The sequence below is a fragment of the Lentzea sp. NPDC036955 genome, from assembly GCF_055608005.1.
The window spans coordinates 33,641-77,577 of the sequence record NZ_JBVJRC010000021.1; the positions used below are offsets into that span (position 1 = coordinate 33,641).

A 43,937-nucleotide genomic window follows, 5' to 3' on the forward strand; every position below is an offset into this window, starting at 1 on the left:
GCACTGGCTCCCAAAACGGGAGCCACCTTAAGATTGATCGATCTTCGATCTCCGAAGGAGAGATCGAAGGATCGATCGAGCCCGTGCCGGGCGGGACGGCGATGCCGCCCGCCACGGGCCGGGACGAGCGCCTGGCAGCCGAGGTGCGCACGGTGATCCGGCGGCTGGACTGGGCGCGGTGGAAGCGGGAGAAGAACAAGCCGGGCTTCGTGCTCAACCGTGGCGACGTGAACGCGATCCAGGCGGCGATGTGCGCGGCGATCACCAGCGGCAAGGTCACGCTGGCCGAGGCCACGGAGATCGCGTGCCTGGCGCTGCCCGAGGCCAACGGCGTGGTCTACCTGGTCAGGGCGTTCGGGCCGAAACTCGACGAGTGGGTGCAGCGCATCCAGGCCGAGCCGCTGGAGCAGGACACCCTGCCGTGGCGGGGCCAGTCCACCCCGTCCGGCAATGATCACCAGGGCAGCGTTGCTGGCCCTGAGCGGCCCGCTGACGGCCTCGCCGGTGCTGCGGAGGGTGGTAACTCGCGGGACCGGGTCCTGTCGGCCGGAGAGGCCGAAGTAGAGCGGTTGCTGGCGATGGGGGAGTCCGGAGCTGATCGTGCCGACCAGCTCCTCGGCACTCGCGACTGGCGTGCGCCGGAACGCGGCGACGCGGGCGCGTTGGAGTACGTGCAGGTCATCGTCCCGGCAGCGGCGCGGCAGTTCATCGAGGCCCGCCGGGACGCCCTGCTCGCCGCGGTGTCGGCGGCCCACGCCCAGTAGCCGCAGTTCCTGCCCCGTCACGCCTGTGCCGCCCAGCTCGAAAGGCCTGCTCACCATGGCTAAGACCACCGCTGCTTCAACGTCGTCCGCCACGACGGTGCTCGACGTGTTCGCCGAGGCCGAGGACCCCGTCAGCCGCGACACCCGCAGGCAGGAGCTGATCCTGCTGGCGATGATGCTCAAGACGCCGCTGGCGATGTCGCGCACGGTGCTGGAGCTGCCCCCCGAGTACTTCACCGGCCTGCGCCACCAGGAGGTGTGGGAGTACCTGGTCCAGCGCGCCGAGGCCGGCCTGGACGCCGACGTGCCCGCGGTGGCCTGGCACCTGCGCGACCGGCCCGGCGCCGAGGAGTTCGTCGCGTCGCTGGCCGACCTGAGCCTGTCGCTGCTGCCCGGCTCCCCCGAAACCCTGGTCGACATCATCGCCGAGGGGCACCGGCACCGCGCTACCGAGCAGGTGCTCACCGCCTCCTACCAGAGCCTGCGCAACGGCGACGTCGACCGCGCGATCGAGATGCTGGGCTCGATCGACACCAGCGTCGGCACGATCGACCGGCCCTCGACGCTGCTCGACGCCTGGGAGCAGGCCCAGCAGGAAGCCGAGCTCGGCCTGACCGTGGTGCCCTCGCCCTGGCCCAAGCTCAACGCCGAACACCTCGGCGGCGGCTGGCGCGGCCGAGGGTGCTACTTCCTCGCGGGTATGCCCGGCGCGGGTAAAACCGTTGCGCTGCAATGCATCGCGGCCGACGCCGCCGAACGCGAGTACAACGTCGGGGTGTACAGCCTGGAGATGGTGCGGTCCGACCTGTCCCGGCGGTTCCTGTCGACGGCCGCGCGCGTGCCGATGAGCGAGATGATGCGGCCCAAGCTGGACCTGCTCGCCGAGACGCGCGACGCCGTCAACGCTGCCCTGGCCCGCATCGGCCGGCGTGTGCACATCCGCGACCCCCGGATGACCGCCGCCCAGCTGCGCGCCCAGGCCCGCGTCGACGTCAAGCGGCACGGTTGCCAGCTGCTCGCCATCGACTACGTCCAGCTCATCAAGGCCGACGACCCGCGCCTGCCCGAGCGCGAGCGCATCGAGTACGTGGTGGGCGAGCTGGACGACATGGCGAAAGAACTCGGCGTTCCGGTGGTCGCCCTGGTCCAGCCCAACCGCGGTGCCGCCCTCGCGGAGCGGAAACTGCAGATGACCGACATGTACGGCTCCGGCGCGCTGGAGCGGTTCGGCTCGGCGGTCATCCTGCTCAACAAAGTGTTCGACGAGGACGAGCAGGGCAAGCCGATCCCGAGCGGCCTGGTGGACTTCGACCTCGACAAGAACCGCTTCGGCCCGACCGGCAGCGTGCGCATGGTCGCCGACTTCGGCCGTCAGCGTTTCGAGGAAGTGTGACCACGGCCAACGTCTCGTGGCGGTTTCCCTTATACGGCAACGACAACGACACGTGGAGGCCCTGATGCCTGACCAGTCACACGAACCTCCGGCCCGCCGCCCCCGGCCCGCCCTGGCCGATCTCAGCCGTGGCGGACGCTACGGCCGGCACGTCAGGGCATCGGAGCCGGAGGACCACGACTTGCAGCGCCGGATCTCCGCCATCTTCGCGGCCGAGCCGGGAGCACGTGAAGCCGCGTTGCGGTTACTCGAATACGCGCCCCAGCCCGGTCGGATCGGCGTCGACGACTGGAACAGGCCGCTGCGCGCCGACGAGGTCGCCGAAATCTGGGGCGTGCCGATGGAGGGCGTGAACACCAGGCGGGAGTGGCTGGAACGCGCCGACGAGATCTGCCGGGCATGGGGACGGCCCCTGTTCGGTCCCGGCGGCCTGCTTCCAGACCGCACGCTCGACGAGGCCGGCGGACCAGCGACCACTCCTTAGCACCACCTGTCGTGATGGTTGCGCAGGCGACTCCAAGACGCCTGCGCTGGTCCGTTTCAGGGAGCCGCGGGGGCAGACGATGGAGGCGACGAAGTGGACGTTGCACTGGGTGCGGTCGAGCGCGTCTGGATCACGCGTGGTTCGCCTTTGACACAGCTGTCGATGAAGTAGTCCTTGGACAGCTGTCGCCACTCCGGACTGCTGAACGAGCCGTTTTGCTCGTGGGGCGCGCCGTCCGGGACGAACACGGAGTAGTGCTGGTCGCAGATCTCTCTGGTGGTCTCCTTGTTCTCGTTGATCAGAGCGAAGTGCGCGTCGGCGCCCTTCTCGGCGACCTCGCGCAGGTGCTTGTACTTCTCCTCGACGGTGAGATTCGCGCCGCATCCTGCCAACCCGAGGGCGAGGCTTGCCAGCAGAAGTGGAATAACGGAAAGTGCTCTCATAGGCACGAAGCGTAACGACACGCCTGGTGAGCCCACATGGCCAGGCCCGCCACCTTGAAGGGCCCGCTGTTCCGCCAGGAAATCGCCGCCGCGCCGCAGGCTCGATAAGCCTTCTTGCCCTCTTGACCAGCAGCGACACGGCCAACCAGGTTATTGCTGGAATTTCCTGGAACACTGGTATGGTGTGGTTATGGGCAACTCGCTAGACGTGCTCGAAGCGGAGATGGCGGACCTGCGTACGCGGGTCCGTGCCGCGCTCGCGGACGAGCAGACGAACCGCGCGTTCGCACTGCGCGCCGAGCTGCTCCGCGCGGAACGGGCCTGGCATGCCCTGGTCCAGGTCGAAGACGTCCCCGTGATGCCGCCAGCCTCGGCGGGCAGGGGAGCGGCCACCGCTCTTCGTGACCGTGTCCACCAGGTGCTGACGCTGCTCACGGTGCCCGCCGCACCACGGCTGATCGACCAGGTGTGCCGGGGCCTGTGGGGTGTCGAGCTGGGCGTGGCAACCAGCCTGCTCCGCGACGAGAAACGCTCCTGGCGATCCGCGCCGGACGGCCGCGCGTTCTACATCGCGCCGACTCTGCACCACAGCACCCTGCGCCCGGTGCGTGCCCTGCTGACCGTGAGCACGTGGCCGCTGGAGCAGCGGATCACCGGCCCTATGTCGCCGCTGCTGCACCGCCTGGTCGTGGCGGCCCGCGTCGCCGAAGCGCTCGGTCGCCTCGACGTCGCGCCGACCGGCCAGGCCGAGCTGCTGACTCAGCTGGCCACCGACATTCCCGGCGCGCTGCCCCCCGGACACACCGGCCAGCCGAACCCGCAACAGGTGCAGGACGCGGCCGAGCTGGCGCTGCGCAACCACGACTCCCAGACGGCCGCCGACGCCCTGATCCGCAGAGAAGCGGCGCTGCGCCTGGAGAAGCTCACCGCCGCCGAGCGACTGTTCGGCGAGGGCGCGATGCCCGACGAGCCGCCCGCCCAGCACACACCCTGACAAGCAAAAACCCCGGCCAGTGCAGCCACACCGACCGGGGCAGGACACACAGAATGGGGTTCTCCATGTCCTTCACCACCCATCCTACGGTCACCGGTCGAGGGCGGTCATGACCAGCGGCGAGACCTGGGCCGACCTGATCGGCCGCGGTGAGCTGACCGCCGTGCTGCGCGAGGCCGGCCAGACCGACACCGGCGTGCTGCTCGACGTCTACGCCCTGGTCGAGGAGTTCGCCCCCGCTGACCGCCGGGAGTCCATGCTCAACAAGGTCAAGGCCGTGGGGCGTGCCGCGCGCAAGACCGAGATCCGGCTGGCCAAAGAGGCAGGCGCCACCGCACCTGCAGCCGCACCCGCGCCTCGGCCCGGTCCCGCGACTCCCGACGCCGCAACGTCGGCCCCGGCCTCCATGGTCGAGCAGCACGTCGCCCCGGCCGCCCCGGCCGCCGCAGCATCCCGGCGTACCGCCAGGCCCGCGCGCTTCCGCGACCGGCACAGCGCGGTCGACGAGCTGCGCGCCTTCGCCGACTCGGTGCGCGCGGAGCTGACCCTGCGCGCCAAGCGTGAGCAGCGGCCGGTCCCCGAAATCTCCGACGACGAGATGGCCGCGGGCCTGGACGCCTGGCACCACGCCTTGCAGGTCGAGGGCGACCCGCTGCGGTACGTGTCGTGGACCGGCTGGACCGCGATGTGCCTGGCGATGTGGCTGGCCGACCGCTACCCCAAGATCAGCCGCCCCGTGCCGATCTCGCCCGACTCGCGGGTGTGGGAGCTGTCCAAGGCCGCGCACATGGCGTTGCGGTTCGGCTGGCTGGACACGGAACTCCCGCCCGAGCCCGGCCGCCTGGTCGTCGAGCTGGACGTCAATGCCCAGTACCTCGCCGCCATGTCCAGCGCATTGCTCGGCGACGGCGATCCGATCGAGCTGGACGTCGACCAGCTCGCCGGGTGGGAGCTGCTGGACCTGGTCAAGATCCCCGGCTACCTCGTGCTCGGTTCGGCACCGGACGTGTCCGGACTGCCCTCGCACGCCCGCGCGGTCTTCGCACGCCTGGTCCCCGGCTCGACCCTGCCCACCCCGCTCGCCTCCTACCTCGCGCGCGACCACGGCATCGTCCTGGACGTGGCCGAGGCGGTCGTGTGGCACACCGTCGAGGTGCTCGACCCGCGCACCCGCAAGACGACGAGCCAGGCCGCCTACGGCAAGCGCTGCGCGCGGTGGGCCAAGACCGTGGAACAGGGCCGGACCACCCTCATGACCGCAGGCGCCGGCCAACCCGATACCCACCCCGCGCAGATCGCCCTGCTGCCGCTCAAGCGCTTGTACTCCCAGTTCATCGCGCTGCTGCGCTCCCCGGCCTACAACGTCGACTCCCGCACCCGCAAGCCGACCGGATGGCTGCGCCCGGACTGGTACGACATGATCATCGCCACCGCCAACGCCAACGCCCTGCGCGCACTCGACAAGCTCACCACCGCCGGGTGGACCGTGCACGGCGGCCTGCGCGACTCCGTCTGGATCACCGTTGACGCCCTGGCCACCGTCAACGGCGTCACCGTGCCCTACCTGCGCGACACCACCACCGGCACCCTGACGCCCCTGACCGCCATCGAGATCAGCACGCGGCCCGGCCGGTGGAAGATCAGCCGCGCCGTGCGGATCACCGACGACCTGCTCACCACCTACCGCCGACGTCGGCCGAAGACCTGGCGCGAGGCGCTCCAGGCCGCCGAACACCAGGGAGCCGCCGCATGAAGTTCGAAGACCTGGTCAACGACCTCGCCCGAGCCGAAGCCGCACGGCTCATCGCCACCGCCACCACCGACGCCCAGGCCGAGGCCGACGAGATCCGCGCCGAGGCCGACGCCCGCGCCGCACACGCCATCGCCACCTACGAAGCCACCCTCACCGAGGCCCTCGCGCAGATCGGCGACCATGCCGACGCCGTACACGTCATCCGCGAGCACCACGGCCGCGGTGCTGCTTCCTGGATCGCCGCCCACGAGGGCAAGGCGGCCAGCACCGCCCGCCGGTGGCTCGGTGCCCACCCGCCGGCCTCGCGCGTCGGCGCCGTGATCGAGCTGGCCCGCGCGCTGGTCCGCCAGGACCTCGACGCCGAGTTCGAGTCCGCCCAGACCGCACGCGAGCTGGAGACCGAACAGCAGATCGCCGCCACCGTCGCCGACGCCATCGCCCAGGCCGAGGCCTCCGCCCAGGCCGCCGGCCCCGCTCTTGCCGCCCAGGCGCTGCGCGGCAAGACCCACGCCTCGATCGGCGCCGGCATCCCCGTCGCCTACGGCGGTGGTACCGACGGCACCCGCGACATCCACGAGGCCGAGATCGACGGCGACGTCCTGGCCGACCTGCTCGAAGCCGGAGACCTCGACGGCGCCGCCGAGGAGTTCGCGGAGCAGATCATGGCCGACTACGGCGACCTCGCCGGAACCCTCGACATCACCGACTTCCCCAACGGCATCAACCTGAACTGACCCGCGCCACCGGTCCCCCCGGCCCTGAAATACCCCCCGCGCGACGGCCACTCCGGCCCGAGCACAGCAACGGAGGAACACCTCATGGCCAGCCCAGAAGAGATCGCCGCCGATCTGCGGTGTTCTGCCCGGCATGATCGAAGGCCCGTCCCGGCAACGCCGGGACGGGCCTTGTTCGTGTTTGTGCTGCAGCTCGCCGCGGCGCCTTGATTAACATCGCGGTCAGGCCGCGGGTGGGCTTCGTTGATGGGTTGTTGTCGTTGTCTGGCTTGCTCACATGGTCAGCACGGTGGTGGCTGGCTCCTTCTCGATCATCGGCGCAGGTGCCGATGTCGTCGGGATCCTCAAGGAGCGATCGTCCACTGTGGGCACGTCGTAGTGGGGATGAAGCTTGCGCGCTATCGGGTCGTTCGTTGCGGGGGTGAGCGCTCCTGCCACCAGCAGCGCGGACACGATGCTGGACATGAGCGTTTTCAGCAGGCGTGCGCGGCGAGCTCGTCGCGCACGACGGGCGTGCCGAGTGGGAACCCCGGGGCGCTTGGTGAGGTAGACAGGTTTCTCGTCCGACGAGGCTTCCGTCTTCGAGACCGCCGCCTTCTCCCGTAAGAAATCACGAGCCGCGGCCACTTGCGCTGCGGTCGGTCGAGGCGGTCGGGATGAGCGTGCCGGGCGAGGTGAGGGGTCGGGCCGCCCCTGCGCGCGTTCGCGAGGCTCCTGCGGTTCCGCCGGCGAGGCGCTGACAGCCGGGGGGCCGGCAGCTGGCACGGCGGAGGCTGCCGGCGAGGCACTTGCTGCCGGTGACGTGTTGGTAGCCGGCGAAGTGCTGGCTACCGGTGCGGCGTTGGCGGTGCTTTTCGCTGCCTGCTGCTCGAAGCGAAGGGTTCTCCAGATAGCCATCACGCGCTCGATTTGCGGTGGCAGGAGCCCGCAGGCAGCCATCAGGCCTCCGATGTACTTCGGTTTCGTCGGGAGCGTCGTGGTCTTCTCGCTGAACATCCGGTAGGTCGAGCTCACCGGGATTCCCGTGATCTTGGCCAGCTGGTGGGCGTTGAGGCCGGAGCGGTCTTGTACCAGCCGGAGCAGCCTCATGAAGTCCGCGACGTTCGTGGCTGTCAGCTCCCAGTCTGCGGTACCGACCAGAGGTTGATGCCGCGGTGGTCCTGGCGCAGGGCGGCGTGGCAGGCCGGCACCCGTCATGCCCGCCGTGTTGGGCGGCGGAGCCGGGCGTCGCACAGGCGGAGGGGGTGGAGCCGGGCGTCGCACAGGCGGAGGGGGTGGAGCCGGGCGTCGCACAGGCGAAGCAGGAGGTGGAGCTGCCCGCTGGGCGACACCGGCGTGCGCGTGCGGGTCTTGCTGGCCGGTCGCGAAGAAGGAGCTGGGTCCGTTCACGAGCGCGTAGACCTGGCTGAGCTTCGCTACGCGCTCGGGGGGAACGTTGCCGTTGGTCAGGGACATCATGTACGTGTGCCAGCCCAGGAGGTGGTCGGCCTTGATCGCTTCCTGCACGGCCTGTGCGACACGTGCCTGGCCGTCGCGGGAGAACTCCTTGAGCACCTCGACGAGGTTGCTGTGAAAGTTCTTGATCGCCGTCGTCTTCTGCTCCTCGGCACGGCGTCGAGTGCGTACGCGGAGAGGCTGGTCTGACGCTCCTCCGTGCTTGGCGATCAACTCGGCCACGGTCTGCTGCTCGTTCACCGCAGTGCCGCCTCGATGCGCTCCACGTCGTCCTGCGCCAGGCGCAGACGCCTGAGCCCGCGCACCGCGCGTCCCCACGGGGTTTTCGTGATCACCATCGTCCCGGCGATGATCGAGAAAGTGATCATCGCGGCCTGGTGCCAGGGGTAGCCCTGGGCCATCAGCCAGCCGGTGAAACCGAGCGCGAGCGTGAGCACGAGCACGAGGGGGTAGGTAAGAGCAGCTCGTGCGGGGTCCGATGGGGGACTCCCGATTCGATGCACGAGCCGGTCGTTCGGGGACAAGCGCACTCTCCTTGCCGTCAGCTGCTTGCCGGAGCGGGCTGCGCCCGTGAAGGTCCGCAACCCGTCCGAAGAAAATTGGTCCAGTCATTTGAGGAAAACGTGCCGCAAGTGATGACGAGTAGTTGGCGCTACTCGCCGGTGCGGCCCAGGATGATCTTGTTCTATTCGCTGCCCTTCTGAAGGTGACGATCAGACTGCCGCACGGGGTCACGGTTACGCAACTCGGCTGACGCCGAACTATTGCCCTGGTCAGCCCATGATCGGATGTATGGCGTGATGCTGGCTTTCCAATTCGTTCCCAATTCTTCCAAGAGCTTCCAGAACACTTGCAAAAGCCTCCATACTCTCTAATTGGAAGCCCAAATAGGTGACAGCGCCCGAGGGCTCATGATCGCCTGCGTGGCGACCGGATAGGCGTATAGCGGCAGGTAGGCGACTTCCAAACTGGCCACAGCCGATGTCAAGGGTGCGAATATTCCTGTTGTGAGAGGAATCGCTAGGTGGCCCGCTCTCCGGGCATCGCTGCTACGTTGTACGAGCCGTCACCCGGTTGGGAGACGTGCACCCGATGCCATAGCTGTTGGTCCAGTCATGCGCAATGGGGAAGCGAGCGGACTCTTGTTGGCGCAAGAACCGCCCAGGTCAAGCCCTCCAGTTAAGTAAGACTGGAGGGCTTGCGGTTTACATGGGACGCACAAGGAGACATTGCCTTCTGCTGCGGCGAGCCCAAGCACCCTGGTGCCGCCACCCCAGGATATTCGGTGGTCAGGCGCTGCTGAGATCGCGCCGATCCCGGCGGGCACGTTCTCGGCGCAGGCGCCGCGGGTGCGCGAGGAGTTCCGCCAGCTGCCCGAGCCGGCCTTCGGGCTCCGTGTTCGCCTCGCTCCTGATCCCCTCGAACTTGTCGACCGTCGCCTCCTCCACGATCGGCATCCCCTCGCTGAGCTCTATCGGTGTGGGGCGACCCGCCGTGCCTGCCGGAGGTCGTCTCGGCCTCCTCGAGGTTCGTCACGCCGCCCGCGAGCCTGCCGCGGTGCGCAGACACGACTCGCCGCCGTGGTCCTCGGCGCCCCGCGAACGCGTAGAGCGCCGCCGACCAGCTTGTTCGTGACGTGCCGACCGACGAGGCCCCGGTGTGCTCAGCGCGTGAACAGCTGCGGCACGACCAGCGTGACCACGACGATCAGCATCGTGTAGAGAACGACCACCAGCACACCCTTGATCGAGATCGCGAAGCGGCGCTCGACCAGCCTCTTGATCCGCTTCCCGATGGTCTTGCCCGGCGGCAGCGACACCGGCAGCGTCTCGAACCGCGACGCGGGTGCCGACGTTGCTTGTGCCGGTGCGTCAGGATGTGGCTGAGGTCGTGCTGCGCGGTGTTCATTCCGGCCGGACCGCAGCCGGCGCCACTGCTCCAGCCAGAAGCTCGCGTCCATCGCCGACCCGCCGCAGCCGGTGACGAAGTACCCGATCTGCTCCGCGCGGGCTGGCAGCACGACGCGCTGCGGCTTGACCATGTTGTGCGCGGTCGTGCGGGGCAGCTTGCCGTCGGTCCTGCGTTCGATCATGCGAAACGACGTGCCGGTGGCGCGCTGCATCTGCCGCAGGCCGTCGAGGAACTCCTCAACGCTGCCAAAGGTGCGCTCGGGCGCGGTCAGCCGCCGGGCGCCCGGCGGGGCGTCCTGCGGCCCCCACTTCATCGACTCGATTCCTGGCTGATGTATCCGCACCGTCGCACGCCGCGGACGGTTGACGTGATCGTCCCGTGACACGGGACTGCTCGGCTTCGACGACATGACGATGGCCAACTCGCTGTTCCGCACTCACCCCCGGCTCCGCAGGCGATCCCCGCTGTGTCGCCCGCGAGCGGGCTGACAGGCGAGAAGAACGGTGGCCACGGCCCCGGCTGCGGCGAGTTCGACGATCCGCCGGGACACGCCGGTCGCTGGCAACGCGACGACACCGGCGAACAGCGCGCTCGCGGCGAGCACTCGGGCAACGGGGACTGCAACCCCGCGGCGCCATCTCGGTGGCGTCAGCAGAGCAAGAGGCACGGGAACGGTCTCCAGACTGTGGCTTGGACTTGAACGGATCACGGATCGTCCGGGCAGAAGGCCTGAGCACGGCGGCTGGCGCACCACCGTCGGCTGGTCGCTCTCCCCGTCGAGCGTCTACCGGACCAGACCCATCCTGCCCGTATCGGTGACTCGGATCGGACATATGTGCGTCCGAATTTGCCCGCTGAGACGTCCCACCTCGTCCCGATCTGGGCCCCAGGTCGCCGCTCGCCGTTGGAAGATGCCTTTCCAAACGACGATGAGCAGGACAAACAGTTGGGACAGGCCCGTCCCACATCGTCCTGCCGCCCTGCATCGAGCGTCTGGATCTTTTAGGGTTGTACTGCCGGTGATGAGGGAGCAATGCCGCCGGCGGTCATCCCGACGAGCGTGTCCTGTGGCTTGGACGTCTCCGGGTTAGGTGGTGCCCCTTTGCTGGCGCGGTGGGGCACCGCCCCATCAACCGCGCTTGATTGCGCGCACCGCACCCGATCACGCCGTGCTGCCTCTGCAGTACTTGTCGCATCAGCTTGCTGTGGCGCCTTGAGCCACGTCATGTGCACGAGCCCGGCTCCCCTTGCGGAGCATGATCCCGCGTGTGGAGCCCCTCGATCCTCAGCGCCGATTCGTGTGGCGCTGTTCCTCTCGCGCACTCTGCTTGATCCCCGCTCGTTCATTCGAGTGCAATCAACCTCAGCCCAAGCGTTTCCGCTTGGGCTGTTGTGTATGGTTGCCATGTGCGAGCGAAACCGCTCGGGCATAGGAGGGAAGTGCATGGGTCAGCCGATGGATCGGCAACCGTACACGCTGGCGCAGTTCGCGCGCCGGGCCGGGATCTCCGAGGGCCGCGCGCGGGGCATGTTCGCCGAGACGCCGTCGAAGTTGCCGCGCCCGAACGGCCATGACGCCGGTGGCCGGCCGTTCTGGTGGGCTTCGACCATCGACGCGTGGTGTGCCCGCACGGGCCGGGCGGTCAGCTCGGAGTCGCTGTGGCTGTACCGGGCGCCGACGGCCACGAGCCCGGCGGCCGAGCTGCAGCGCGGTGTGGTGCGCTTCGGCCGGCGGGACAAGGCGATGTACGTGATCGTGTGGGACACCGAGCACGGCCACGTCATCTATCTGCAGCCGCTGGGGGATCAGGGCGGTGACCACAAGGACCGGCTCGCCCGCTACGCCGCCGAGCTGATCGAGCCGCGCTGGTGGGCCGATGCCGTCGTGATGATGCCGCTGGAGCAGCAGTTGTCCGCGCACCTGCGCCAGCGTGCCCCGGAGGCCTACGTCTACCAGCTGGTCACCACCGGCGACGACGCCGACGAGCAGGCCGACACCGGCATGTTCAGGGGCTTTCGCCGCTGGATCCAGCGCAGCGTCCCCGACCTCGCCGGTACCGCCGAGCCGAGAGCGAACTGGGTGGGGCAGATGGATATCGCCGAGATCGCCGCGGTGCTGGGCCGTCCGATCCCGCTGTGGGTCGACGACACCGACACGGTGGACAACGCCGAGCAGACCCTGTCCTACGACCGCACGTTCACCTGCCCGGACACCGTCACCGCCTGGCCCGCGGTGCAGGCCCGCCTCGAGCGCGCGCTCGAGCACGACCTGCCCGGTGAGTTCCCCACCGCGTGGGCGGCGCTGGCCGTCGACGCCGCCGAGGGGTTGGGCACGGTGCGCGCCGCGCACGAGCGGCTGCCCGACACCGGTGAGGGCTGGTACCTGGTGTGCCGCCCGGTCCGCCCGGCCCCACCGATCGAGCTGGAGCAGCGCCTCACCGGCGCCCGGCTGGTCACCGACACCGACCTGGTCGGCACCGAGCTCGCCGAGCTGCGCGCCATCGAGGCCGACTTGGATGTCGACGACCCGCGCGGCGAGGCCTACGCCGAGGCGATCGAGTTGCTGCGCTGGCAGCTCAAGGCCGCGGCCAAGATGGCCGGCACGATCAGCGACGCCTCCGGCGACTACGTGCCGGTCGCCGACGACGGCTACGCCTCCTACTCCGCCCCCTGGGGCGGTCCCGTGGTCGACGCCTGGCGCAAGACCCTGACCCCGGTCGACGTCGCGGCCGCGCTGCGGCTGCGCCGGGTGCACCGCGTGCTGGGCGAGCACCGCCTCGACAGCGTCCGCGAGGCCTACCGCGACCCGAACGGCCGCTACGTCCTGGTCGCCGAGCTGACCCACGACTCGTTCTGGAGCTTCGCCGAGTGGCCGGTTTCGCTGGACCAGGTCAGCGAATGGACCGACCAGACCGTGCTCGCCGGCGACGCCGAGCTCGGCACCACCACCACCACGCTGCTCGCGCTCACACCCACCGCCGACGGCCAGATGCGCGTCGACCCGGTACCGCTGCTGCCCGGCGGACACCGCGACGCATTCGGCTACGGCTACGGCGGCGGCACCCCGGCCACCACCTACCGCGCACTGCTGCGCGTCGCCCTAGGCGACGACCCCGCCAACGCCCACGCCTACGGCGCGGCCCTGCGCTCCGGCGACACCACCAGCCAGCTGTGGACCGCGATCTCCACCACCAAGGGCCCGCTGCGCCTGTCCTGGCCCCAGCTGCGGCTGTGGGCCCGCGCCGATCGCAAACGCGCCGCCGAACTCGACACCGACCGCTGACCCACCAGAAAGCGATGCTCGCGTGCGGACAAGGCGCGCGAGCATCGCCTTCACCCCAAGCGGACGGGCTCCAGCCGCTGAGGACATGACCTGATCTATTCCCAGCGTGACCTCCGCTGGCGGCGGGCGGCTTCGAGCTGCGCGCGAGGTAGGGCGGTGCCGTTGGGCATCGGGGTTTTGGTCAGCGCGGTCAGCTCGTTGTCGGACGGGTCGATCCAGCTGTCGATCGGTGGTGAGGTGATGTCGTCGAGTAGTCGCTCGACGAGCGGCCCGTAGCCGGATCCCCTGTAGCCCCAGGACACGTCGTACTCACCGGCGGGGGCGGGGTAGAGCGTGCCGTCCTCGACGCGGATCCAGTTCGAGTGGCCGGCACCGTCGATGATCAGTTCGGCCAGCGGAGAAGTGGTGGGCAGTCGGCGGGGGAGCAGCGTCATGTACTGCTCGACTTCTCCGTTATGCCCCAGTCCTTCAAGGACCGGGGCTCCGGTGGCCGGGTCGAGGAACCGCCGTCCGGGACGATCCACGTCGCTGGTGAGTCCGGCGAAGCCCGGGTTGGGCACGTAGGGCGGAACTTCCTGTAGCCGGGGCAGCCACTCTCCGAGCATCGCCACCTTCCCGACCCGGTAGCGCTCCACGGTCGCGAACGGCATGTACTCCCTCACGCCCCACTGACGCAGGGCGTGCACCACCTGCACCGTGAGAGTGTCCCGGCGCTCCATCAGGCCGGAGAACACCGCCCGCAGGGCGTGCTCGCCCAGATCGTCGATACTGCTGGGCTCGGGGGCCTCGATGGCGAGGGCGGCCAGCACGAGCTGGTCCCGCAGTTTCTTGAAGATGTTGCTGTCGGGATCGTCGGCGTCATCGAAACACTGCAGCGCGACCGCAGTGCCGGACGATGCGTCCTTCACACCGCGCAGGTAGTAGTACATCAGCACGCGGTGAGTGGGGCTGCCGTGCTCGTAGAGCGCAGCCAGCTGCAGCAACGGCGTCATGTCCGGTGACTGTTCCGGAACCGCGACGATCGCCTCGTTGCCCGGCCTCCACCGCTCGATCAGCTCCTGGAAGTTCAGGTTCCACGGCCAGTACGGCGCCGGTTGCCCAATCGCCCGCGCGTAGTAGCGCCACAGCTGTTGACGGGAACCTTCTTTAAGCGCTTGGTCGTATACGTCCGGACCATCGGGCGTCTGAAACCCCTGATCGGCGACCTCGATCAGGCAGCGGATGCTCGAGTCGAACTCCCGCACCCACAGCGACCGCGACGAGCGCGTCTGACCGAGCACGGGATACGCGGCCGCCAGGACCCCGGCCGTGGTTTCCCAGCACAAGAACACGAAGCCAGGAACTCTGTCGAACGTCCGCGGGCCCAGAAACGGTGCGGGCTGGTGCGCGGCCGGCATCTCCTGCAAGGGGATGAATGGCTGAAACTGGGTCTTCACCTCGTCCTCCCGAAGCACAGGCTGGCGGTCGTGCGGCGGTTGCTTCTGCTCTCGCCCGGCTAACCAGTCCGACAATCCCATCGCGCAACCCTTCACCCATCGATGCATTGCCCTGCGAGCGACAACGCAGCCTAGCGGCGGGTATCGCCAGATCCTGTGGCGTTAGGCGTCGTCGGGTAGGTGGCGTGCGGTTCACTTGGCCGATCGGTGGATCAAGCGGAGGTAGACGACCGGCGCGAAATTCAGTGAACTGTCGCAGGTCTTGTCGCCGACACGTGCAATGCCGAGGACGTCTTTGCCTTCGTCGACGCTATGCTCGAGTCCTGATACTGGAAGACAGCCCGCCACCACTCCACGCCTATCGCGCGGCCTTGGCCACGGCGACTCCACCAACCAGTTATGGACCGCGGTCTCCACCATCAAAGGCCCGACACCCTCAGGAAGCCTTTGACGGTCAGGTTGTGGGGATGTGGTGATGGCGGTAGGTGGTTCCCGGCTGGACTTCGTACAGGTCATCGTCGATCTGGACAGAGTTGTGCCGGATGTGCTCCGCCCACTGCGCCGGCCATTGTGTCGTAGTCGGTGACCAGCGCACGCCGTCTAGCGGGATCCCGTGCAGATCAACGTCCGTGAGGTCGCAGGCGACCATGTTGTTCAACGCTGTATCCAGCTGGTCAATCGCACTGATCAGCCAACGATCAAAGTCCTGATGCGCGACCTCGCGGAGGTCGCGGTCGAGACGGAGCGCGTGGGCGAGATCGTGGGGGAGATCGTGAGCGCGACGGCGACCCAGGGTAAGGCGGTCGATGCGGGCTTGCTCGAAGGCGAGGGCACGGGCGCGGGCGAGGGCGAGGGAGCGGGCGCGGGCGAGGTTGACGTCGAGGTCGAGGACGTTGTCGAGGGCCTCGGTGAGGTCGCTGGCGAGGGCACGGGCAAGGGCACGGGCGAGGGCGGGGTCGCCATCGAAAGCGAGAATCCGCCCGCGCGCGCGGGTGAGGTCGCGGGCGCGGGTGAGGTCACTCATGAAGATGAGTACGCGGTTGCTGATCATGTGGAGAACGCGGTCGCCGGTGGAGTCAAGGACGCGGTCGCGGTCGTAGGTGAGGTCGAGGGCAATGGCGAGGGTGTGAACGAGATCGCGGGCGATGGCGTGGGCGAGATCAACGGCGAGATCGATGACGCGGTCGTTGGTGGGGTCACGGTCGGGTCCGAGGGCGTGAACGAGGTTGAGGACGCGGTCGCGGGCGACGGTGAGGTTGCGAGCGAGATCGCGGGCGATGGCGAGAGCGCGGTCGCGGGCGCCGACGCGGTCATGGTCTAGGACGTAGTCACGGGTGAGGTCGAGGACGCGCGCGAGGGACTGGATATGGATTTTCAGAGCCTGCGCCGTTCGTGCGGTGGCCAGATCGTCTGTAGGGAACCAGGTGCGGGAGGCGAGCCGTTCGTGGACGGGGAGCGTGGCGAACCTGGCGGCGTACGCGAAGAGCGTGCTCGGGGGCTCGGACTCGGGTGTGCGCGGTGACGTCTGGGGGCAGGCTGGGGTCGGCATGATGTGGCGGAGTCCGGCGTCGAGGTCGAGGACGTCGTCCAGGGCGCGGGTGAGCTGGGTGCCGCGGCGGGGGAGCCGGGCGTCGGCGAGTCCGGCGTCGAGGTCGAGAACGTCGTCCAGGGCGGCGTTCAGGGCGGCGCTGCCGGTGTCGAGCCGGGCTTCGAGCTGAGGGTCGTCGGTGCTCACGCGTCACCGTCCTTGGGGAAGAACCAGGTTCGCAGGGTGTGCCGGGCTTGGCTGAGGTGTTCGCGGACCGCGCCGGGGGTGATGCCCAGTTCGGCGGCGATTTCGGTGCTGGGCAGGCCGTGCAGGTGCAGTGCCATGACGTGCCGCTGCCGGTGGGATAACCCCTTCAGTGCGCGCAGCAGGTCGTGTTGGCGTTCCCAGTGTTCGATGTCGACGTCACCGCGCAGCAGTGCGCTGGGGTGCGGGAGTTGGTCGACCGGGGTTTCGCGTTCGGTGAGCTTGCGGCGGATCAGCGCGCGTGACGCGACTTGGCGGGTCCATGCTTTCGGGTGCTCGATGGTGAGCCAGCTTTGGTATGCGGTGCTCAGGGTGTCCTGGGCGAGTTCCGCGGCGTCGGCGAGGCTGGCTCCCTGCATGAGCAGGAATGCGACCAGCGATTTTGCGTGCGCGCGGTAGAACTCGGCGAACGCGGCATCGTCGGCCTCGGTCCTGGCACTGGTGGGGCCCGGCTCGCTATTAGTGGCAGCGGCGCCGGCGGACCCGGCACGGTCGGGTTCGTTCACCTGGGCCGCCGGTGCGGATCGGCGGCTGGCGTCGTGCGGATCTCGAGGTGGCTGCCGTCGTCGCGGACGTCGCGGATCTCGACGACGACACCGGTGGTGGGCAGGTGCGCGGTGAGCGCGCGCAGAGTGTCTTGGCGTCGTTGGTCGCACAGGGCGTGCCATCGCAGCCGTAGGGCCAGCCCGGCCAGTCCGAGTAGTGACGGTCCGAGCACGAGCCCGATCGTCGTGAGCGCCTCATGCATCGGTTCCTCACAGCAGAGTCAGCGGGGACGGTGTCATGACTGAGTGGCGCCGCACTGGTCGAGTGTCAGGACTCCGCACCCGTGATCACCCGATCGGACCAGTGGTCTGAACGGGCGCTTGATCTGTGGGGCCATCTCGGACACACCGAGTTTGGTCTGTCCTCAGGCGTCCCGGACCAGCCGGACTTCGACTCGGGGGTGGATGGCGTGCAGCAGGATCGTGCGGTCGGTGACCACTGGCCAGTCTCGCAGCCGGTACAGCAGCACCGCGTGCGCCGCGGCCAAGGCCGACGGCTCGTGGGTTAGCGCCTCAGGCTGGTCGGCTGCGGCCAAGAGCTCACCGACGTCTCGTGCCCGTACAGCGTCGAGCGGGTCGACCACGGTGATCGGCAGCTCGACGAGCGCCCGCAGGGCGTCGTGGTCGTGCCGGGGTGTGACGGCGTAGGCCTGGGCGAGGGCGGCACCGGGGATGGCGAGGGAATTGCCATCTTCCATGCTGGCCCAGACCACGGCACGGGCGTACGGGTGTCCTTGGGCGAAAAGAGCGATGGCCGGTGTGTCGAGCACCCAGCCGCTGAGACCGGTGAGCACGGCTCAGCCGGCGGACTGCGGCGTGGACGTGCCGTGCAGGTCTTTGCGTACCTGCTGCATGAGCTCGGCGGGCGGACGTGGGCCGAGGTCCTGAAGCATGACGAACCCAGCCGCCATCCGAGCTTCCCAGCGCGCCTGCGCACTCCCAGCCCAGGCATCGGTCGCGGCCTGCGCCGGGACTGCGGCGTCCGGCGCATCGGTGGGCTCGCGGTCCTGCGGCTGACTCATGGCTACACCGTACCGCCGAGGGGGATCCTCTTCGAGTCCCAGACCAGGACGTCAACTCGTTTCGAACCTGAGCACTCAGCAAGATCTGAACTGTTCACATCAAAGCCGATCAACGTGTTCGTTCGATCAAGTAGCGCAGGCTAGCGTGAGAAGCGGCGATTCCATTCGCATCCACTACACTGGCAACGAGTCGGGCGACTTCGGGCAACGATGCCCTCTGGCGGCTGATTGCGGCGTTGTGTCTGGCGCGCGAAAGTGCATTACGCAGTGTCGATAGGTGGCGGTGTTCTCGTTGACGTGCCGAGACAAACGCGTGCAGTGCGTTGAGCACATCGGAGTCGAGAATGAGCGCAAGGTCATCGTGAGCGTCAAGAAACGCGTGTTCGGGGACGGTGTTCACCACAGGGATGGTGCTGCCAAGTTCTTCAAGGTTGAGCGTGGCCTTCCGGTGACGCTGAGCGCGTTGCCGACTTCGGTCGAGCGGAGTACCTCGATGGCGGTGGTTGCGGTCGTAGATCGCCTTGGCCTGTTCAGCGGTTATGTGATTGCTGGTGGCATTACGCTCCCCATCGCCGTAGACCTCCCACATGCGATATGCCCACTCGTCGAATGACACCGCGCGTTCGATCGGGGCTGGGGGAATGTGGGTTTTCACGCTCGCGAGGCTGTCAGGGTCGGCCTGGCGCCAAGTCCTTAGACGCGACTGGATGTAGTCGGTGAGCACGCCACGGTGTTTGCCGTCGTCCGTGCCAGTGTGCCAGGCATACGCTCGTTCGCCGTCGGGGTTGAACTCCATCGCCCGAACAATCGCGTCGTTACACCAACCCTGTTCGTACAGCGGTGTCAACTCTTCGATCAACGTGCTGCGCTCCGAACCGGGCCAACGTGTGCGGCTGATCAGAGTCAGCACCGCCGCCCGGATCTGGATCTCGTTCGTGGGTACAACCTTGCCCGGCCACTCACGCATCTTGTACATCCACGGCTGCAGACGACGGCCGTAGAACCTTGGATGGGCCTGCAGCACGCGAAGCAGTTCTGCCGCGATGGCCTTCCCCGCTTCTGAAGGTGGCGGCGGCACCTGCTCCACACTGATCTCCCGACTCTTACGGGTACTTGCCCTGTGACCTCCGTGTGCCGCTAGCGTAGTGCGGTGCCGTCTGTGATGAGCTGAACCCAGCTAGTGCTGCGCACGCTGTGAACCTGCGCCGACCGCGAACGCGACACCGACCGCTGTGACTATCCGGACGGTCCGCCCAGGCGCTGCGCGGCAAGACCCACGCCTCGATCGGCGCCGGCATCCCCGTCGCCTACGGCGGTGGTACCGACGGCACCCGCGACATCCACGAGGCCGAGATCGACGGCGACGTCCTGGCCGACCTGCTCGAAGCCGGAGACCTCGACGGCGCCGCCGAGGAGTTCGCGGAGCAGATCATGGCCGGCTACGGCGACCTCGCCGGAACCCTCGACATCACCGACTTCCCCAACGGCATCAACCTGACCTGACGACCAGCGCAGCTCAGCGGCGGATGTCGCGCGGCACCGCCACCATGTCAGGCGCGGGCTGTCGAGGCCTCGGGGCCTACGAATCCAACCCCTTCAACGACGACCTCTCAACGGCCACAAAGACCTTGATACGAAGTGAAGAGATTTGTGGCCGTTGAGAGGTGTTCAGGCCGAGATGATCACGCGGGACAAACCGAAGTTGATCATTCATCGTGGTGTTCGCAGCACGGTGTTCACCGAGCTGCTGGGTCGCGGTGAGGATCGCCCGCTGCGACGGCAGGACAGGAGCTCGGCCGCCCAGGCTTGTGCTCGAAGGTCAGAAGACGACGACATGGGTGTTGGATTCGATTCCGGGAGCTGGGTGCTGGCGGTGCTCGCGCTTCCAGTGAGCGTGGTGACGATCTGCGTCGTGCTGGTGGCGTTGATCGCGCTCACGGCACGCAGGCCAGCTACCCGCAGGCACTGCCTGCTGGTGCTCTCGCACCTCACCCAGTTCGTGCTGGTGCTGCGGAACAAGCGATGACCGCCGAGGCGGGGGCCGGGTACGCCCAGCGGCAACAGGCCGCACGCCTGGCTCGCGTGCGGGCGCTGCGTGAGGCGCGTGACCGGGGCGGCGAGCCGCTGTCGGCCGGAGTGCGCAGTGGGTTGAGGGAAGTGTGGGAGCGGGGCCGCCGGCCGGAGTCCATCATCGTGCGTGAGGAGTTCGTCGGCAGGCGCCCCGACCACCCTCATGGCCCGGTGCTGCCGCGGCTGATCAAGTCACGTGGTCTGCAGCTGCGATTGCTGCTGTTGTTGCTGTTCGACGCGCAGTGCCGCGCCGAACCGGGCGAGCGGGTTCGCAATGTGCGGCCAATCATCGGTCAGGCCGACGAGAACTACGGGACCTGGCGTGAGCTCGTGCTGGCAGAGACCTCGCCGACGCCCCACACCGGCCGAAGCGCGCAGCGACTGCGTATCCGGCAGATCACCGAAGCACTGCGTGCGCTTGAGGACGAGCACCTGGTCTATATCGCGCGACACGCAGGCGGGCGCCGCGACTACGACGCGTTCGCGTTGCGGTCGGAGGCGAGCACCGCCGAGGAGCACCCGGCCTACCTGGTGCCGGGAACCGGCATCCGCATTCCACGGCAGTTCTTCACCGAGCTGTGGGTGTTCGCGCTGACCGACACGGAGTTGGCGGTCTACCTTCTGCTGGCATACCTGCGCCACACCTTTCCCGCTGACCATCAAGCTCAGGGTGTGTTCGTGACCGCCGAGAAGCGGGAGGCGATATTCCGGATCACACGGGCCACCTGGCGTGCCACGGACCTGCTGCACAGGTACCGCCTGATCGACCGGATGCCGGATCCTCACCGCCAGTTCCGCACCGGCAAGGTCGGCAATCCTGCCGTCAGGTGGGCCAACCGTGAGGTTCGCCCGGCGCGCTTCAAGATCAACGACGACGCGTTGTCGCAGCGAGCGCTCGACGTTATCGCGCGGGTGCTCGGCACCCCGACCGAGGAAGATGAGCAGCGACGCATGACCGGCCAGGACCTGCCTGACGCGATGTTCAGCTCCCCAGCGGGTTGAGCTGAGCTCGAACCGCCTCGGGCTTGCCGGGCGCACGTCTCGGCGTGCGTGACGCCGACGGCGGGTCGCCCGCGCGTCCCCGATGCCGGTGCCGTCCGTCGTCCACATCTCGTCGACGTCGACGAGCGCAGGGGCGTCGTCGAGCAGGCGGCGCGGATCCCCACCCCTCGACGCCACCGTGGAGCCGGTAGAGACCCGCACGGCCGCTGCGTCCTGGCGGTTGGCATCCGGGTGATGGTGAGTGTTACGTCGGGTGGTGGGCGTGCCGCGCTGCTGGGTTGCCGCTGGATCGGTGACGATGAGGTGTCCGGTGGCCGCGATGACGAAGGCGTGGGTGCGGGGTGGGGGAACGGAAGGTGAAGCCTTGGACGGCGGCGGGCGGCGCTCGTGCGGCGCGGGATGCCCGGATCGGGACCATGCGGTTTCTGCGGGACGCGCCGATCGCGCGGGCGTGGCAGGCGTCGCGGATGCTGTCGGACTTCCAGGTGAAGGTGAAGCACCTCAGCGCTCAGACCGACGTGCGGACGGCGCAGTCGGTGGCGGTGTCGTTGTTGCTGGTCGGCCTGGGTTATCCGCAGTCGTGGCGGCCGGGTAACTGGATGCAGGCCGCCGAGCGGGTGCTGGGTGACGAGGCTCGTTGGCTGGGCGAGGCCGACCTCTACATCATCAGCCCGCAGATGTGCGACGTGGTGGTCGCCGCAGCGCAGACGCTCACCCTGGACGACCTGAGCCTGCTGTCCGCGGAGGACCTGCCCAGCCCGTCCGGTGTGCTGGTGCTGCCGCATCCGCTGCTCGTCAAGGCGATCAACGGCAATCTCGGCGACGACCGCGCCTACCACTGGCGGTCCCCGATCGAGCTCTCGATGCCCGACCCCGAACGCGGTGGGTTCGAGCAGAAGCCCGCGGTGCGATTCTCGGTGTACCACGACGCGCACGGCCCGGTACGGCCTGACTCGTTCCTCGACTTCCAGGACATGGCCCGCGCGCAGGGAACCCCGCTGCCGCCGCTGATGCTGGACGCCATGCGCTGCTGGCCCTTCGGCCTGACTCCGACCGACGAGCAGCGCGACAACCTGGCCGACTTCCTCCAGGTCGCGCGGCGCAGCGGCGACCAGGCCCGCGAAGGCGTGCGGCAGCTGGGGTTCGACGAGGACCGGGTGATCGGCGAGTACACGCCGGGCAGTGAGATCGAGGACCACGACGACAGCTTCGCGATGCGGTTTCTCTACGCGTTCTGGCGCCTGTGCGAGCAGCAGGTCGCCGTGACCGAGCCTGCCGAGGTCCGTCATTCCGCGCGGGTCGCCGCGGACAAGGCCGGCGTCTCGCCCGAGGTGCGGGTGACACGCCTGCGGCCTGCCGCCGCACCGGCCGGCGAGGACGACCTTGGGGAGCCGGGTCGGCAGTGGCGTCATCGGTGGGTGGTGCGGATGCACAAGGTCCGCCAGTGGTACCCGTCCGAGCAGCGGCACAAGGTCATCTACCGGGGCCCGTACGTCAAGGGCCCCGAGGACAAGCCGCTGCTGAGCGGTGAGGTCGTCCGCGGCCTTATCCGCTGACGGGTGCTCACCCGTGTCGGCCATCACGTGCACCGCGCCTCGGCCGGGCGTCGTCGTGGTGTGGTGGCGTTGGTGGCGGGTCGTCGAGCGCGCCGCTCTCGGCGCCGGTGCTGCTCGCCGGGGGAGCGTCGTGATACACGTTGTCGTGCTGCAGGCGCTCGAGCATGTGGTGGTGGACTTCGCCTGGCCGCATTCGTCCTGAGCCCTCTCCCGTGATGCGGCGGGTAGGTGCGTGCTGGCTCGGCCGGAAGTCGCGGTGCACTCGGTCGAGTAGCGCCAAGGCTTGCTCGTCCAGGCCGAGCTCGTCATGGCGGCCGTTGCAGCTCGGCGCTGCGGGCGGCCAGGTCGGCGTCGAGCCACGCGGCGTCGTCGGTGTTGGCCAGCAGCGGCGCGGGCGTCTCGTTGACGTGGTGACGCTCGCTGTTAACGGGGCGTGCGTCACGCTGACGCGCTAGCGCTTTTGGAGAACGCGTCTAGAGCGCGTGCGCATCCCGCGAAGCTGCACTCGCCCTCGCTGGCTGGTGGTGGCCAGCGTCCGCGGGGCTGCTGGGCGGCGCGGGTGAGCTGGTCCACGGCGATTCGCCGATGCCGTGGCCTTTCCCTGTCCACTTTCGAAGCGAGGCAGATCTCGGGGTCACCACCGGCTTGCGTGCCCGTGGTACCCGTTGCTGTTGGACGGCGGACCCCGACATCGAGGTGACGGAGCACCTCGATGCTGTGGTGCGCGCGGTGATCGGTGTCGTGGGAGCATCTGCCGATGCTGGTCACCCCGCTGCCGGGCATCGCCCCGTCCGAAGTGCAGGGTTTGCTGCGGACGCTCAAGGCCGAAGTCGACAACCTGCACTCGGTGGGCGCAGGCCAGGAGGAGTTCGGTTCGCTGCGGCGCCTGTGGGAGTACCTGGAGTGGGTGGACAGTACCGCCCACCGGTTGAGCTCGACGATCGGCTCGGAAGCTGCGGATCGACTCGTGCGGACCCGCACCTACGAGCTGCTGTTCCACGGCGATTTCACCGCAAGGGACCTCTTCGGCCGAGATAACCAGCGGCACCGGCTGCTCAACACGATGGTCACCAACGAGCTGACCGCGCGATCCGATGCGCTGCAGTTCGCGATCACCGGGTTGGAGGAGGTGACGAGGTGGCGCAGCTGGGACTGGCGGCTGGTGCTGGACACCAACGTGTACCTGGAACACGAGGACAAGCTGGACGACCTGGACCTGGCCGGGATGGTGGGCGCCGGTGACGCGCCGGTGCTTCTGCTGGTCCCGATCGCTGTCGTGGACGAGCTGGACAGGTCCAAGCGCAACCACAAGACCCGCTGGCGGGCGGCCTACTCGCTGGCCCGCATCATCAAGGCCGTACGGGAGGCCGAAGGCGTACTGCGCGAAGCCGATCCCGGCTCCGGCCCGGAGCACCCGGCCCGCGGCCGAATCACCGTCGAGATCGTCTCCACCGCGCCGGGCCACCGCAGGATGCCCGACCCGGACGACGAGATCACCGACCGCGCCCTGAACATCCAGCTCGGTGCCGGCGCACCGGTCACCATGATCACCGGTGACACCGGCATGTCCTGGCGCGCGACCACCGTAGGACTCCGCGTCGTCGATCTGGACTTCGACGCGGGCCCCGAGCCGCAGCCGTCACGTACGCCGGACCGCCGCATTGGCTCTAGCCCGCCACTTCCGCAACGTGACGCGTCTGGCTGTTGACCGCCTGCGCAGGTCTTGCCATCGACACGTGCAACCACGACGACGTTCTTGCCTTCGCCGACGCCATGCTCGAGCCCTGATCACGTAGTCCTGTGGAGGCTGGCACTGCGGGCCTGCGCGGTGTCAGCCCCGACATGTGCCGGCTCGTAGGACAAAAGCGGGACTCGGTGCCACCATCTGGTGACATCGAGTCCCGCTGTTCACTATTTATGGTCAGACCGCTTCGCTGCCGCGATCATTTTTGATCGTGAAGACGTTCGACGCTTCCGGCACCACGCTCAGTCGGTGCTGCGTCGATGCCAGCGTCAGCATTGCCGCGACAATCGACTGTCCCTTACCAGCTGTCGAGATCTCCAGCAGCAAGCTGCTGGAGATCTCGACAGGCATGCCTCCTAGAAGTTCGGCGGCCGCCCTGGGAGACATGTCGGCGATGAGCTGCGCCGTTGCGCCTACGTGGGGATTGGGTTCTTTGAGGGAGTCGTTGTGCTCGGCGCGCGCGAGGGCCGCAGCCCAATCGTGCATCGACGGTAACGAATCTCTTCCACTGGCGCCTTGGTTGAGTGCGTAAACAATCTTCATTAATGCCTGGTGTTTTGGCTTCTGCTTCCCTGTGAAGATCGCGGACAGGGACGAGGTTGTTGTTCCTTGGGGGGAAAATGATGCTGCTCTGGAAATCTTGGTGCACTCGTATGAAATCTTTCCGTACGAGGGATTTCCGACAAAGGTCCTCAGTGCATGAAGTTGTGTCCGCAGTTCGTCGTATGTGTTGACGACGAGCAGTCGTTGACGCAGCTGCAGGGCGGTTACCGATGGCTGAAATGAGCGGTGGCCGTCCTGCGGTGTAATGGTTCTGCTCGCGCTGTTCGCGCGGCGGAGATCTTTTAGCTCGGCGACAGTCTGGGCGTGGTCGTCCCGCCACTGGTGCACCTCGGCCGTGTCCGCACCGAAGTGCCTAACCATCGCCTCGACCACGAGGAACGTCGGGAGCTCGTGACCGCCTTCGGCCTTGGCAAGCACGGTGTGAGAGATCTGCACTGCGCGGGAGATCTCACGGAAGGTGAGAGGTTCGCGCAGTTCACGCCGTGCGCGGTCGTGGCGCTCGCGCAGTTTGAGCGCGAAGATGCCGACGGGACCGGTGTCGACGATCGGGTTCTGGTGGCGACCCATGATCGTTCACCGGTTCCCTTCGTCGTCGCTGGTGCTCTCACCCAGCTCCGCGGCGCCCGCTTCGCCCGCATGCTCGGCAGCGGATGGCGTCGAGGGGTTCCGGAGGTGTTCAGGACGCCCAGCGGGGTTGATGGCGGCGATGCGCGTGAGTGCGCTCACCGTCACGAAGCTCAGGGTCGCCGGGACACCGACCGCCACAGCGGGCCAGACACCCACGGCGATCAGGACGGCGATCATTGCCGTGAAGACGGCGAGAACGGTGAGGTAAGGCAGGAACCACCACCAGGGCAACCACTGCGAGGGTTGCTGAGGCGTCGACATAGGGGGATCTCCCTTGAGCTGCGTTGGAGTGGAAGACGCGTCCCGTTTGGCCGACGGGTGAGCACGCGCGTGGACTAACTCATCGTCCTCGATGACACGTACCTGAGCACAAGAGCAGCAGAGCAGTGGTTTGTCGCGATGTTGTGCGCGTGAACTACGAGTACGTCCGGAGCTGTCCTACGACCGTCAGATTGTCAGCCTGACAAAATCCAGTGACCTAGCCGGACACGTCCAAAACCGCAGCTCACTCGGCCTGGTTCACCTTCGTGGGGAGGGCTGCTTGGTTCGCGTGTCCGAGAGCGTCCAGGAACCGCACGTTGACAAGCTCTTGGGGCCAAGCTTCTTCATGCGCTCTACAGCGCTGAGGCAGCAGCTCGTTGGAGTGGGATGTGGAGCCTCAACCACGCCGGATCTGTTGGCCCAGGTTCGGCAACTGCCGGGGCCAACGGCGGCGCTGACGTCTGCGAAGACGTCACGCGCGTCGTTGGTCCTCGTGCGTTCGCCCTTCGCCGCGGCCCTGAGGGTCCTGGCGCCGGTCACCAACTCACGAACGACACGGGGTTGACCCGCTCCAGTGTCTGGCAATGGTGCTTCGCGGCGCGAAGCGGAACAACGTGACCTCGTCGGTCTAGTACTACTCGACGTCGACGCCGCTCAGCTACCGGCTGGGCTGGGACGTCGCCCCAGAGCCGGGGGGATCTCGGGCAGCGTCGGGCAAGATCGCGCATACTCCCAGGGCGTGTTGCCGTGCCCGATGGTGTACGACACGGGGCGGCGGAGTTGGGCGAGCGCGACCATCGCGATGCCGATCGCCACTGGCGCCACCTGCAGGCCGAGATCCCGCAGGTGATCCGCTGCCGCAGGTCGGTGCCGTTCAATTCCGTCGAGGAGTTCGAAAAGTCCAAGGGCACGGCTGCGGGCGTTGCCGGTGGCAGGCCGCGCGCGGACGAGAGTGTTGTGGGCTTGGCGTCCGCCTCGGCGTTCTCGGTGCTCGGCGTTGCGTTGCCCGTGCTGGACTTCGTGACGTTCGTCGTCGCGTCCGGCGTCGTCGCGGTCATCGCGAGGTTCGTGAGGAGGGGCGTCAAGAAGTACTTGGCGATGTTCGTGGCGGTCGTGAAGTCCGACAAGAACTTCGACGCGTTCAGCGCCCTCTTGTTGTCGTTGAGCTCCTCGTGGACGCGCTGGTACACCACGGTGAGCGCCGCGATCTCCACTACGAGGAACCGCCGCGCGTGGTCTGGGGCTCGACCGCGGCCGTGGGCCCGCGTCGGACCGGAACGCGCGGCGTGGCCGCACCACCCCACTGACCACGCGGGCGTCCGGGCTTGCCCGGCAGGCAGAGCACTCGATTGACGTGGCGAGCCCCGCCGCAGCGTTGCTGGGGCGGGGCCGCGTCGTTGTTCGCGTCGCTGTTCGCCGTCGCGATCGTCGTGCCGGACATCGACATCGTGCCGTACGTGTCCGGCGAGGTGGACGTCATCGGAACCAACCTCGCCGGACACGGCGGCCCCGCACGGCGGCCGACTACTGGCCGATGCTGATGCCGCCGCCGAGTTCGGGGTCGCTGCCGGTCTGCGTGCCGGCGGTACCCGTCACGGTGGGTGCCGAGGGAGTGGTGGGGTCGTGTAGCCGGTACATGGTGGTGAGGATCTGCTGGGCCTTGTTCGTGGGCAGGTCCTTGATGATGCCGGCGGAGACGCTGGGCGGCATGGCGGCGAGGTAGGCCGCGGCGACCTCGATGTCCATCTCCGCGACGACGGCTCCGACCGGTCCTTCGTCGTGGTCGCTGAGCAGGACGACGTTCCCGACCCGGCGGGTGCGTTGCAGGTCCGGGCGCTTGTGGTTGAACTGGGCCCGGGCCCAGGCCTCGTGCCAGGCGCCCGGCGTCCGCGACCGCGGCGGGTTCCCGAACAGGTCGTCGGGGGAGGGGCCGAGCCGCGTGAGCAGCGTGGTGACGATGCGCATGAACAACTCGATGGTCGGCACGCGCCGGCCGCCGAAGACCTCGGACAGAGTGCTGGCACCGGGGGCGTAGACGCCGTCGGTGGCCTTCATGAGCTTGGCGAGCTCGCGCAGGCTGGGGTCACCGGCGTTGATCTTCATGACCTGGAGTTGGTAGCGCAGGTCGTCGAAGGTGCGAACGCTGTCCGGGTCAGGTCTGCACTGGTCGGGGCCGGCGTGGGCGACCTCGACCGGCCGTAACCGTCCGCGGCGTGCCGCGCCGGTGGCGCCGTCGCGGGCGGTGACCACGTAGTCGGCCTGGCCGACCCGTCGCCGCAGCTGCAGGATCGCGTTCTTGGTGTCCTGCCAGAACGTGTGCCAGTCCTCGACCTCGTCGTCGGCCGCGCCGCACGCCCGCACGAAGGCCTCGGTGGTCTCCCAGGACGGCAGCTTCTTGCCCGCCGCGGCATCGGCGAGCACCGAGTACGACAGGTGGGCGAGCTTGCTCATCTCCCGGTAGGCGGGCCGGCCCGCCTGCAGCCTGCGGTCACGCAGTTCTGTGGCGAACTTGCCGATCGGGCCGGCGTCGTCGATCGGTACCTCGGGACGGGGCATCGTGCCGTCACCGCCCCAGCTCTCGGCCGGTCGCGGGCGGGCGCACCGCGGGCGGCTCGACGGCGGCGGGCTGCATGGCCACGGGCCGGGGCAGAGCGGCGATCCGAGCGATCGCGCGCACCGCGACCGCGCTGAGCAGTGCGGGCACGCCGAGGGCGACGACGTCGGAGACGCCGTTCGCGAGCAGCGCGAGCACGAGCACGCCGAACAGGACGAGCAGCAGCAGGTAGGGCGTGAACCACGACCACCACCAGGGCAGGCACCACCATGCCAGTCGCTGCCGGCGCGGGTTGTGGAACGGGGACATCGGGTCGTTCTCCTTGCGGTGTCTGGATGTGCGCGTCCCGGTTAGCGGCCGGCGAGCAACGCGTTGGTGCCTCGATCTTCCCCCGGCTGCACCCGGCACCGGCCGTTCGCGTGTCCACGACTTGTCAGGACTTCGTTCGCTGACCGCGCTCACAGGGCCTCGTGCGGGTGTTGTCCACGCGACAACCCTGGACAACCCCGCCTTCACGGCTGGTCACGTGCGGGGTGTTCGAGTTTGTTCGGCTTGTGTAGTGCGTTCGTGCGTACTAGAACCACACAAGCCGAACCGGGACTTCAATGAAGAAGCCGCTCCAACAGGCCGAACTATGCGCCGACGCGGCACAGGACGGGGCACGGCGTTGTCTGGATGTTGGTGCCCTCCGCGGGATCCCTGTTAGCGGCAGGACCCGCTCGGATCGGGGCGCGGAGGAAGTCGCGTGATCGTGCGATTCGCATGACCTCACCTCGGCTTTCCGCGTTCGCTCGCCGTGCACACGGCCGGCGGGCCAGCGACAGCGCAGGTCCTCGCACCGTCGGCACCCGATGGCGTCTACCCACCCGGTGCCGCACGCGCTGTCGCTGGCCCCGATCGACGCTAATCACCCGCGGCCAGCAGCAGAACCCGCTCGCAGCACCCTCGCACGCCACCCGAACACACCCGGTCACGTCGGGCGATCCAGGCCACCGCGCTGCCGGCGTCGCGCGGTCCCGGCGACGTGGTCGGCGAGCTCGTCGACGCGGGTGACCTGCCAGCGCCCCCAGCGTGATCGGATACCGGCGATGTCGACGTAGGGCGTGCGAGTTCACCGCTGCGCGCTGTCGTTGGTGGCCTGGCCCTCGTGCTTGGTGATGCCGGTGGTGTTGTTCAAGGAGCCGGGCGGGCGCGTGGTGGAGCGGAGGGAGTGCGTCGTGTCGTCGGCGTTCTCCTCCTCGGTCTTCTCGAACTTCTCGGTGTGTTGGTGGTCGTGTTCCGCGGCTTGGGGAACGCCACCAGCGGGAAACGGGAAGTGGGAAGAAGTTGGTCGGCGCGGCCGTGGTGGGCGCTGTGCACCAGCTCGCCGTCGCGGTGTTGCCGGGACGGGCCTGCTTCGTGACCTGCCGCGGGTTCTCCGCCATGAAGAACGCCGTCGTGCCGCGGTTGCTCGAGCACGTCCTGGTGAGCTGCACGGTCTCGCCGCTGCTGCCGGCCGCCGCGTGCGTGGCGTCGACGAGCTCCTTGGCGGGGTTCGCGGACCTGTCCAGCGGCGTGGTCTCGTGCGGGAAGGACATGGTGATCTCGGCGTTGATGGGGACCGCGGGTTGCGATGCGCGCTGGCCGTCTCGGTGACGACGGTGGTCTTGAGCGTGAGGTCCGGCTCGGTGTTCGCGCGGTGAGGCCCGCTCCGGAGCCGTCGGGGCGGGCCTCACCGCGGTTCGTGCCGTGGCTCGTGGTCATGTTCGACGCCGGCGTGCTGTCGGGTGCTCTGCGAGGCGGCGTTCGTGTCGGCGTCGTTCGTCTTGTTCGAGCCGGGGGAGATGTCGCCCGAGTCCTGGCCGCCGAAGTCCTGTTCCAGGGGATCAGGTGTTGTTCGGGCTGATGAGGTTGCTGAAGAACTTCACCGCGCCGGCGAAGGCGACGCACCCGCCGAGGACCGCCTCGGCGGGCGTCCGCTCGGCGAGCAGGATCAAGCCCGCGGCGGCGCCGCCGGTGAGCAGCGCCAGCAATCCAGCGCGAGACGCCACGCTGTGGTTTTGGCCGAATGTGGAGTTTGACCCCGAATAAGAGCGGGTACGGCAGGCGATCGGCTGAGTCGATCACTGCTCGTGGCGGTATGTGCGATGTTGATCTGTCGCTAGCTTGGGGTTCGTGCCGGCCGGGGGGCGGGTACGTTCGTTGAGGGGGAAGAACAGGATGAAGCGCAGATTGCTGCGCGGCCTTGTGCTGCGCGCGTTCAGCGGTGCCGTGATTACGGCTCTGGTAGCGAGTGGAGCGTCGGCTCCCGCTGCTGCGGAACCGGAGAAGCCGACGATCGAGGTGAACCGCACGCCCGTGGGCGGCGCGCCGCCGGACCGGCCGTGGCGGGCGTCGGGCGAGGTCTCGACGATGCGGGCGACCTGCTTGAACTCCAATCGGGGTGTGCTGCCGTGGTATCCGATGGAGCGGCATCAGATCAGTGACCGGCTGGAACTGCTGGTCAACCTGGACACGCGCAACGTCGTGTTGTCCTATCGTGAACTGACCATCAAGGGCACCGGCCTCAACATGTCGGCCGATCGGTTCTACAACGCGCAGGCCGCGTACAACTGGATTCACAGCGGCACCGAGGTCGGGCTGGAGGACCCCGGCTTTGACAGCGCGAAGATGCGGATCCTGCACGGCCCCAACGGGTACTGCGTGAAGTTCCCGGAGAACGCGGACGGCACCTTCGCTCCCGCTGAGCACTTCCGCGCGTCGCTGACGAAGACGCCGGAGGGTGGCTATGTCGTCACGTTCAACGACTCCGGTGAGCGGTGGCTGTTCACCGGCCAGGGCTGGTTCGTGTCGCAGACCGACCGCAACGGCAACGCCAACACCAACCGCTACCGGCCCGACGGATCCCTGGCGTCGATCACCGACTCGCAGGGCCGCGTCACCACGTTCAACCGGGACGCGCAGGGCTGGGACGCCTCGCTGACCGATCCGACCGGGCAGACGTTCGGCAACTACGTCTACACCGGCGATCTGATCAGCGAATTCACCGACCGCGCGGGCAACAAGGTCAAGCTCGGTTACGACACCGAGCGACGCCTGCTGACCTCGGTCACCGATGGCCGAGGCAACACGTGGCGGCTGGAGTACGACCCGCAGTTCTCGCAGGTCACCAAGCTGACCAAACCGACCCGCGACGGCACCGGCGCGTCCACGACCTACGCTGACGACGGCAGCGACAGGACGAAGGTCACCGACCCGAACCTGCACAGCTCGGTGCACGAGTTCGAGTCGCCAGGGCGGCAGACGAAGGCCACCGACGCTCTCGGCCACACCCAGTCGCGCACCTGGACGGCCAGCAGCGACGTCAACGTCACGACCAACGGGCTGCAGCACTCCACGACCTACGACTACGACCCGCAGCAGAACCTGATCGGGACGAAACTGGCGACCGGCGCGAAGAACGTCGTCGGCTACACCGACTCCGCACACCCCCACCTGCCGACGCAGATCACCGACGCGTCGGGCAACCAGGTGACCCGGACCTACGACGGCAACGGCAACGTGACCAGCATCCGCTCGACGGGGCTGAACGCGGACCTGGAAGTGCTGACCTACACCGAACGCATGGGTCTGGTCGCGTCCAAAACGGACGGCAAGCAGGCCAAGACCACCTACGAGTACGACGACTACGGCAACCTGACCAAGGTCGTCCCGCCCGCTCCGGCCAAGCCGACGACGTTCACCTACGACGCGCTGTCGCGCATCGACAGCGTGACCGACGGCAACGGCAAGAAGATCGTCTACGGCTACGACAAGCTCGACCGCGTCACGACCATCACGCACAACGGCACGGTGTTGCAGTCCAACGCCTTCGACGCCAACGGCAACCTGACCAGGACGCAGACCGCCGACGCGACGCGGGTGTTCGACTACGACCCGCGCAACCTGCTGGAGAAGGTCACCCGCGGCACCGAGGTCGTCTCCTACACCTACGACAAGGCGGGCAACGTCAAGACGCTGACCACCCCGACGGGTGTGGCGAAGTACGACTACGACGCCGCCGACCGCCTCACGACGTTGCAAGACTCCTACGGCGGCACGACGACCTTCGCCTACGACGACGCCGATCGGCGCACCACGACGACGTTCCCCGGTGGCGCCGTGCAGACCACCGGCTACGACAACTCCGGACGCCAGACCTCGGTGACCGTCACCCGGCCCGGCGGCGCCGAGCTGCTCAAGACCACCAACCGCTACACCAAGCCCGACGGCACCGACACCGACAAGATCCAGGTCAAGACCAGGGGCAACAGCACCCGGTCGTTCACCTACGACGGCGCCGGCAGGCTCAAGACCGCACCGGGCACGACCTACAACCACGACAACGCCACGAACCTGCTCTCCGGCGAAGGCCGCACCTACACCGTCAACGCCGCCGACCAGGCCACCAAAGCGAACGACACGACCGTGACGTTCGACGGCGCGGGCAACCACGCCTCGACGACCAACCCGGAATCGCGGTACACGTTCAGCCCCACCAACCAGGTCCTCACCGGCCACGCCGGCACGACCCAGGTGCTGGACGTCCGCTACGACACCAGCCAGCAGACCCAACCCAGAACGATCACCGAGACCGCCGGCAGCAACCAGGTCACCCACGTCCTGACGCACACCGCGCTGGGGGTCACCGAGACCGTCGACAACGGCAAGCGCTCCAGCTACACGCGTGACACCGAGGGACTGCTCATCGGGCTGAAGGACGGCGCCGGTGCCCGGTACGGGGCGGTCACCGACCACCAGGGCAGCGTGATCGGCCTGGTCGACACCTCCGGCAACCTGGTCGCCGACTACGACTACACCCCGTACGGCACGGTCACGGCGACCGGAACCGCGGCCACCGCGAACCCGTTCCGATACCTGGGTGCGTACCAGTTGCAACTGGGTACCTACTTCATGGGGTACCGGGTGTACGACAGCACGTTCGCCCGTTTCCGGTCACCGGACCCCACCGGCCAGGAACCGAACCCGTACAACTACGCCCAGGGGGACCCGATCAACAACAGCGACCCCACCGGAGCCAGCACGGCCTCGACATGGGGCGCGGCGGTTGGTGGAGTTATCGGCGGCGCAGCGGTCGGGGCACTCGCATTGTCTTGTCCCGCGACGGCGGGAGCGGGCTGCGTCGCGGCGGGCGGCGTGATGGCCGCACTCGGTGGAGGCGCGGGCGCAGGGCTCGGCTCCGCGCTGGGCGGCGGTACCCGGCAGGAAGTTCGCGACGACGGATTGAGCGGCATGGCGACGATCGGCTTCGGCGGCGGCGCAAAGTTCGTCTCAGGACTGAAGGGATTTTTCTGATGTCCGATCGCCCGGCCAAGTCGAAGCGGGTGCGCTTCTGGATCATCGCCTGCACGGTCTACCTGGGGCTCATCGTGGCCACCGCCCTGCTGCACGACCGGGTTCCGGGGATGGGTGGGGCAGTCGGAGGACTGGGCGGCGCACTGATCCTGACTGCACTGCTGGGTTGGTGGCGCCGTCACCCATCCAACCCCGACCGAGTCGAGTAACTCTCGAATCCGCGGTGGAGCGAGCCTACGTGGTGAAGCAGCCGCTGCGTCGGCGCTGACGTGAGGCGGAAGGGGTACCGATCGGCATCGCCGATCGGTACCCCTTCCGGCGTTGACGAGACGTGGCCGGTGCGGGTCCCACTCGCGGTGGAGGCCGCGTTCGACGCCGACGGCGACGTCCCCGCCTTGCATGCTGCGGCCCGCCAGCTCGCGGAGGACTTCCACCAGCAGTTCGGCAGCTCCGAGCCAGCCCTGCCACCCCACCGCGATGGCGGCTGACGTCGTCGTAGCCCGGTCACTGCCGCGGGCGGGTCCAGGTTAGACAGGCGCGGGGCGTAGCCGCGAACAGTCGCCGAACGCGGCACCGCACGGCGGCTGCTGGCCAACACCTGCCGGGCTAGCGCGTATGCGCAACCTGGGCAGCTAGAAGCCCTTGTGGCCAGCGCGTTTTACAGCGTCGCGGAGCTGTTCCATCAGGTCGTTGCGCTCGAAGTAGTTCGCGGTGCGCAGCTGTGGGATCAGCTCCGCGATCTCCTCGTTTGCGACCGTCTCCATCCAAGCCGACGCCATGTTCGTGGCGTGGTTGGGGAGGACCTTGATAAGGCGGTCCTTGGTACGCAGGCTTGGTCCAGTGCCGATGCGCAGGTCGTCGAAGTGCAATTCGACGCGGACCTCATCGAAGTGCTCGGGCTTGTCGAGGTCCGGGCTGCCGATGTACTGCAGCTCCATGTCGACGATCATGAAGCCGAGCTGCTGGGCCATCCAGAACGCCGTGATGTGGGCGCGTCTGCATACGAACACCGGCAGAATCAGCTGGTCAGGACGTGCGAGCTGAAGAACAAGCGCCTTGTTCAGCAGCTGGTAGAGCTCTTCGCTGCCGGGGTAGATCCAGCCGCGGACGTTCTTGACCTCGACCATCACGGTGATCGGCCGCTGCGGTACACCGAGCAGTTTCGGTACGTGGTAGCCGGCACTGTCTAGCTCGCCGGGTAGGGAAACGCCGAGAAGGGAGTTCACCGGGCCGAAGTCCGCGCGTTCGGGCTGCAGCTGGCCGGACGCGAGGATCGCGGTGCGGACGGCTTCTTCTCCTGCCGGGCCGATGTGTCCGTGCGGGTAGCGGACTGAGCCTGTTGCCCAGCTCAGGTAGCGGGCGTACAGCAGCCGTTTGCGGGCGGCCGCGCGTGCGATGGCGGTCTTGCGCCGCCGCTGGTCAGCGGGCTGGATGGTCTTGATGGTGTGTTTGCCGCGGGTCGCCTCGGGGTCGACCTGGACGATGTCGCCCGCCGCGGTGAGCTCGCGCAGCGCGTTGGTGACGTGGTGGGCATCGATGTTCTCGCCGGACTTGTTGAAGCCGGCCTCGCTGATGCGCGCAGTCAGCTCGGCGCCTACGACGGCGTGTTCAACGTCGAGTACCTCACGGACGCGCTGTTTTGCGCGCTCGAGGTACTTCGCCGTCTGGTCCATGCGGCAAGTATCTCGGATGCGTGTCACCGGACGGGCGGCTCAAAGTTCGGTTTCACCGCATCCCAGCCGCCGTATATAGGAGTTATTGGGGGTGCTGGCCGCGCGGGTAGCGGCTGTGCTGCTCCTCGGTGGGCTCCGCACTCGGGGTGACCAGGAGTTTTGTTCGGCTGCTGGCGAGACGTGCTGGGGAACCGCGCGGTCTTGGAAGGAGGCCGGGTTTGTACGCCTATCGGTGGGCCTCATGCGCTCAAACGCAAAACACGTCAAGGCCCGACTCCGAACTTCCCCGTTGTCAGGGCGGACGATGACCGAGGATTGGCTGCGGGGCGCTGACCATCACCAACCAGCCCGGCCTGCGTCCCGAGCAGGCGATGGAGCTGATCGCGCAGGTCAACCGCCTCCGGCACTGTCTTTGACCTTCCACGCCCCGCTGCCGCCCGATGACCGGCGAGTCCTGGACGACGAGCCTCTACATAACCGATGAGGTGCGGAGATGTGCTCTCGATGCGGTCGAGTGGTGGTGCGCGCGCTGGCCAGCGCTGACGGCTCCGGCGTCCGGGTACTGCCTGATGAACCCCTGCCGGCCGGGCTAGGTCACCCGGTCTGACCAAAGGCCCCGTCCCAGCGTTGCTGGGGCGGGCCTCGTTCGTGGTGTTGCCAGCGCGTGGTGCTGCAGGTGCTCGAGCGCGCGACGATGCGGCGCTTTGGCGTGATCGCCATTGCCGCCCACCCAGCACGTGCTCGGCGTTGACGAGGCTGGCCTGGGCGGCCGCTGGCTGGGCTCCTGATCAACGCCGGGCGTGGTGCCGCGGCCGGTTCACGTGGTCGTGGTCTTCGGATCACCAAGCAGCTACGTCTTCCTCGGGTGGGGGCGGGGGCGGGGGCGGCGAGGGGATGTCCAGCTGAGAGGTGTGGGCCGAGCCCGATGTTGTTGTCTGGTCTCTGAGCGGGATGACGTTGCCGACTCGGTGGGTGCGTTGCAGGTCCGGGCGTGTGTGGTTGAACTGGGCTCGTGTCCATGCGTCGCGCCAGGGCGCCAGTGTCCGCCACTGCGGGAGCCCGAGCAGGTCCGTGTTGGTGTCGAACTGCGTGAGCAGCGTGGTGACGATGCTCATGAACAACTCGATCCGTGGAACGAGTCGGCCAGCGAAGACCTCGGACAGGGTGCTGGCACCGACGGGGTGGACGCCCTCGGTGGTCTTCGTGAGCTTGGCGAGTTCGCGCAGGCTGGGGTCACCGGTGTTGATTTTCAGGACCTGGAGTTGGTGGCGCAGGTCGTCGAAGGTCTGCACGGTGTCCGGCTCGGGTCGCTGGGGACGCGCGCGTGCTTCGACCCGGTCAAGTACCGCTTTCACGGCTGTGGCTGGTGTGCTTCGGCGTGCTGCTCGTGCGCGTGGGGTCCCGAGTGACGATGCGTGGAGCAGCCGCAGGAGCTCCAACGCCTCGTCGAGTTGCTCAAGGTGAGCCGCGAGCTCGACGAGGTGTTCGTGAGCCGCTGTTGCAGCTGTGCCGGACCTATTGTGCTGCTGGCGCTGAAGGTCTTCGGGTTGCTGCATCAGCCTGAGGACGGTCTCAGCGCGGGATTCCGGGGTGACACCGTCCTCAGATTCGATCGCAGCGTGGAGGTGCGACGCCGCCTGAGTTAGCACGTCACTGGGTACGTCCGCGATCGTTGCCAACATGAAGGCCAGTGCCCTGTCCTTGGTGCCGCGGGCGCTGATGGCGGTGGCCAGGTACCTCGCGTGCTCGCGGAAGTCCTGGTCGCTCTGGTCGTCCTGGGTGCGTTGCCTGTTCACGTGTCCCCCTTGTTCCTGGCGGCGTCGCCGAGCCGTTGGCGGCGGTAGCGGCGCAGGCGCTGCTCGATCGAGCCGGCGGAGGTCCCGAGCCGCTGGGCGGCCTCCACGATCGAGCAGCCGTGCAACACGATCAGCTCCGCTGCCGGGCGGAGCTTGTCCGGCATGGTGTCGAGCTCGGCGCGCACGAGTCCGTGTGCGATCACGACGTCGGCGGGGTCGTCGCAGATGCGGGTGTCGAGGACCTTGCGGGCGGCGGAGTCGACCTCGATCATCATCTCGACGTGGTCGACGAGGCGGTCACGTTGCTGCTCTTTGCGCCAGCGCCGCCACACGGTCGGGAAGACGGCGACGCCGGCGCCGACGAAGAAGGTCGTCAACGCCGCGCCGCCCTCGAACGTCCAGCCCTGGCCGATCAAGCCCTTCTCGCGGAACAGCTTGATGGCCTCGGCGATGATCTCGTAGGCCAGCTCCGCGCGGCCGTCGCGATCACGTACGAGCTGTTCCTGGTCGCGCTCGTCGTGGGGGACCGGCCGCCCGCGCTGGGCGGTGTAGCTGAAGATCGTGCCCCGGCCCAGCCACGACATCATGACTGGGAACGTGTACGCGATCAGGTCGGCGATGAGCAGGTCGTACTCCCGGCCGGTGAACCCGGCGGCGGTGATCCGGTTGTAGAACTCGCTGTCGGCTTCACGTCGGGCGAGGTTCTCGGCGGCCTTGAGGATCTCCGCCGGGTTCTCGGCGCCGATCCCGAGCGGGCTGGGACCGCTGGGCACGTCGACGAAGGGGAACCGCGGGTGGCCGGACGGCGGCTTGAACAGCCGGGCGAAGGCGAGAGCCGCCTCGATCGGCGATTCTTCTACTTCGGGTTGTAGGTCCGCAGCCACGGCAGCCGGAAGCGCGACGTGCGCTCCACCTGCCTGCGACCCCTGCAACCCACACTCCCGTTCTTCCGCGCGCCCTCAAGTGACGATGGCCCGCGCCGCCGAACTGCACGACGACACGAACCCTCGTATGTCGGGTCGGCGGCGGAAGCCTACGGATTCGCTCAAGATTTTTTCGGAGAACTTTTTTGTAGGCTGACCTGCGGTTCTCGGCCTATAGCCCCGGCAACGGCCGGGGCGGTCCCGGTCACGATCACCGACAGGGGAAGACCGATGTCCCGCACGACCCCCGGACCCGCCGACGGCTCTGGCGACGGGCACCTGTTCACGCCGCGCACCGCGCTCATCCTCCTGCTCGCCGTCCTGGCGGGCGGTGCCGCGGTCGCGCTCAGCGTCTGGGCCGGGCAGCACATCGCCCAGGCGCTGCTCGTCGGCGCCGGAGCCACCGCGGCCGCGACCGCGTTCTTCAACTGGCTCATCAGCCCGCGCTGACGTCCGCGACAGCTGAGTACGGCGTGGAGTCCGGTCCGTTGTTGCACGGGCACTCTACGCCGTTCCAGGCCCACCATGGCGGTCGTTGCGCTGCTCGTGGTGCTACAGGTGATCGAACGCCTGGCGGCCACTGCGTGGGTGGCGTCGGCGAGCTCCTTGGCCGAGTCCGTGGACTTCTTGGGCGTCGTCTCGTGCGGGAGAACGCTGGTGATCTCGATGTTGGTGGGGACCGGCGGGTTGCGGTGCGGGCCGGTCGTCTCGACGACGGTGGTCTTGAGCGTGGGGGCCGACTCGGTGTTCGCGCAGTGAGGCTCGCTCCGGAGCCGCCGGGGGCGGGCCTCACTGGACACGCGCTAGCACTTCAGCGGACAGGAGGTCGACGGCAAACGGGCCCTAACGATGGTCCCGGCAACGGCGATACATGATCAGGCATACCCGACGGAGAGGTGGGCGCGAGGGTGTCCTTACGCGAAGATCGCGAGTTGTCCGAGGTCTTGGCGGCGTTGTCGCCGATCGACGTGGAGGTGGCGCGAGCGGTCGTGGCCGACTGGTATCCGGCGGAGTCCGAGGTGTTCGACGACATCGTCGAGGACTTCGTCGACGACCCCCTGCGCACCGTACGCGGGGTGCGGCCGGGTGCCCCGGTGGGCATGGGGATCGAACTGGTGACCGTGACCCCCTACGTGCTGTCGGCGGTCGGATTCCTGGGCGGAATCGTCGCGGAGAAGATGGTGGGGGGCGCCTACGACGCGATCCGGGAGCGGCTTCGACGGGCGAGGGCACGTCGACAGGTGGGCGGGGCACCGGAACCGGTGGACGCCGCCGCCAGCGACCAGGTCGTGGCCGTAGTCGTGGTGCACCTGGTCAAGCAGGACGCCGACGAACAAGCCGCGCGGGAGGTGGCGGGCCGCGTCGTTGCCGAGTTGCTCGGCGAGGCGACTCCTGCCGCGCCCGGTGCGCCCGCCTCACCGACGCCGCCGTCGGTGTGACCGCGCCGCAGGCTACGGCCGCACCTCACCCCACATCGACGCCCCGGCTTGCGGCGTTCACCCTGGCCCGGTACGCCCTGCTGCTGCTCATCCCCGTCCTGGCGGCCGGTTTCGCGGCCGACCTGGAGTTCTACGCGCTGTTCGGCGAGCGGTACGGGGCCACGCTGCGAGAGTGCGGCGCGCTGTCAGAGACCGTGACCACCTCCGACCCGTTGGAGCCGTCTAAGGCCTTCTTCCGGTGCAAGGCCGTCGCCGACCGCGGCCGGATCGGGTTCGACCTGGCCGGCTCCGTGGTGGCGTTGCTGATCGGGATGGGGCTGGTGCGCCTGCTGCCCCAGGCGCTCTACCGGCGGGCCGGCCGGATGCGGCTGGCGGCACAGCGGTGGCAGCGCGCCGCCGCGGAGGCGATCCGGTCCATGGGCGGACGGGTCGTCCCGCAGGTGATGCTGGCCTCGGACTGCCGCGAGCCGTTCACCGTACGGATCGCCGGGAGCGTGCACATCGTGCTGCCGCGAGGCGTGGTGACGCTGCCCGCCGACCAGGCACGCGCGGTGGTGCGCCACGAGTGCGCCCACGTCGTTGCCGGTGACCTGGGACGTGTGTGGCTCACCCGAGGTGTCTGGTGGGCGACACCGCTGATCTTGGCGGTGCCCGTCGTGGACCAGGTGGTGCGTGAGGCCCTGCAGCCGGACAGCACGGTCGCGGCGCTGTTGACGCGGGAGTTCTGGCTGTCCGGGAAGTTCTGGTTGTCGCGGGAGTTCTGGCTGTCGCAGGAGTTCTGGCTCGTCTACGGCATCCGGTGCGCCCTGCTCCTCACCGTGTTGTGGGTGGTTGCCCGTGGAGTCCTGCGGGGGCGCGAGCACGAGGCCGACTTGCTCAGCGCGGCCGACGACACCGGCAAGGCCGCGCTGAGCGCCCTGCTGACCCACCGGAAGGGGACGGAGCGGGCCTCGGGCCCAGGGGTGGTGCGGCGGTTCACGGCCCTGCACCCGTCGTTCGACCGGAGGATCGCCGTTGTGGACAACGGGATGGCGGACTTGGCGGCGCGCACCGTCGAGGGAGTCGCCTTCGGCGCGCTGGCGGGCTGCACCATGCTGCTGGTGTCGTACTTCGTCCGGCCGCTGTTCGCCGGCGCCGATCACCCCGGATTGACCGCCTTTCTGGTCGCGCTGGTGCCGGGTGTGCTGCTCGGCTCCGCGTGGGGAGCGGTGCGGCGAGCCGGGGCGGATGGTGCGGCATCGGTTCGGGATTTCGCGCCGCGTCGGGTGCTGACCCAATTGGGGCTGCCGGTAGGCGCCGTGATCGGGCTCAACCTCGCGCCGACGGGAATCATCACCCCGTGGGAGAACATCGGCTACACCTCGTGGCTGTGGCTGCTCACAGCCTTCCTGATCGCCGGGGCATCGATGATGGGCACCTTGCTCGTGCAGCCGTTCGGCCTGTCGCCGAGCAGAGGCGCTCGATGGTGGGCGGGTGCAGGGACGGCGGCTGTGTACGTAGGTGTCTTCGCGGTGCCCGAGCAGGTCGCTGCCACCGTGCAGCAGGCCGGCAACGTCGGCCTGGAACCAGTCGTGTTGGCCTTGCTCGCGATCGCCACCACTCCGTCATGGCCGTTGCTCGCCGGACAGGTGATGATCGTGCTCGCCGAGATACGGAGAAGGGCGGCTGGCCGGTGGACCGCGGCGGTGATCGCGCTCGGCGTGGCCGTGACTGTGGCGGTCGCCCGGTTGGCGACCGTGGCCCCGATCACCCCGGACATCAGCGAAGAGCAGGTCTCGACGGACGTCCTGCTCGCGTCCGGGGCGGGGGTGGCGGCCGCGCTGGCCGTCGCCTTGGTCGTGCGCTCGGGCTACGGGGTGGCCGTGGCCGCGGGCTGGACGGCCACCACGCTCGTCGCGCTGGCCCTGGCCGCCCGGCTCCCCTACGACGCAGGGGAAAGCCTCCGGTTCTACCTTCTCCCGGCGCTCTGCCTGCTGGCGGTCGGGTTGCTGGTGGCCGCAGTCGTCGTGCCTATGGGAGCCAGCGCGCCGCCTCAGGGACTGGTCACCTCGGCGGCGGTGGACGGCTGACAGAGGTTGTCGGTCGTCCACCGCCAGTCGTCGGCACAGCAATCTGCGGCTAGCGGGGAAGCGGCACTTGCCGAGCTGGAGGCTGCGGGGAGTGGTTCGGAGACTGGGCACTGCTGACGCGGCTCGGCGGGCACTGGTGGGACGGCACCACCTGGTACCGGCCCCAGCAGGTCTTGAGCTACGCCAGCGAGCGCTACATGCGCCGCCCGGTCCGGCACGCCACGACGATCACCGCCGCGGACATCCCCGACAGCGGCTGCAAGGCCACCCTGGGTGAGGTCGGCAAGATCCTGGCGTTCGAGCCCGGCGGCCCGGTGTCGATGCAGCAGTGGTGCCACAATCAATCTCGCGGTGTGGTCGTTGCGCCGGCTCAACCGCGCCGACGCCCTGCCCTTGGTCTGGGCGGACGCGGCGTGACGCTGCGGGATTGCGCTGAGCGCCGAGGCTTCATTGGTCAAGGTTGGCACGGTTCGGCGTTGAACCGGCTGCTCGACGTCGGCCTGCTCGGCTCCGGGGGAGTGTGGTTGTTCCGCTGGCCCTGGCTCTGGCGAGGCTCGACGTCGGAGGCCTGGACCGGCCCGGTCTTGCTCGAACCTTGCGCGCCTGGATCGGCGGGGTGGTCTGCGGTTCGTCCTCGTCCGACTCGGCGTCGTCCGGCTCGTTCTCGGCTGCGCGCCCTCAGCGTTGACCGGTCCGGCCTGCGTGGTTGCGGGGGAGTGCGGTCGTTCCGCTGGCCTTCCGGCTGGGGGATGTGATTTGTGCTGGTGAGGGGTGTTAGGTGGTGTTAGGTCGGGTGGTCGGCCGGCCTTTCGCGTGAGGGCGCGAGCGTCGTCCAGCTCGGCCTCCAGCTCGACCTCGAACCTCGGCGGCCTCGACCTGTTCGGCCTCGGCCCCTCGGCCTGCTCGGCGACGTCCAGTTCGGTCTCCAGTTCGGCCATGGCGTCGGCCCGCGGCGTGTGGTCTTGGCCTGGTTCGGTGTCGGCGGCCTGGTCTTCGTGGTGCGGTGGGGGTCCGCGGTTCGCCGGCGTGGACCGGTTCGGCCGGCCTTTCCGCCCCGGTTCCGGCAGGGGGATGTGATTTGTGCTGGTCAGAGCCTCGCGGGTGGGTTAACGGCGGGGCTTGGTGCTCGTGCTGCTCGTGGTGGTCCGCGCGGTTCGGCGTCGGCCTGCTCGGCCACGTGGGCCTCGACGGCGTGGGGGGAGTCCGCGGTTCAGCATCGGGTGGGGATGTGATTCGTGCTGGTGAGGGCCTTGCGGGTGGGTCGACGGCGGGGGCCTGGTGCTCGTGCTGCTCGTGGTGGTCCGCGGTTCGACGTCGCCGCGCCCTGGACGTCGACCGGCTCGGCGTCGACCGGCTCGGCGTCGACCGGCTCGGCTTGTTCCTGTTCCTGGGCAGCGCGGTCGTTCTGCTGGCCTTTCGGCGGGTTTCCGGCCGGGGGGATGTGATTTGTGCTGGTCAGGGTGTTGCGCGATGTGCTGATCCGCCGGCCTTTCGCGCTCGCCAGGTCGAGCTGCTGGCTGGGACGTCCCCCATCGGTCTCGTCCTGGCGCCTTTAGGCCTGCTGTGCTGCTCGTAGAGCGGCGCGGAGCATCGCGGCGAGGGAGTACCGCCGCGAGCAACCCACGCACGTCACGGGCCTTCTGGACGGCGTTCCCGCCGGAGGCGGCAATCCAGGCTTCACCGGCCCGCGTGAGACGTGACTAACCGCAGGTCAGAGCCTCGTGAGCGCAGCGCGAACCGGTTGGACGTGATTAACCGCAGGTCACGGCCTTGCCAACCCGCCTGCTGCCCGGCCGCGTACGCCCCTCCAGTTCGCCTCTGAGCACTTCCCCTTGCGGCACAAAGGAAGAACAGGGACAGGACTACGAAAGCGGCCAGAAGCCCATACGCACCAGGTAATGCGCCACCTGTGGCAGCCGCCTGCGTACCAAAACCTATGCAGCACAACAGGAAACCCACCAACACAGCCATACATTACCATCCACATGCGACACAAGAGCACCTACGAACCGGAAACCCTTGCTGCGAAACAGAAGTATGGGCAACCACGATGCGATAGACACCAGAAACACATGCACACCAACAAAAATCACGACTACCAGAACCACCTACGTTCAGAACCCTTACTACGAAACAGGAAACCACCTACAAACCCCGCAAGCTACGAAGACCAACAACTTACGGATCGAAAACCCTTGCTACGAAACAGAAGTGCTAGTACTCCACAACAGACAGTCCACATCGTACACGCAAACACCTACGAATCCCTTTGGCCCCAACGCCGGAGGCGGTTGGGCAGCGGACCAGCGGGAGGCG

General features: G+C 68.3%; 42 protein-coding genes. 21 read left to right on the top strand and 21 right to left on the bottom strand.

Annotation, left to right across the window (positions count from 1 at the left end; genetic code table 11):
- Positions 1-83 precede the first annotated feature (83 nt).
- The 3 genes from ACZ7CF_RS41950 to ACZ7CF_RS41960 all read left to right on the top strand — a co-directional run bounded on the left by ACZ7CF_RS41950 (position 84) and on the right by ACZ7CF_RS41960 (position 2,641).
- Entirely contained in the window at positions 84-764 is a 681-nt protein-coding gene (locus ACZ7CF_RS41950) for a hypothetical protein (RefSeq protein ID WP_470372524.1), read from the top strand.
- A 55-nt stretch (positions 765-819) separates the two neighbouring features.
- Entirely contained in the window at positions 820-2,157 is a 1,338-nt protein-coding gene (locus ACZ7CF_RS41955) for a DnaB-like helicase C-terminal domain-containing protein (RefSeq protein ID WP_470372525.1), read from the top strand.
- A gap of 64 nt (positions 2,158-2,221) precedes the next feature.
- Positions 2,222-2,641, top strand: a complete 420-nt coding sequence (locus tag ACZ7CF_RS41960) for a hypothetical protein (protein WP_470372526.1) — start codon at positions 2,222-2,224, stop codon at positions 2,639-2,641.
- 56 nt (positions 2,642-2,697) lie between these two features.
- Here ACZ7CF_RS41960 and ACZ7CF_RS41965 read toward each other — a convergent pair whose 3' ends face one another.
- Positions 2,698-3,084 (bottom strand): hypothetical protein, encoded by a 387-nt coding sequence (locus ACZ7CF_RS41965; protein ID WP_470372527.1) that lies wholly within the window; start codon positions 3,082-3,084, stop codon positions 2,698-2,700.
- A 190-nt stretch (positions 3,085-3,274) separates the two neighbouring features.
- Here ACZ7CF_RS41965 and ACZ7CF_RS41970 point away from each other — a divergent pair, with 190 nt between their 5' ends.
- From ACZ7CF_RS41970 to ACZ7CF_RS41980, 3 genes are all read left to right on the top strand, one after another.
- Positions 3,275-4,078: a hypothetical protein gene (locus tag ACZ7CF_RS41970; protein WP_470372528.1), complete on the top strand. Its 804-nt coding sequence runs from the start codon at positions 3,275-3,277 to the stop codon at positions 4,076-4,078.
- Positions 4,079-4,187: 109 nt separating this feature from the next.
- Complete coding sequence (locus ACZ7CF_RS41975) at positions 4,188-5,831, top strand: hypothetical protein (RefSeq protein ID WP_470372529.1); 1,644 nt, start codon at positions 4,188-4,190, stop codon at positions 5,829-5,831.
- On the top strand, positions 5,828-6,565 hold the full coding sequence (locus tag ACZ7CF_RS41980; RefSeq protein WP_470372530.1) for a hypothetical protein: 738 nt from the start codon (positions 5,828-5,830) through the stop codon (positions 6,563-6,565). The genes ACZ7CF_RS41975 and ACZ7CF_RS41980 overlap by 4 nt, the downstream gene beginning before the upstream one ends.
- A gap of 273 nt (positions 6,566-6,838) precedes the next feature.
- Here ACZ7CF_RS41980 and ACZ7CF_RS41985 read toward each other — a convergent pair whose 3' ends face one another.
- The 4 genes from ACZ7CF_RS41985 to ACZ7CF_RS42000 form a co-directional block, all read right to left on the bottom strand.
- A complete protein-coding gene (locus tag ACZ7CF_RS41985) occupies positions 6,839-8,260 on the bottom strand; it encodes a hypothetical protein (RefSeq protein ID WP_470372531.1) in 1,422 nt (473 codons plus the stop codon).
- Positions 8,257-8,463, bottom strand: coding sequence for a hypothetical protein (locus ACZ7CF_RS41990; RefSeq protein WP_470372532.1), 207 nt, complete (start codon positions 8,461-8,463; stop codon positions 8,257-8,259). Before ACZ7CF_RS41990 ends, ACZ7CF_RS41985 begins: the two co-directional genes overlap by 4 nt.
- 846 nt (positions 8,464-9,309) lie before the next feature.
- The gene (locus ACZ7CF_RS41995; protein ID WP_470372533.1) at positions 9,310-9,477 is read right to left on the bottom strand and encodes a hypothetical protein; all 168 of its coding nucleotides are present in this window, start codon (positions 9,475-9,477) and stop codon (positions 9,310-9,312) included.
- Between the two features lie 206 nt (positions 9,478-9,683).
- The gene (locus tag ACZ7CF_RS42000; RefSeq protein WP_470372534.1) at positions 9,684-10,244 is read right to left on the bottom strand and encodes a hypothetical protein; all 561 of its coding nucleotides are present in this window, start codon (positions 10,242-10,244) and stop codon (positions 9,684-9,686) included.
- A gap of 1,143 nt (positions 10,245-11,387) precedes the next feature.
- On the opposite strand from ACZ7CF_RS42000, the gene ACZ7CF_RS42005 reads away from it, so the two are divergent.
- Positions 11,388-13,214 (top strand): hypothetical protein, encoded by a 1,827-nt coding sequence (locus ACZ7CF_RS42005; protein ID WP_470372535.1) that lies wholly within the window; start codon positions 11,388-11,390, stop codon positions 13,212-13,214.
- A 95-nt stretch (positions 13,215-13,309) separates the two neighbouring features.
- Here the strand turns inward: ACZ7CF_RS42005 and ACZ7CF_RS42010 are convergent, their stop codons facing one another.
- From ACZ7CF_RS42010 to ACZ7CF_RS42040, 7 genes are all read right to left on the bottom strand, one after another.
- Positions 13,310-14,731 carry a hypothetical protein gene (locus tag ACZ7CF_RS42010; protein ID WP_470372536.1) on the bottom strand — a complete coding sequence of 474 codons (1,422 nt, stop codon included), beginning with the start codon at positions 14,729-14,731 and terminating at the stop codon, positions 13,310-13,312.
- A gap of 373 nt (positions 14,732-15,104) precedes the next feature.
- Entirely contained in the window at positions 15,105-16,385 is a 1,281-nt protein-coding gene (locus tag ACZ7CF_RS42015) for a hypothetical protein (protein WP_470372537.1), read from the bottom strand.
- Positions 16,382-16,948 carry an RNA polymerase sigma factor gene (locus tag ACZ7CF_RS42020; RefSeq protein WP_470372538.1) on the bottom strand — a complete coding sequence of 189 codons (567 nt, stop codon included), beginning with the start codon at positions 16,946-16,948 and terminating at the stop codon, positions 16,382-16,384. Before ACZ7CF_RS42020 ends, ACZ7CF_RS42015 begins: the two co-directional genes overlap by 4 nt.
- A complete protein-coding gene (locus ACZ7CF_RS42025; protein WP_470372539.1) occupies positions 16,945-17,190 on the bottom strand; it encodes a hypothetical protein in 246 nt (81 codons plus the stop codon). The genes ACZ7CF_RS42020 and ACZ7CF_RS42025 overlap by 4 nt, the downstream gene beginning before the upstream one ends.
- Positions 17,191-17,352: 162 nt before the next feature.
- Positions 17,353-17,781 carry a hypothetical protein gene (locus ACZ7CF_RS42030; RefSeq protein ID WP_470372540.1) on the bottom strand — a complete coding sequence of 143 codons (429 nt, stop codon included), beginning with the start codon at positions 17,779-17,781 and terminating at the stop codon, positions 17,353-17,355.
- A 3-nt stretch (positions 17,782-17,784) separates the two neighbouring features.
- The gene (locus ACZ7CF_RS42035) at positions 17,785-18,009 is read right to left on the bottom strand and encodes a hypothetical protein (RefSeq protein WP_470372541.1); all 225 of its coding nucleotides are present in this window, start codon (positions 18,007-18,009) and stop codon (positions 17,785-17,787) included.
- A gap of 109 nt (positions 18,010-18,118) precedes the next feature.
- Complete coding sequence (locus tag ACZ7CF_RS42040; RefSeq protein WP_470372542.1) at positions 18,119-19,096, bottom strand: hypothetical protein; 978 nt, start codon at positions 19,094-19,096, stop codon at positions 18,119-18,121.
- Between the two features lie 591 nt (positions 19,097-19,687).
- Between ACZ7CF_RS42040 and ACZ7CF_RS42045 the strand changes: the two genes are divergently transcribed.
- The 4 genes from ACZ7CF_RS42045 (at position 19,688) to ACZ7CF_RS42060 (ending at position 24,345) form a co-directional block, all read left to right on the top strand.
- Positions 19,688-20,035 (top strand): hypothetical protein, encoded by a 348-nt coding sequence (locus tag ACZ7CF_RS42045; protein WP_470372543.1) that lies wholly within the window; start codon positions 19,688-19,690, stop codon positions 20,033-20,035.
- The gene (locus ACZ7CF_RS42050) at positions 20,032-21,081 is read left to right on the top strand and encodes a hypothetical protein (protein WP_470372544.1); all 1,050 of its coding nucleotides are present in this window, start codon (positions 20,032-20,034) and stop codon (positions 21,079-21,081) included. Before ACZ7CF_RS42045 ends, ACZ7CF_RS42050 begins: the two co-directional genes overlap by 4 nt.
- Before the next feature lie 356 nt (positions 21,082-21,437).
- Positions 21,438-22,637 carry a hypothetical protein gene (locus ACZ7CF_RS42055; protein WP_470372545.1) on the top strand — a complete coding sequence of 400 codons (1,200 nt, stop codon included), beginning with the start codon at positions 21,438-21,440 and terminating at the stop codon, positions 22,635-22,637.
- A gap of 757 nt (positions 22,638-23,394) precedes the next feature.
- Complete coding sequence (locus tag ACZ7CF_RS42060) at positions 23,395-24,345, top strand: PIN domain-containing protein (protein WP_470372546.1); 951 nt, start codon at positions 23,395-23,397, stop codon at positions 24,343-24,345.
- 213 nt (positions 24,346-24,558) lie between these two features.
- On the opposite strand, the gene ACZ7CF_RS42065 is transcribed toward ACZ7CF_RS42060, so the two are convergent.
- Together ACZ7CF_RS42065 and ACZ7CF_RS42070 are read right to left on the bottom strand one after the other, a co-directional pair.
- Positions 24,559-25,512: a hypothetical protein gene (locus ACZ7CF_RS42065; RefSeq protein WP_470372547.1), complete on the bottom strand. Its 954-nt coding sequence runs from the start codon at positions 25,510-25,512 to the stop codon at positions 24,559-24,561.
- Between the two features lie 6 nt (positions 25,513-25,518).
- Positions 25,519-25,833: a hypothetical protein gene (locus ACZ7CF_RS42070; RefSeq protein WP_470372548.1), complete on the bottom strand. Its 315-nt coding sequence runs from the start codon at positions 25,831-25,833 to the stop codon at positions 25,519-25,521.
- Between the two features lie 957 nt (positions 25,834-26,790).
- Here ACZ7CF_RS42070 and ACZ7CF_RS42075 point away from each other — a divergent pair.
- Positions 26,791-27,186, top strand: a complete 396-nt coding sequence (locus ACZ7CF_RS42075; RefSeq protein ID WP_470372549.1) for a hypothetical protein — start codon at positions 26,791-26,793, stop codon at positions 27,184-27,186.
- Entirely contained in the window at positions 27,183-27,374 is a 192-nt protein-coding gene (locus ACZ7CF_RS42080) for a hypothetical protein (protein ID WP_470372550.1), read from the top strand. Before ACZ7CF_RS42075 ends, ACZ7CF_RS42080 begins: the two co-directional genes overlap by 4 nt.
- On the opposite strand, the gene ACZ7CF_RS42085 is transcribed toward ACZ7CF_RS42080, so the two are convergent.
- Complete coding sequence (locus tag ACZ7CF_RS42085; protein WP_470372551.1) at positions 27,358-28,389, bottom strand: helix-turn-helix domain-containing protein; 1,032 nt, start codon at positions 28,387-28,389, stop codon at positions 27,358-27,360. The genes ACZ7CF_RS42080 and ACZ7CF_RS42085 overlap by 17 nt on opposite strands.
- A gap of 7 nt (positions 28,390-28,396) precedes the next feature.
- The gene (locus tag ACZ7CF_RS42090) at positions 28,397-28,696 is read right to left on the bottom strand and encodes a hypothetical protein (protein WP_470372552.1); all 300 of its coding nucleotides are present in this window, start codon (positions 28,694-28,696) and stop codon (positions 28,397-28,399) included.
- A 1,044-nt stretch (positions 28,697-29,740) separates the two neighbouring features.
- On the opposite strand from ACZ7CF_RS42090, the gene ACZ7CF_RS42095 reads away from it, so the two are divergent.
- Positions 29,741-30,022 carry a hypothetical protein gene (locus tag ACZ7CF_RS42095; protein WP_470372553.1) on the top strand — a complete coding sequence of 94 codons (282 nt, stop codon included), beginning with the start codon at positions 29,741-29,743 and terminating at the stop codon, positions 30,020-30,022.
- Between the two features lie 230 nt (positions 30,023-30,252).
- Here the strand turns inward: ACZ7CF_RS42095 and ACZ7CF_RS42100 are convergent, their stop codons facing one another.
- Positions 30,253-30,417 carry a hypothetical protein gene (locus tag ACZ7CF_RS42100; protein WP_470372554.1) on the bottom strand — a complete coding sequence of 55 codons (165 nt, stop codon included), beginning with the start codon at positions 30,415-30,417 and terminating at the stop codon, positions 30,253-30,255.
- A 72-nt stretch (positions 30,418-30,489) separates the two neighbouring features.
- Positions 30,490-30,804: a hypothetical protein gene (locus tag ACZ7CF_RS42105; protein ID WP_470372555.1), complete on the bottom strand. Its 315-nt coding sequence runs from the start codon at positions 30,802-30,804 to the stop codon at positions 30,490-30,492.
- 25 nt (positions 30,805-30,829) lie between these two features.
- On the opposite strand from ACZ7CF_RS42105, the gene ACZ7CF_RS42110 reads away from it, so the two are divergent.
- The 3 genes from ACZ7CF_RS42110 to ACZ7CF_RS42120 all read left to right on the top strand — a co-directional run bounded on the left by ACZ7CF_RS42110 (position 30,830) and on the right by ACZ7CF_RS42120 (position 34,209).
- Entirely contained in the window at positions 30,830-33,721 is a 2,892-nt protein-coding gene (locus tag ACZ7CF_RS42110) for an RHS repeat-associated core domain-containing protein (protein WP_470372556.1), read from the top strand.
- Positions 33,721-33,930 carry a hypothetical protein gene (locus tag ACZ7CF_RS42115; RefSeq protein WP_470372557.1) on the top strand — a complete coding sequence of 70 codons (210 nt, stop codon included), beginning with the start codon at positions 33,721-33,723 and terminating at the stop codon, positions 33,928-33,930. Before ACZ7CF_RS42110 ends, ACZ7CF_RS42115 begins: the two co-directional genes overlap by 1 nt.
- 129 nt (positions 33,931-34,059) lie before the next feature.
- Positions 34,060-34,209, top strand: coding sequence for a hypothetical protein (locus ACZ7CF_RS42120; RefSeq protein WP_470372558.1), 150 nt, complete (start codon positions 34,060-34,062; stop codon positions 34,207-34,209).
- Between the two features lie 144 nt (positions 34,210-34,353).
- Here ACZ7CF_RS42120 and ACZ7CF_RS42125 read toward each other — a convergent pair whose 3' ends face one another.
- From ACZ7CF_RS42125 to ACZ7CF_RS42135, 3 genes are all read right to left on the bottom strand, one after another.
- Positions 34,354-35,394 carry a hypothetical protein gene (locus tag ACZ7CF_RS42125; protein ID WP_470372559.1) on the bottom strand — a complete coding sequence of 347 codons (1,041 nt, stop codon included), beginning with the start codon at positions 35,392-35,394 and terminating at the stop codon, positions 34,354-34,356.
- A gap of 839 nt (positions 35,395-36,233) precedes the next feature.
- The gene (locus ACZ7CF_RS42130) at positions 36,234-37,190 is read right to left on the bottom strand and encodes a hypothetical protein (protein ID WP_470372560.1); all 957 of its coding nucleotides are present in this window, start codon (positions 37,188-37,190) and stop codon (positions 36,234-36,236) included.
- Positions 37,187-38,074 (bottom strand): RNA polymerase sigma factor, encoded by an 888-nt coding sequence (locus ACZ7CF_RS42135; RefSeq protein ID WP_470372561.1) that lies wholly within the window; start codon positions 38,072-38,074, stop codon positions 37,187-37,189. Before ACZ7CF_RS42135 ends, ACZ7CF_RS42130 begins: the two co-directional genes overlap by 4 nt.
- A 270-nt stretch (positions 38,075-38,344) precedes the next feature.
- Between ACZ7CF_RS42135 and ACZ7CF_RS42140 the strand changes: the two genes are divergently transcribed.
- From ACZ7CF_RS42140 to ACZ7CF_RS42155, 4 genes are all read left to right on the top strand, one after another.
- Positions 38,345-38,563 (top strand): hypothetical protein, encoded by a 219-nt coding sequence (locus ACZ7CF_RS42140; RefSeq protein WP_470372562.1) that lies wholly within the window; start codon positions 38,345-38,347, stop codon positions 38,561-38,563.
- 108 nt (positions 38,564-38,671) lie between these two features.
- Entirely contained in the window at positions 38,672-38,872 is a 201-nt protein-coding gene (locus tag ACZ7CF_RS42145) for a hypothetical protein (RefSeq protein WP_470372563.1), read from the top strand.
- Between the two features lie 173 nt (positions 38,873-39,045).
- Positions 39,046-39,552, top strand: a complete 507-nt coding sequence (locus tag ACZ7CF_RS42150) for a hypothetical protein (protein WP_470372564.1) — start codon at positions 39,046-39,048, stop codon at positions 39,550-39,552.
- Positions 39,549-41,621: a M48 family metalloprotease gene (locus ACZ7CF_RS42155; protein ID WP_470372565.1), complete on the top strand. Its 2,073-nt coding sequence runs from the start codon at positions 39,549-39,551 to the stop codon at positions 41,619-41,621. The genes ACZ7CF_RS42150 and ACZ7CF_RS42155 overlap by 4 nt, the downstream gene beginning before the upstream one ends.
- Positions 41,622-43,937: the final 2,316 nt, after the last annotated feature.

What these genes read in the sequence shown, in the direction of transcription:
- ACZ7CF_RS42035 (WP_470372541.1), bottom strand. Translation starts at nt 18,009, where the DNA reads ATGAGTCAGCCGCAGGACCGCGAGCCCACCGATGCGCCGGACGCCGCA.
- ACZ7CF_RS42140 (WP_470372562.1), top strand. Translation starts at nt 38,345, where the DNA reads ATGTCCCGCACGACCCCCGGACCCGCCGACGGCTCTGGCGACGGGCAC.
- ACZ7CF_RS41970 (WP_470372528.1), top strand. Translation starts at nt 3,275, where the DNA reads ATGGGCAACTCGCTAGACGTGCTCGAAGCGGAGATGGCGGACCTGCGT.
- ACZ7CF_RS42025 (WP_470372539.1), bottom strand. Translation starts at nt 17,190, where the DNA reads ATGCATGAGGCGCTCACGACGATCGGGCTCGTGCTCGGACCGTCACTA.
- ACZ7CF_RS42065 (WP_470372547.1), bottom strand. Translation starts at nt 25,512, where the DNA reads ATGGGTCGCCACCAGAACCCGATCGTCGACACCGGTCCCGTCGGCATC.
- ACZ7CF_RS41995 (WP_470372533.1), bottom strand. Translation starts at nt 9,477, where the DNA reads ATGCCGATCGTGGAGGAGGCGACGGTCGACAAGTTCGAGGGGATCAGG.
- ACZ7CF_RS42110 (WP_470372556.1), top strand. Translation starts at nt 30,830, where the DNA reads ATGGAGCGGCATCAGATCAGTGACCGGCTGGAACTGCTGGTCAACCTG.
- ACZ7CF_RS42070 (WP_470372548.1), bottom strand. Translation starts at nt 25,833, where the DNA reads ATGTCGACGCCTCAGCAACCCTCGCAGTGGTTGCCCTGGTGGTGGTTC.
- ACZ7CF_RS42045 (WP_470372543.1), top strand. Translation starts at nt 19,688, where the DNA reads ATGATCACGCGGGACAAACCGAAGTTGATCATTCATCGTGGTGTTCGC.
- ACZ7CF_RS42050 (WP_470372544.1), top strand. Translation starts at nt 20,032, where the DNA reads ATGACCGCCGAGGCGGGGGCCGGGTACGCCCAGCGGCAACAGGCCGCA.
- ACZ7CF_RS41960 (WP_470372526.1), top strand. Translation starts at nt 2,222, where the DNA reads ATGCCTGACCAGTCACACGAACCTCCGGCCCGCCGCCCCCGGCCCGCC.
- ACZ7CF_RS42085 (WP_470372551.1), bottom strand. Translation starts at nt 28,389, where the DNA reads ATGCCCCGTCCCGAGGTACCGATCGACGACGCCGGCCCGATCGGCAAG.
- ACZ7CF_RS42060 (WP_470372546.1), top strand. Translation starts at nt 23,395, where the DNA reads ATGCTGGTCACCCCGCTGCCGGGCATCGCCCCGTCCGAAGTGCAGGGT.
- ACZ7CF_RS41980 (WP_470372530.1), top strand. Translation starts at nt 5,828, where the DNA reads ATGAAGTTCGAAGACCTGGTCAACGACCTCGCCCGAGCCGAAGCCGCA.
- ACZ7CF_RS42125 (WP_470372559.1), bottom strand. Translation starts at nt 35,394, where the DNA reads ATGGACCAGACGGCGAAGTACCTCGAGCGCGCAAAACAGCGCGTCCGT.
- ACZ7CF_RS41955 (WP_470372525.1), top strand. Translation starts at nt 820, where the DNA reads ATGGCTAAGACCACCGCTGCTTCAACGTCGTCCGCCACGACGGTGCTC.
- ACZ7CF_RS42000 (WP_470372534.1), bottom strand. Translation starts at nt 10,244, where the DNA reads ATGAAGTGGGGGCCGCAGGACGCCCCGCCGGGCGCCCGGCGGCTGACC.
- ACZ7CF_RS42115 (WP_470372557.1), top strand. Translation starts at nt 33,721, where the DNA reads ATGTCCGATCGCCCGGCCAAGTCGAAGCGGGTGCGCTTCTGGATCATC.
- ACZ7CF_RS41965 (WP_470372527.1), bottom strand. Translation starts at nt 3,084, where the DNA reads ATGAGAGCACTTTCCGTTATTCCACTTCTGCTGGCAAGCCTCGCCCTC.
- ACZ7CF_RS41975 (WP_470372529.1), top strand. Translation starts at nt 4,188, where the DNA reads ATGACCAGCGGCGAGACCTGGGCCGACCTGATCGGCCGCGGTGAGCTG.
- ACZ7CF_RS42010 (WP_470372536.1), bottom strand. Translation starts at nt 14,731, where the DNA reads ATGGGATTGTCGGACTGGTTAGCCGGGCGAGAGCAGAAGCAACCGCCG.
- ACZ7CF_RS42090 (WP_470372552.1), bottom strand. Translation starts at nt 28,696, where the DNA reads ATGTCCCCGTTCCACAACCCGCGCCGGCAGCGACTGGCATGGTGGTGC.
- ACZ7CF_RS42005 (WP_470372535.1), top strand. Translation starts at nt 11,388, where the DNA reads ATGGATCGGCAACCGTACACGCTGGCGCAGTTCGCGCGCCGGGCCGGG.